A 57,671-nucleotide genomic window follows, 5' to 3' on the forward strand; every position below is an offset into this window, starting at 1 on the left:
AGACTTTCTACTGCGGTACATAGAGATCATACACTTGTAGTTTTGCCGCTTACACATGTGTTTTCTTTTATAGTCATGTGTTATATTTTTCACTATGGTAGATATGGATTTATCTGTTCGGGAATGAAAGCTTTTTTTCCGGATATTAATGAGATAAGGCCAGATATTATAGGCATGGTTCCGCTGTTTATGGAAACTGTGTATAAAGAAGTGAATAATGAACTGAGGTCAAAGGGGAAGCTTAAAGCCTATAAGAGGTTATGTGCTGTTTCAAATGTTTTGCTGAAAGTGCATATTGATCTGAGACCGGTTTTGTTCAAAGAGATAAGAAATAAGTTTGGAGGAAACCTTAGGCAGATCATTGCCGGAGGTGCTCCACTTAGTCAGACCATAATTGATGAGTTCCACAATTGGGGAGTCGATATCGCGCTGGGCTATGGTATTACAGAATGTGCACCGGTTATTGCTGTTTCGGATTATAAAGATTCAATGCCAAATTCTGTAGGTAGGCCCTTTGATGGCCTTGAGGTTATAATAGACACCCCTGATGATAAGGGCATTGGTGAGATATGTGTAAAAGGTCCTGCAGTAATGAAGGGCTACTACAACAATCCGCAGGAAACTGCAAAAGCCCTCGAAGGTGGAATGTTCCACACAGGAGATCTTGGATATCTGAATGATGACGGGTATCTGTTTATCACAGGCAGGATCAAGAACCTTATCATCCTCAGCAACGGAGAGAATATATCACCTGAGCTGATAGAGGGCAGGGTCAGTGAACACACCATTGTAAAAGAGGTGTTGGCATACCAGAAGGATAATCAGATAGTTGCAGAGATCTATCCCAATAAGAGTTTTATAGAGAAGAATAATATAGCGAACGATAAGGAGCAGATTTCCGACATTATAAATGCTGTAAATAAATCACTTCCTCCCTATGCACGAATTGGAGAGATAGTGATAAGAAATGAAGAGTTTAAAAAGAATTCATCTAAGAAGATAATCAGAAACCAGTAAAAGGAGAATTTAAAATGCTGGATAAGATAATAGATATTTTGTCAGGCTACAGTGAATGCGATAAGTCAGAGATAACCAGGGACTCATCACTTGTAGTTGATCTGGGACTTACATCACTGGATGTACTTAAGATCGTCATGAATCTTGAAGAAGAATTTGGAATTGAATTTGATGAGGATGAAGTAGCAGAAATCACAACTGTTGGAGATTTGGAAGACTGCATTAAGAAACTTCAGGAAGACTAATGGACAAGAAATGGACAACTGTCATAGATGATGACAGTAAAAAGAGAATATCGATTCGTGAGCTGTCAGAGTATAGATACATGATATATATGCTCTTTAAGAGAAATTATAAGCTCATTTATCAGCAGACTCTTTTGGGACCATTATGGCTCGTACTGGGACCTGTTTTTTCTTCAGGAATCTTTTCTCTTATCTTCGGATATATAGGCAGGTTTGATTCTGACGGGATTCCTTATTTCCTGTTCAGTATTACAGCCAACATACTATGGATCACATTTCAGGGATGTGTGAACAAGAATGCTAATATATTTCAGGATAATGCGTATCTGTACGGTAAGGTATATTTTCCAAGACTTGCAGTTCCGCTGGCAAACATGTTTTACGCTCTGATGAGCTTTGTGGTCAGGCTTCTTGTGTGCGCCTTCGTATGGCTCTTTTACCTTAAAAGGGGACAGGCACAGTTTACCGGAATGGCACTGGCCTTCGCACTTATATGCCCGGTCCTGGTCACAGTTCTTGGAACTTCGATCGGAATGCTGATCTCATCGCTTTCTGTAAAGTATAGGGATCTGGCTAAGGGAACAGGTTTTATAGTACAGCTTTTCCTTTACACAAGCCCTGTAATATACTCGACTGCTCAGATACCTGAAAAGATAAGATTTCTCTTTTACATAAATCCTCTTACGGGATTTATAGAGTGTTTCAGATATGGATTTACAGGAGCAGGAAAGCTGAATATCAGTAGTTTCGTGGTTAGCCTGATAACGACTGTAGTCATTACTGTGATATCTGTGGTGGTATATGAGAGAATCTCCAGGGATGCGGTTGATATTGTCTGACCTTAAGGAAATGATATGAGTAACGATTCTGTTTTAAAGATAGTTGATCTGAACAAAAAATTTCATAAGGGAACAATATCCATTAAGGATCTTACCGGAAGGAATCATGATAACGATTTTCTGGCGATAAAGGACTTTAACCTTGAAGTCAGAAAAGGCGAGATACTTGGAATCATTGGTCAGAACGGCGCCGGCAAATCAACTCTTTTAAAGCTGATCTCAAGGATAACTTCGCCCACAAGCGGCAAGATATACATAGACGGTAAGATCAGCAGCCTCCTTGAAGTGGGAACGGGCTTCCATCCGGAACTTACCGGAAGAGAGAATATTTACCTTAACGGCTCCATTCTTGGCATGAGAAGATCTGAGATCAATGAAAAGGTAGAAGAGATCATAGATTTTTCAGAGTGCAGAGACTTTATTGACACTCCGGTAAAAAGATATTCCTCAGGAATGTACGTAAGACTGGCCTTTGCAGTGGCAGTGCATCTAAGGAGCGACATCTTAATCATGGATGAAGTGCTCTCGGTCGGAGATGTTCAGTTCCAGAAAAAGTGCCTTGATAAGATAAAAGAGATTTCAGGTGATAAGAACAGAACAATCCTGTATGTAAGCCACAATCTTGAAACAGTTAAAAGACTGTGTACCAGATGCATTGTTATCGATAAGGGCATCAAGAAATTCGATGGTGACGTAAAAGAAGCAATAGACTGCTACATGGGAAACATCGTTACGGATGAGGACAGGATTGACCTTTCGGAAACATTAAGACCCGGATGGCTTCAGCGAAGCGATGTAAGGATCACTAAGGCAGAATATGTCAGCAAAGATCTGAATTCCCTTAAGCTTGGAATTGATTTTAAGATAAATAAGTCAGTTCAAAAAGTAGGCATAAGAGTAGAGATTGCGGATGAAGAGAGGGTGTTTGCAACAGCTCTTTTCACGAATCTGTTCAGCGCTAATGAGGGCGAAACAGTTTACAGAGAGATCGACATTGATACGGCTTCAATTATGAACGGACATTATAATGTCGTTTATACGGTATTTACAATGGATGCCTTTGGCAATACTGTTGATCTCGACTGTATTACCGGACTTGATATAGTTCTTGACGATGAAAGAAGAAATAGGACTCTTATCTGGCACAATGAGCAATGGGGTAATGTTTGCCTTTAAACGGGGGATATATGAAGTATTCACTGATAATTCCTGTATATAATGTTCAGGATCTGCTAAAGAGATGCCTTGATTCGGTAGTAAGGCAAAACTACAGCGATCTGGAAGTAATACTGGTAGATGATGGATCCACGGATGGTTCCGGAACTATATGTGATGAATACGCCGAAAAGTATGATTACATTAAGGTCATTCATCAGAGTAATCAGGGGCTGTCCGGTGCAAGAAATACCGGACTGAAAGCGTCCACAGGAGAATGGATATTATTCCTGGATTCGGATGATTACTGGGCCGACGACTTTTTTACAGCCATAGACAAGGCTATGGAAAAATATCCTTCGGATTACTATAAGTTCAATTACCAGAAGGTGTATGATGACAAAGAGCCGGAGAGAAGCCCTCTTATCGTGGAGAATGAGGCATTGGACATTTCTTCGGAAGATGCAAAACTTTCGTTCTTAACAGACAGGATGCTGGTATACTCTGTTGGATGGGAAGCACATACAGGTGTTTATAAAAAGAGCATTATAGACAGATCAGGACTGGAGTTTACCGATACAAAAGAGGTATTTGCTGAGGATCTTCTTTTTACCATGAGATATATATTGCGATGCAACAGCGTATATCTAATTTGCAATTTGCTGTACATGTATTATACTCGTGAAGGTTCGCTTTCAAAGAGCGTCGATGAGAAGACGATGATAAGCAGGCTGTTCTGCCTGTTAAATGTCCTTTGGGAAGATATCCGTGATAGAGAAACGCTAAAAAAGAACTTTTACAGAATTTATTTTTGCGTTATAAACTTTCATGTTGTTTATAATCTGAAAGATGTTGATATAGATACACTTAGAAATCAGATAAAAGAGCATAGTAGGCAAAAGCCGTTTAACAAGCTGGATAGATCTGTTAAAAGAGATGACAACCTTTGGCAAAGGATCGCCGAGGGAAGGAATTGGTTATGAAACGAATTTTACTTGTAAACGATATAGCATGCGGAGGCGGAGTTGAGAAGCTCATGATGGACTTTGTTAATGCATGGCATGACAAATATGAACTGACTGTGCTTCTCCTTGATCAGGAAAAGAAAGAATATAATGACGGGACTTTTCCCGAAAACGTGAGGGTTATTATTCAGGATCAGCTTTCTGACAGCAGGAACCCTCTTAAGTGGGGATACATTAAGTTTGTCAGACATTATAAAAACAAGTTTATCAAAGACTCCATCAATAACAGCAATTATGACCTTGTGATAGCTATGAAGGACGGATGGGTTTCAAAATATGTTGCCGAAACTGCGGTAGATACAAAGATCATGTGGCATCACACTGATTACAACAGCTATTACTATACATATGACATATTTGGAGGACCTAAGACAGAATTTGAATTCCTTAAGCGTTACCAATATGTTGTTTGCGTCTCTGAAGATGTCAAAAATGGGATAAAAGATATCATTGGCGACACAGGGAATCTTGTTGTAAAATATAACCCGCTTAAGTGGGAAGAAATAATCGAGAAAGCAAAAGAACCGGTTGTAGACGTCGTAAAAGAAGATGGAAAGACATACTTTACAGTGGTTGGTAGAATAAACTATCAAAAGGGTTATGACCTTTTGCTGGAAGCAGCTCACATGCTGGAGATTGATGGTTATAACTTTGAAGTGTGGGTTGTAGGTGGTACTGAGAGCTGGAGCGATGAGCAGTACAGGCTCGAAAGATCCGTGAAAAGACTTGGTATTAAGTCTGTTAAGTTTTTGGGTGTAAGAAAGAATCCGTACAAGTACATGAAGTACGCGGACTGGGTGCTTTCATCATCAATTTTTGAGGGGTTTTCTTTTGTAAGTCAGGAGGCGGCTATCTTGGATAAGCCAATGCTGCTAACAGATTGTGGGGGAGTAAGAGAACTGCTTGGAGATAACGAGTATGGACTCGTCATGGAAAAGTCAGTGATTGGAATTTATCAGGGCATGAAAAAGGTTCTGGATAATCCTGGTCTTCTTGAGGGGTATACAAAGAAGATATGTGAGCGTAAGAGCATCATAAATTACGATGACAGGATGGCAGAAATTGAAAAGATCTTATGATTACAAAATATCGGTCATAGTACCGGTATATAAAGTAGAGGATTATCTTAACAGGTGTCTTGATTCAATCATGCTTCAGACATATAAAAACCTGGAGATCATACTGGTGGATGATGGTTCCGATGATAACTGTCCGGCTATGTGTGACGAACTAGCTATTAAAGATCCAAGGATTAAAGTAATCCATCAAGAAAACAAGGGATTGGCAGGAGCAAGAAATGCAGGAATAAAAGCAGCTACCGGAGATTTTATAGCTTTTGTTGATTCAGATGATTACATAAATCATGGGATGTTCGAAGATATGATGGAGCAGATTATTGCACATGATGCTGATATAGCAATGTGTGATATCAAGTATGTATTTGACGGTAATTATCCTGTTGAAGCAAATATTGATAAGAACGGTCCCGAAGTAGAAGTAATAGACGGCCATCAGGCACAGTTCTTCATGTGCAGAACCCTCAGGGACAGAATTCTATTTACTGTTGCTTGGAATAAGCTATACAAGAGGGAGCTCTTTGATGGTATTACATATCCTGAAGGAAGGATTCATGAGGATGAGGCCAGAACTCATGAGCTTCTCTATAAGGCGGAGAGAATTGTCTATGTAAAGAGCCCACTTTACTTCTATTTCCAGAGAGAAGACAGCATTGTTGGCGCTGACGTTTCATTAAAAAGGCTCAATCTTATTGATGCATTTGATGACAGATTAAGGTTCTACCGCAAGAAGAAAGAGTATAAACTTTGGGAGATGGAAGCTGTTCATGCCATGCGAACTGCAGTAACCATGCAGAATGAATTCGAAGAAAAGGGTATGAAAGTTGACTTTGGCAAGCAATCGGCAATTAAAAAACTCTGTAAAGAGGTTGGGAAATACAGAAGTATAAAGGGATTGGAAAGAAAAGTTGCAATGGAAATTCTATTTTTCAAAGCGTCATATAAATCCTATTATGCAATTTGGAAAACGCATCGTCTTTATGGATTTATTTAAAAAGAGAGGTAATTATGAAAACAGTAAAATTTGAAAAAAAGTATTATTTAATGATTTTGGCAGAATGCTTTATAAGTCTATTACGCATCTTTCAAAGGAGTATTTGGGCAGATGAAATATTTTCGGTCCAATTAGTAAAAAACCCTTATAAAGAAATTATTATAGGGACAATGAAAGACTTTCATCCACCACTCTACTATTTTATAAACAGATTTATGTGTAGCATTTTTGGCTTCTCAATTCCTATATATAAACTTACCTCATTATTGCCCATGGTTTTGTTGGCTTTTATTGGTTTTAAGTGGTTATCAAAGCATTTTGATGATCTTTCAGGTTTTATTTTTGCTAGTTTGGTGTTGCTTATGCCAACAGCGCATTATAATACTGAAATCAGAATGTATAGTTGGGCGTTGTTTTTTGTAACGCTGTTCGCGTTTACAATAATAGATGGCGCTGAACTTGGAAATAATAAAAAGATACTAGTTGCATCAATATTTGCAATCTTAGGAGCGTTTACACATTATTTTGTTCTGCTAATTGTTGGCTCAATTTATTTCTTTTATTTGATTAAATATATTGCTAAAAAGAAAAATATTAAATACTTAATAGGTTCAATAATAATTTGTTTAGTAGTTTATTCGCCGTGGCTTTTGATAGTATTCAAACAGATGAGCAGTGAAGATGCATATTCCATGGGACTTAATTCCCTGGCATATTATTTAAAACCCTTTGCTGGTTTTGTTTGTATTGTGTTTGGTACAATGCAAAATATGGCAAATATTACTCTGCATGAGCTCCTTTTAACTGCTATTTTGGCTTTGCTATTTTTTGTAGCAATAATGACATTTATATATAAACACTTTAAAGAATCAGATATCAGCTTAGTTAAGAGTATTTGCATCCTGTATGTATTTGTTTTTGTATTAATCTACTTATGTGGATGTGCAATGGATTTAATGTCTCATAAGTTCGTATCAAGATATTTATTGCCATCAGTTGGTATTCTGTATATTGTTTTGGCGGTTTCAATATCATATTTTGTCAAAGACAATAAAGGAATTATACGCAATATTGTAGTTTGTTCTATTGCTTTTATTGTACTTCTTGATTTTGGCATGATGGTATATAGTGAAGCAAAAACAGATAAAGAGCAAGATAGGTTTATAAGTTACGTTGAGAATGAGATTTGTGATGGCGATCTTGTATTAACAGATAGCAGGCTTTTTGGCTGGAATGTATTTGATTACTACTTTAATGACATGGATTACAAGCTTTGTTTGGATACCGAATCATTAAATCGTAGAGCAGAAAATCATGACAAGAATGTATATTATATTCACAATATAAACGATGCAGCTATAAATAATCCCGGTGATGGATGGGAGTATATCATATCATCTGAACTAGCGGAGAATAGAGTTGAGCTTTATAAGTATGTGGCTGACGATAATTGATGCTTGAATAAGTTGAATTCAACAGACAAATAAGTACTATATCGCATATATAATATCGCGTACAAGTTTATTTCAGCGTCGTTCAAAAAAATGACACAAAATTTATGCACATTAGACGAATAGTACATAATGTTAGCATAAGATTTGTGTCTTTTTTTAGTTGAAAAGCTGGACTAAATTCTGATAAAGTAGGATGATGCACGTTTTTTATAAAAATTTTACATTTAATAAGTAAGAAGATGAAGGAAAAAAATGCGAATTGCTTTTTTAAATCTTTGTCATACAGATCCGCTGCTGGTTGCGAGATGCGCAAAGAGGCTTTGTTCCGACCCGGATTTTGATATGTATATACATGTTGATGCAAAACAGGATATTGAACCCTTCAAGAAGGCAACAGCCGGGATTGAAAGAGTATTCTTTACATCAAACAGGCATAAAGTCTACTGGGGCGGATATAATGCAATCCATGCATGCTATGAACTTCTTAGAACAGCGCTTGATAGTGACAGGCATTACGATTACTTCGTGATGATGCAGAATCTGGATTATCCAATAAAGTCCAATGCACAGATCAAGGCGTTCTTTGAAGAAAACAAGGGAAAAGAGTTCTTAAGAGGATGTCCGATTGCGGGAACAAAGGACTGGGAGTTTTCAAGGAAATACAAGCTTTACTACATGAAAGATAATCCTTATGGTAAGGCATCAAACTCAGATCCGCATAAGCTCCTTATCACAATAGCTTCAACTCTTATGAGTCTTACGACCATTGGGTTTAATGGAACTATTAAGGAGAAAGACGGCAACTACGACATCTACTACGGATGTGCGCAGTGGGCGGTTTCTAGGGACTGTGCAGAGTATCTGGATGAATTTGAAAAGACACATCCAAGGTTCAATTGTAAGATGAAGATCATGCAGTTCCCTGATGAAGAGTATTTCCATACGGTTGTCCATAACTCAAGATTCAAAGAAAAGTGTTTCAGATACAATGAGCCGGAAGCAAGATGGCTTGTAAACTGGAGAAATCTTACTTACTTTGAGTTTCCCAAGGAGGTAACTGTACTTACAAAGGCTGATTACCCAAAACTAAAGAAACAGCCTGATCTGTTTTGCAGAAAGGTAAGAAGTGAAGTTTCAAGTAGTCTATTAGACCTTATTGATGAGGATAATAAATAATTCTGATGAATAAACAAAGAAATACTATGCTCAATTTTATAAAAGGAATCGCATGTATTGGAGTTGTTTTTATACATGTCGGATTTCCTGGAAAATTTGGCCTGATCATTGCTAAATTGTGTCAGTTTGCTGTGCCGATATTTGCCATGACTGCTGGATTTTATGCGTTAAATTGCACAGAGGAAACAATTCAAAGAAGGCTTTTTAAGATAGTCCGAATCTTTGTGTTTGCTTTAATCTGGTTTATTGCTTATGCAGTACTGTCACATTGGCTTGACGGAAACCTTATAGAATGGATCAAGGATGAACTCAGCATAGTTAATCTTGTTAAATTTATTGTATTTACAAAACTGGATTTTGCAATTCCGCTATGGTATTTGATAGGAATGATAGAGACCTACATTGTTTGGTTTTTTGTGGTCAAGCATAAAAGAGAGGATATATTTCTTAAGTTTATGCCGATTATGTTCTTGCTTCATTTTGCTCTTACAACTTTTTGTGAAACAAAAGGAATGCCGTGGTCTCTAAAGATGAATTTTGTAACAAGAGTTTTTTCATGGTTCTTACTTGGATATTATCTGCACAAAAATCAAAACAGAGTTTTAAACATGGTAAGAAAGATGCATTTTATCATAGCCGCGCTTATAGGAATACTGATTTCTTTATCACATCTTGTGTTTAGGATTAGGATTGATTTTTCCTGTGTCGGAGTGTTTATTTTATCGACATCATTGTTCGTTATTGCGATGAAGTATAAAGACGTATCAATTTCATCAGGTGTTGAGTATCTGGGAAATTATCTGTCCTTAAATGTATATATTTTTCATTCGATAATAGCAGGGATTTTCATAATCATAGCAAACAGACTATTGGGGATTGATACGACTACAGGCTGGTTTCCTTGGGTAAACCCGCTGCTTACAGTGTTTGTTTCAATAATGGTCGCATATATTATAAATAGTTTCAAAAAGGGAAACGTATGAAAAAGGTAGCTATTCTGACTATTACAAATAGTGGGATGAACTTTGGTAACAGGCTTCAAAACTACGCTCTTCAAGAAGCAATTCGGAAGAGCGGAGCAGAAGTTAAAACAATAAGATCAGCCAAGTCATTGAAGAATTCTTTGGCCTTATCCAAAGGCAGAAGATTGGTAAAGGCTGTAGTAAAGCATTCCAAGAGAAGAAGTATTTATCATGAGTTCGAGAACACTTATATAGATTATGACAACAAAATCCGTTTCGAGAATGTGAATGAGTCTGAGTTCGCTGACAGATATGATGCATTCGTTGCAGGTAGTGATCAGGTATGGAATCCGAATTTCCATTTTAATTCAGACTTTGAATTTGCGTCATTTGCACCTGAGGAAAAGAGATTTTCCTACGCGGCCAGTGTCGGTGTAAGTGATATTACGGACGAGCAAAGGCCGGCGTTTGTTAAGAACCTTAAGGGAATGCAAAAGATATCAGTCAGAGAAGCTGACAGTGTTGGATTGGTTGAAAGACTGATAGGGGTTAAACCTATGCTTCATATAGATCCAACGATGCTTCTTGATGCTGAGGAATATTGCAGAATGGAAAAAAAGCCTGATTACGATATGCCGGAGAGATATCTTTTTATGTACTATCTTGGAAATATATCGGATGAGTATAAGGCTAAGGTACGGCAGATTGCTGATAGCAAGGGGCTTAAAATAATCAAGTTCACAGAGACTCCCGGAGAACCTTTCTATAACATAGGACCACAGCATTTCCTGTATTTGATACATCATGCGGATTACATCTGCACGGATTCATTTCATGGCTGTGTCTTCTCCATATTGTTCGGGAAAAAGTTTGCAATATTTACCAGACAAGATGCGGATGTGCCTATGAATAGCAGAATTGAGACATTGGTGGGGACCTTTGATCTTAATGAGAGACTTGTGGGAAATTTGGAAGGCGATTACTTCAAAGAAATAGATTATGACGCTGTTTATAGCGTATTGGGAGAAAAGAGGAAAGAGGCATATACCTACTTAAAGAGTATATGTGACTAAGCTGACTTAGTCAGAAAGAGGTTTTGTTAATGGGTGATAAAAAAAGTATGGCAATCAATATGGTCTCGCAGTTTGTATCATTTGCCATCGGACTGGTAATAAGCTTTGTGCTTACAAGGCATATTGCAAGGCTGGTAGGTAAGGATGTATACGGATTTGTAGGACTGGCCAACACATTTACAAGTTACGTAACAGTCTTTACAGTTGCACTTAATTCAATGCTGAACAGATATGTAACAATTGCTTTTCAGAGAAAAGAGTATGAAAAAGCAAGCTCATATTTTTCAAGTGTTGTAATTGCAAACACTGTTCTTTCAGTTATACTGGCTATTCCGGCTGCCGGAATGATCATATTCATAGATAAAATCTTTGATGTGCCGGTTTCTCATATTACAGACATAAAGCTCTTGTGGCTGTTTATCTTTGTAAATTTCCTGTTTGGACTTTCAGCAAGTGGCTACGGGACATGTACCTACGCTACTAACAGACTGGATATGTCCGCAAGAAGATCAGTAGAAGCTAATATTATCAAAGCGATTATTCTTGTGGTTGCTTATGCATTCTTCACACCCAAGGTATGGTATCTTGGACTTTCAATATTTGTTTGTGGAATGTACAGCGTTGTGACCAACATTAGATATAAAAAGATACTTACTCCACAGATTCAGTTAAAAGCAGCGTACTTTAAGTTTAAATCAATTGGAGAACTTGTTGGTACAGGAATCTGGAGTTCTTTTAACCAGCTGACACAGACATTGATAAATGGTCTGGATCTTGTATTTGCCAATAAGTTTCTGGGAGCTCTTGAGATGTCTCTTATGTCATACTCAAAGACAGTTCCTGTTCAGATCCTTGCATTGGTTGGAATGGTCTCAGGTGTTTTTGGACCAAAGATGACAATCCTCTATGCAGAGGGAGACATGGAGCGCTTCAAAAAGAACGTTAATTCAGCTCTTAAGCTCTGTGGATTTATCTGCTCGATACCGATTGTTGGATTTATCGTATTTGGAGGTCCATTTTTTAAGCTCTGGCTTGTGATGCTGACTGAGGAGGAGATAAGACTCACACAGCTCTTATCAATCCTTACATTGCTTCCTACCTTGTTCAGTGTATATATTTATCCTTTGTACACCGTGAACTCTATTACCAGAAAGCTTAAGGTTCCGGTACTTGTTTCATTTGGAATAGGTCTTGCAAATGTAATAATAGTACCAATTCTTTTAAAATATACATCACTTGGACTTATTGCTATCAAGACAGTAAGCAGCGTCCTTCTGACACTGAGAGTATTATTCTTTGTTCCTTTGTATGCAGCATATTCATTGAAGATGAAGTGGCATACATTCTATCCGGCACTGGTAAGGGGAACAATCGGATCGGCAATACTTCTTGCAATCTTTAGCTATGTTAACAGTGTCATTGATATAAATACATGGATGAAACTCATTGTTGCATGTCTTCTTTGCGGTGGATTTGGTTATATTGTTAATTACTTTGTTTTGCTTTCAAAAGATGAAAGAGATATTGTTCATGACATTGTATCAAGAAAAATGCCGAAACTTAGTTTTAAGAAATAAACGGAGCTATATATGAAAATCGGAGTTGTAACAGTTCACGATTCGTCTAACTATGGATCGTTTCTTCAAGCTTATGCTATGCAGAAAGCATTGGAGAGAATGGGACATGAAGTTTTCTTTATCAGAACAAGAGAAAAAGAATATATAGATAACATATTCATTCATAAGATTGCTTTTAAAGATGCGATTCGTCATCCAATTGCAAATTACATAAAAAGAAGAGATGAAATAGCTAAATATGATGCATTCAGAAAAGAATGGGAGATATTCAACACTATCGATAATGCTGATGATGTGGCCCTGGATAAGATCATTCTCGGAAGTGATGAAATATGGAATGTCACCAACAAGACCTTTAGAAGGCCTGTGTTCTATGGCATAGGAATGAAAAATGTCGGAACATACGGAATTAGTATCAGTAAGGCTAAGAGAGAAGATTTTAATGAATACCCCGAGCTGACAGATGCTATAAAAAAGGTGTCGCCTGTTCTTGTAAGAGATGAGAACACGAAGAGAGTTATTGATGATATCACAGGTGTTGATTCTCCGATGGTTGCAGATCCCACATTCCTATGTGATGTCAGCGAGTATGACAATGAGGATAACGATTATAAGAAGATAGACAAGAAATACATACTGGTTTACAGCTATGTATTTAACGACAATCTTAAGAACAATATCATTAAGTTTGCTAGGGAGAATGATCTTTTAATAGTTTCTGCATGCATCAAACACGACTGGACAGATATGTTTATAAATGGATCACCTCTTACGTTCTGTAAGCTTCTTAGAGATGCGCAGTATGTAGTAACAACCACTTTCCACGGAACGGTTTTCTCAGTGCTCAACCATAAGAAATTTGTTTCAGAGCCATTTACACCTAAGGTAATAGATGTACTAGATAAGGTTGGACTTTCGGATGCGCTTGTTGAAGTTGGTGTCGATTATGATACGTTCAACAGAAAACTTAATCAGGAACTCGATTATAAAAAAGCTGATGAGAACATCATGTCGTGGCGTGAGCGTTCACTTGGGCTATTAGAGGAAGAACTAAAAACAGTAAGGTAACAGCAATGGAAATATGTGATAAGGCAAAATGCACAGCTTGTGGCGCATGTAGAGATGCCTGCCCAAAGGGATGCATAAGATTTGAAAGAAATGAATATGGTACTGAATCCGTTGTTATTAACGAAGAGCTTTGTGTAAATTGCGGAAAGTGCAAACAGGTTTGCCAGGTTTTGGAACCTGTGGAAAAAGTTATGCCGAAGCTTACGTATGCGGTATGCCTTAAAGATTTGGACAAGAGAAATGCTTCAGCCTCAGGTGGGGCTGCATATGCTCTTTATTCAAAAGTTCTTGAGATGGGCGGCGTAGCTTATGGCGCAGTATTTAACGAAAACCATAGAGTCGTATTCAAAAAGGTAACAGATCCTGAACACCTATCCGGATTTCAAGGATCAAAATACACCTACAGTGACATGAATGGAACCTATAAGGATATCCTGAATGAGCTAAATAATGGACAGTTGGTTATTTTTGTAGGCACATCCTGTCAGTGCGCCGGATTACAGAAGTTTGTTCCTAAGGCTCTTTTGGAAAAGCTTTATCTTGTAGATATTATCTGCCACGGAATGCCTCCTGCTGCGTACTTTGACGAATATATTGCTGAACTTGAAAAGGATGGAGAAGCTGTAGATGAAATATCTTTTAGAGATAACAACATTTATAGATTTAAAGCTTCTTCTAAAAGCAGTACTCTTGTAGAAGAAAAGGCTGTAGACAACCTGTTTATGGCAAATTATACGAGAATGGTCTTTTATCGTGAGAGCTGCTATTCATGCTCGTATGCATCCCCTGAAAGATGTACTGATCTGACTGTAGGCGATTACTGGGGAAAAGATAGAAAGAGGATGCTTGCTCCAACAGATAAGGGCATGTCAGTTGTGATGTGCAATACAGATAAGGGGCGTAAGCTCATTGAGAAGTGCGGTGACAGACTTGTTCTTACATTAAAACCCTATGAGGACATTATAAAATCCAATGAACAGCTTAGGGGGGCATCTAAGAAGCCATATTATCGACAGTTATTTCTTGATGAGTATAAAGAAAAAGGATTTATTACCGCATCCGGACTTACTCAAAATAAGATTTCCGAAGATGTAAAGAAAAAAGCCAAAACCAAAGCACCACTTACCAGCAGAATTAAGTGGAAGCTAAAGAGTAAATATCAATATCTTACAGATTACCATAAACGCGGTAAGTTCATGAGGGATCATGTTAGGAATAAGATCGATAGAGCAAGGCTTAAAAATAAGGATTTCAGCATAATCTCAAATAACTGTATTGGCGGAGTAATATCCCACGACCTGGGGCTTCAGTTTAAATCGCCTACAGTTAATCTGCTGATAAAGCCTGACGACTTTGTGAAATTCCTTGAGAATTTTGATTATTACAAGAATCTTGAGATAGTTGAGATTCCTTACTATACAGACTATCCGGTTGGAATGCTTGGTGACATACCATTATTTTTCAAGCATTACAACACCTTCGATGAAGCTGTAGCTAAGTGGAAGGAGAGGATGAACAGGATAAACTATGACAACTTGTTTATTATGATGTCAGACAGATTCTGTATGTCTTATTCATCTTTGGAGAGGTTTGAGAAGCTGCCTTTCAAGAATAAGGTTTGCTTTACTGCTAAGGATTATCCTGAATTTGAGCATTGTGTTCAGGTTAAAAAGAAAGCCAATAACGCCAGTGTATTTATCATTACAAATATCATGAATTATTTTGGCAAGAGGCTTTATCAGTACGGAAAAGGCTTTGACTATATCAGATTCCTTAATGAAGGCACGGTTAAATAAATTTAGGTTAGGTATTTATGGAAAAGATTTGTGACAGTAATAAATGTACAGGATGTCTTGCGTGTATGAATGCATGCCCCAAGGAAGCAATTTCAATCTCCTATGACATAAATGGGCTGATGCTTCCTAAAATAGACCAGGAGAAATGTGTTAACTGTGGACTATGTACGAGAACATGTCCTGTTAACATTACTGTAGAGAAGAAAGCTCCGCTTAAAGCATATGCTGCTTGGAATCTGGATGATAAAAAGCATGCCCTCAGTTCATCAGGCGGACTTGCAAGAGCAATGTATGACTACGCTATTGATAACGGCGGGGTCTGTTACGGAACAAGATTTGATGAGAATCTTGACCTGAGGATTGTAAGAGCGGATAAGAGAGAAGAAATTGAAGAATTTCAGAGCTCAAAATATGTACAGGCCATCGTTGGTGATTCATTCAAGCAGGCAGAAGATGATCTTAAGATGGGACTTTTGGTAGTTTATGTAGGTACGCCATGTCAGATTGCCGGATTAAAGAATTATCTTAAAAAGGATTACGATAACCTTATTACTGCAGACCTTATCTGCCATGGAGTTCCAAGTATCAAATATCTTCACGAACACGTTGAACATCTTGAGAAGAAAATTGGTAAAAAGGCTGACAATGTAAAATTCAGAGGCGTATATAACTTCAAGATGTCGTTGTTCAACAAAGGTGAGCTGATATATTGCAAGGATCGATGGCAGGATACATATTTTACCGGATTTCTTGAGAGCCTTTTTTACAGACCAAATTGCTATGAGTGTAGTTATGCATGTCCAGAAAGAGTATCAGATATTACACTGGGGGATTTTTGGGGGATTGGAAAAGAAAAAACATTTAACAGCCCTAAGGTAAACGGAGTATCTGTTGTTCTTCCGCTTACAGAAAAGGGATTGGATTTCATAGAAAAGATGAAAGACAAGCTTTATCTTGAAGAGCGAAGCGTCTCAGAAGCTGTTAATGGTAATGACCAGTTAAACAGACCAAGCAGACTTCACGCAAATACATCCAGATTTATTGAAATGTATCATGAAAATGGATTTGAGAAGGCAGCATTTGAAAGCATTAAAGAAGATATGAAGAAGAACCAGGCTAAGAAAAGAAAGAGCGACAGGCTCCATCTTCAGGCCAAGGTTAAATGGAAGATTGTTAACACATTCAGGAAGATAACTGGAAGAGGAGTTAAGTAATGAAAGTTGGAATAATGTCGATGCAGCGCATCAGGAATTATGGTTCCTTTCTTCAGGCCTATGGTCTAAAAGGAATGATCGAGAGCCTTGGCCATGATGTTGAGTTTGTTGATTATAAAGTTGAGGAGCCTATTGTCTTTGAGAATAATCAAGCCGTTTCTGCAAGGGATCCGTTTCTAAAAAGAGCTGTCAGAAAGGCTTATTATAAGCTTTATGATATGACTCCTAATGGCAAAAGGAAGAAGAAAATGCTCAACGATAAGGTTGAGTATTTCAGAACATTTGGAGAGAAGATGTTTCCGATGCTTGGCATTGGCGAAAGAAATGAAAGACCTGAACTTGATGCACTTGTAATTGGATCAGATGAAGTATTTAATTGTCTGCAGTCAAACAAGGATGTAGGTTTTTCACCGGAGCTCTTCGGAGCAGACAATAATTCCAAAAAGCTTATGAGCTATGCGGCTTCTTTTGGAAATACTACCATTCCTCGTCTTAAGGAATTTGAAAAAGATGAAGAGGTTGCAGGATATCTTAAAAAATTTGATGCAATTTCAGTAAGAGACAAGAATTCGATAAAGGTGGTAAAAGAACTGACGGGTATTGATCCATATTATCATGTAGACCCTGTACTTATCAGCGATTTCTCTTCCAAAAAGGTTAATAATCTTGGAAAGAAAGACTATATCATTATTTACGCGTATTCAAGCAGAGTAACAGATGAAGAGAAGCGCGTGATCAGACAGTTTGCCAAGGATCACAACAAAAAGCTCGTTTCCATACAGGGATATCACGACTTTGTAGATGAGTATTGGCCCGGAGATCCATTTGAAGTGCTTGAATACTTTAATGAGGCAGACTACATCGTTACCGATACATTCCATGGCTCAATTTTCTCAATCATCAACAATAAGCCTTTCGTAACACTTGTAAGAAAGACTGTTGGAAACAGTTATGGTAACGAGGAAAAACTCTCAGATCTGCTGACCAGATTTGGACTTCAGGACAGGATTGTTCCATCTCCGGATAAGTTACCTGAGATTCTGACTACACCAATAGATTATGATAAGGTCAACGCGATCAGGGATAAAGAGAGACAGAACACTTTAAATTATTTAAGAGAACAGCTTGGAGAATGTAAGTAAATGACTAATCCAAATCCGTTAGTAAGTGTTATCATACCGGTTTTCAGGGTTGAAAAATATCTTGAAAAGGGCGTAAACAGCATTATTAACCAGACTTATGATAATCTGCAGATAATCCTGGTAGACGATGGCTCAGATGATGGCTGCCCTCAAATATGTGACGAATTTGCCAAAAGAGATAACAGAATAATCTCGCTTCACAAGACAAATGGTGGTCTTTCTGATGCGAGGAATTATGGACTTAACTATGCCACAGGAAAGTATATATATTTCTTTGATAGTGACGACTATTTGGATGCTGACGCTATTAAGAAGCTAGTTGATGTTGCTGAGAATACCGGTTTTGACGCGGTAGCTTTTGGATATAAAAAAGTAGATGAAAGCGCAAAGCTTCTTGAAGAGTCGCATATGACACCAGGGGAATATTTCTTTTCAGACGATAAACAAAGACTTGATTTTATCTGTCATGTATTGTGTGCATATAAAGTAGGATGGGAAGCGTGGAACAGACTTTTTAAAGCAGATATCATAAAGGATAATAATATAAGATTTGAGCCTAACAAAGAGATATTTGCTGAGGATAGATGCTTTAACATCTATTACACCCTTTGCTCAAAGAGTATGATTTTTATTGGTGAAAGATTTTACAACTATCTGATAAGAGATGATTCCATAATGGGTAATACTCAAAAAGCTAAGATAAATGAAAATATAAGGCTTATGGATTACATCAAACGTTTTGCGATAAATAACGGTCACAAATATGTGGCGGAAAAATGGCAGTATATTAATATTGCACTGTTTATTCCGGTCCTGGCCAAGATTGATAAGTCAGAATATAGAAATTATCGATCCACTTGGAAATGTAATGACATAAGCGACAGATTCGGAAATATATTAAAAAGACCTTTTATTTTTATTAGTTTAAAAGGATTTAAGCGGGGAATTAAGAATTATAAGATGTTTGAAAAGTTTATTAGCTTTAAATGAGGAAAAAGATGAGTAAACCTTTAGTATCAATAATAATGCCTGTCTACAACGCACAAAAGGTTGTCGGCAGAGCAGTAGAATCAGTTTTAAATCAGACGTTAAAAGATTTTGAGCTTATTATTGTCAATGACGGATCATCGGATAGCTCAGGAGAGATCCTGAGGGAATACGCCAAAAAGGATTCCAGGATCAATTACATTGATAAAGCAAATGAGGGCGTGGCTATCACCAGAAACAGTGCCTTAGATGCTGTAAAGGGAGAGATGATCGCCTTTGTTGATGCGGATGATTATGTCAGAAAAGATTTTCTTGAACGTATGGTTTCAATCAAGAAAGATAATAATGCTCAGATGGCAGTTTGCGGGTTTGAGCGCTTTGCGACAGATACACCTGATTTAAAGACCACATATACACCAGAGATAAAAGTCTGGGACCACGGCGAAGCAATGAAAAACTGTTATGGTGTGTACGGCCTTAGAATGTCTGGAATTCTCTGGAACAAGATATATGATGCAAACCTATTTGAAGGTATCAGATTTCCTGAAAATCTTAAGAATGAGGATGAATTTGTCCTTCCAAAACTCGTTGACAAGTGCTCAAAGGTTGCTTTTACCAACGAGGTTTTCTATTACTATTTTGAAAATAGCAACAGCATAACAACTAACAATAAATACATGTCATCAACAGATATTTATAAAGTGTTTGATAACCGTCTTGAGTATTTTTCTGCAAAGGGTTCGGATTATTCTTTCTTTGTCAGACTCACTAAGAAGGAATACCTTGACAGGATAATAGCCAGATATAAGAAAACTGGATTAAAAGATCTGCGTCAGCTCTATAAAGATAAGTACAACGAGTTTAGAGACGATGTTACCGGAATAGGATATAAGATATTTAAGCTTTCACCATCCTTTTATTATTTTCTGGTAAAGATCAAGGAAAGATAAGATATGAGTGATTTAATCAGTATAATTGTGCCAATATACAAAGTGGAAGACTATCTGAGAAAATGTGTAGACAGCCTTATCAGACAAACCTACACAAATATAGAGATTCTGCTTGTTGATGACGGATCTCCGGATAATTGCCCGGCAATCTGTAATGAATGCGCAAAGGCAGATGACAGGATAAAGGTGATACATAAGCCGAACGGAGGCCTCTCTGATGCCAGAAATGCCGGTATTGAGGTGGCAAAAGGAGAATATTTTCTCTTTGTGGATTCCGATGATTACATCAATATTAACATGGTAAATACTCTTTACGAAGCAGTGAAGAAGAATTCTGCAGATGTTGCAATTTGCAGATACCAGAGTGTTAAGGATGATGAAGACATAAATATAGAAAGTATTGAAGATTATTCGGATTCATTTGTTCTTACGGACGATGAGTACTTTGAAAATCCTGTATACAGCAGCGACAGACGTACTGAATTTATCGTGGCATGGAATAAGCTCTATGCGAGAAAACTCTTTGATAATGTTAGATATCCAAAGGGAAAAGTACACGAGGATGAATTCACAACATACAAACTCTTATATGCTTCAGCTAAGACTGTTTATGTACCACATGTGCTTTATTACTATGTACAAAGAGGCGATAGCATAATGAGCGCGGGAATTGCCAAGAAGAGACTTCTGGTACTGGATGCAATTTCTGAAAGACTCTCATTTTATGAAAGCAGAAATGAAATGCGATACTGGTTGAAGGACTTTGAAAGTTTCAGAAAGTCATACCTCAGATATCTTGGCGCTGTCAAAGATTCACCGAACCTTAAAATTGAAGACTTTGATAAGTATAAAAAGATATACAGACAAAATGTTAAGAAGTACTTGAAATCAGCTGATTGCTCAGTGGCAGAACGCTTTAAAGTTCAGCTCTCTGGCCTGTTCCCATACCATTATGCACAGTTTCTAAGGAATACACACTAATAATGACTAAAGACAGCAGGACCAAGAACTCAATAAGGAATATAAAGTACAGCACCATTAACAAGGTTGTGACTATGTTTTTGTCATTGGTTGGAAGAAATATCTTTTTGCAGATTCTTCCAATCGATTATCTTGGTATCAATGGTGTATTTACTGATATCTTTGTTATGATGTCTCTGGCAGATCTTGGTCTTGCCACAGCCATGGCCTTTAGCTTTTACAAACCTTTGGCTGAAGGAGATGAGGATAAGATCACCGCTCTGGTTACATTGTACAGAAGGCTATATAACACTATAGCCCTTGTCATAACTATAGCTGGACTTGCATTGGTTCCTTTCCTGGATTATGTGATAAATACAGACTTAAATATTCCGCATCTTAGACTATATTATCTGATAGCATTGTTCAACACTGTTGTATCGTACCTGTTTGCATACAAACAGTCGCTTATATCAGCAGATCAGAAGATGCATATAATCCAGAAGTTTTCCATGTGGATGGCAATATTTAAGATTATACTCCAGACCCTGGTACTGTATCTGACTCACAGTTATACTGCTTATCTTTGCGTTGGAATTGTCAATGCAATAGCCTATAATCTGCTGGTAAATCATCAGGCTAACAAGTATTATCCGTATATTCTTAAGAGAAAACAGATTGATGATGAGGAAAAGAAAAAAATCTATTCCAATGTTGCATCTGTATTCTTATATAAGATATCGTCGGTACTTATGGATGGTACCGATAATATGCTCATATCAGTTATAGTCAATACTGCCATAGTAGGCATATATACCAACTATTTGACAGTTATCAACAGAATAACTCAGCTTGTGGGATCAGTTTTCTGGTCAATAACTGCAAGTGTTGGCAATCTTATAACTGAGGGTAATACGAAAGAGATCAGAAAAACCTTTAATCAAATGATGATATTGGGGGACTGGTTGGGAACGTACTCGGTGATCTGTATCTTTTGTCTTATACAGGAGTTTATTGGATTGTTCTTTGGGTGGCAGTATGTTTTTGACGATATTGTCCTTGTGGCAATTCTGCTTAATGTATATAACTCCATTGTGACTTACCCGGTGATCATGTTCAGAGAGGCCACAGGGTTATATAAAAAGGTCAGATGGATAATGTTTATCTGTGCAGTTGAGAACCTGGTTTTATCTATTATCCTGGGCAAGATGTTTGGAACCTTTGGGATTATACTTGCTTCGTTTATCTCAAGAATTACAACAATTTTTTGGTATGAAGCAAATTTGTTATATAAAGAAGTCTTAGGAAAAAAACAGTATGAGTATTACCTGAAGATTCTTACAAATGCAGCGACAATGCTGATTTTTGGCGCGATAACATACTTTGCCACCAGTAAACTGAATGTTACAAATCTGTTAGTTTGGTTGGTAAAAGGATGCATTTGTACTATAATTATTAACGTTTTGTATCTGATCAAGTATTTCAGAAATGATGATTTCAAAGTGATCATGAGAAAGATTGCAAAAGTTTTAGGAGTTAGAAATGCTAAAGCTTGAGGAGAAAAAGGTTTCAATAATTACTCCCTGTTATAACGGAGAGGAATTCGCCGAGAGGTTTTTCGAGAATATATTGGAACAGAGTTACAGTAACATAGAGCTGATATTTGTAAATGACGGAAGCATCGACAGAACCGAAGAGATAGCCAAGAGCTATATCGACAGGTTTGAGGAGCAGGGGAGAAAGCTCATATACATATATCAGGATAATGCCGGACAGGCAGAGGCCATGAATCAGGGGCTTAAAATCTTTACTGGTGATTATCTCATGTGGACTGATTCTGATGATATCCTTCACAAAGATAATATTATGAAGAAAGTACATTTCCTTGAGGAAAATCCGGACTGCGCATTTTGTATGTGCTACGGACAGGCTGTCCATGAAAGTGATCTCAGTACTAAGATCGATGATCTCAGAAGGGTGCCACCAACAGGTGAAGACAATTTCTTTGAGGACATAATTCTTGAGAAGAATGCCGTTTACACCCCGGGTGTATATATGGCAAGAAGCAGTGCGATTCTTGAGGCTCTTCCTGACAGGAAGATTGTGAGCTCCAGAATCGGGCAGAACTGGCAGATGCTGATGCCTCTTTCTTATGGCCGGAAATGTGGTTATATTAAGGAAATTCTATTTTCCTATGTTGTAAGAGAGGACAGCCACTCAAGACAGGAGAAGAGCCTTGATGAAGTAATTGCCAAGCTCCACAGGCACAACGATCTGATTAAAGAAGTTCTTGTTTCTATGGGACTTGAGAATTCCAAATATATGGACATGCTCAAGGATAAGCTCGTTAGGAAAGAATTTGATAACGGATATTTCTATAAAGACAAGGCTCTTATGAAAGAGAAATACAAAGAACTGAGGGACATGGGAAGAGCTTCTAAAAGGGATACCCTGATCCTGTGGTCAGGACTGTGTCCTGTAGTTGACGGAGCTTATTCAGTTTTCAAATCTGCCAAGAAGGCATATAGAAGTAGATAAAAGATAGGAAAAAAGATGATTCAGATTGTAGATAAGGCACTCTGTACAGGATGCCATGCATGTATGAATATATGCCCTCGCAGTTGTATTGAGATGAAAGAGGATGAACAGGGATTCAGATATCCTTTGGTGAACTCCTCCGACTGTATCGACTGCGGACTGTGTGAGCAGGTTTGTCACATGACAAAGAGCGATAATACATCAAAGCCCACTGCTGTATATGGAGCCAGGAATAAAGATCTGGAGGAGAGAATGAACAGTTCTTCCGGAGGAATATTTGCTCTTATGGCAAAATGGATTCTTGAGCAGGGCGGTAGTGTTTACGGTGCTGCATTTAACAGGGATTATGAAGTTGAACACATAAGAGTTACAGACAAGGCAGATCTCCACAAACTACAGACATCCAAATATGTTCAGAGTATCATAGGAAAGACATACAGTGAGGTCAGAAATGACCTGTTGCAGGATAAATATGTGTTATTTACCGGAACGCCATGTCAGATAGCTGGACTAAAAGGCTTCCTGCGTCAGGAATATGACAAGCTCTTTTGCCAGGACATCATGTGCCACGGAGTTCCATCACCAAAGCTCTGGAAAAAATATTTGGCTGAACTTAAGGCCGGCGATATAAAGAGCATAAGCTTTAGAGATAAGGCACAGGGATGGGCGGACTTCCATGTTGTTATCAGGGGAGAGAAAAAGACTGTTTCAGATGTATTTAACAAGAATACATATATGAGAGCTTTTCTGTCAGATGCAAGTCTTAGACCTTCCTGTTATAATTGCCACTATAAAAATCTTGAGTATGCAGGAGATTTTTGTCTGGGAGATTTTTGGGGAATCGAAGAGTTTTGTCCTGAGATAAACGACAATAAAGGAGTATCTCTTTTACTGATAAATACATCAAAGGGTAAAGAGCTGCTGGATAAGGTTCGGGATAACATTGAATTAAAAGATGTTCCTACTGAGGCAGCAAGAGTCAAGAATGGTGCGGCAGTAAACGGAGCTGCTATGAATGAGAAGAATACAGCTCTGTATAATAATATAGATAACATGACGGTTCATAGAATTGTTGAAAAATATATTCGCGGTTCATTTTTGAACAGGGTTAAGAACAAGTTAAAGAAATGAGGTAAGGTATGAAAGAGAGATTAAATATCTATCCTGTAAGGAATGGCATATTAAACGATGCTATCGACAGAATAGTTGTTAAGCTTCATGGACAAAAGAAAAAGTATGGTGCTAAGTCATTCCTTTTTACCGGAGCAGGTGCAAACGGTGGAACAACGACAGTAGCAATAAATACTGCTATAGCTCTTGCAGAAGCCGGTTGGAAAACAGTTTTTGTTGACTGTGACCTCCGTAAAGACCAGCAGTTCAAGAGAATAACAACTGATGAGGTAACAACACTGTCCGGTTATATTTCAGGAAAAGTTTCCGGGAGTGGCAGTATTGTTAATAAGACTGATGTTGAAAACCTTGATTATATCATTGCAGGAGATAAGTGCGAAAACCCTGTAAGGCTCCTTTCTAATTATAAGATGGAAACTTTAATGGTAGAACTCGGAGAGAAGTACGATTTTATTATTATCGATACTCCTTCTGTTGGTGTATGCAACGATGCTGAACTTCTTATTCCATTCGTTAACGCATATATGTTTGTTGTACGTATGAATGAGACAAAGAGAAGACAGCTTGTAGATGCAAGAATTGCACTCGCAGATTATGAGGACAAGTTCATCGGCATTATTGCTAACAGATTGGAACTTTTCCAGTACAAGGGTATGATAAGAGACTTTGATTATTTCTCAAACGGTTCATTGGCCAAAAAACGCAAAATGGCAATGATAAAGAAAGGAGGACAGAAAAAATGATAAAGAAAATCAGTAGAGTATTAAATGCTGTAGTTGCAATGGCTATGGCAATAGCTGTTTTTTCAGTTCCTTCCTTCGCGGTTGAAAGTACTGACCTTCCATCACAGCTTACAAATCAGGCAGACCAGCCTAATCCCGGCGCAACTTATATGAATGAACCTTTGGATAATGCTATTCCTGTAATCTATAAGTATGAAGTGGGAGGCGATGGGTATATTGTTCCCGGAGAAGAATTTACATTAAAGTTCACAGTCTACAATCCCGGTGTTGTTTCTAAAATCGGAAACATAAGGCTTGATCTGTCTCAGAGCAATAACCTTGTATATCCTAAATATGGCGCAACAAACTCCGTGTATATTGGGTACTTAAGTGCTCTTTCTTATTCAGAGGGAGAGATTACGCTGATTGCTTCCAAGGATATTTCCAGCAAGGAGCTGCCAATTAATATCTTTATGTTTTATACAGATAATTACAGTACTGCCAATCAGCAGCAGCTTGTTGCAACACTTCCGGTTTCGTCAAGCGGTAATCTGAGCCTTAGCAGTCTTGACGTGCCTTCTGCGATGCATATTGGAAAGAATAACAGACTTAGTGTTACTTATAGAAACAATGGATTGTCTCCAATAAATGATGTTGTTCTTCATTTAAACGGAGATACTATCAATGCACAGGACATCACTCTTGGGAGTATCGGAAGCAATGCTAGCGTGACAAACGACATTTATGTTGAATTCCTTAAGCTTGGACAGCAGATTGTTAAGGTGAATTTCTCATATACTGATAGCGATGGATATGTAAAAGAGACAGAGCCTGTTGATTACAGTTTTGAGGTCAAGGATTTTGAGACAACGCAGAACGATGATTATGCTGTGTATATGAGAAGGCGTAATATCATAAACAGATATATGACATTAGGCGTACTTATAGTTTGTATTATTGTTCTGATTATTGCATTTTCAATGATAAGAAAAGAAAAAAACCTCGGTAAAGTAGTAAGAGGAGGTGAAAAGAAATGAAATATACAAGGATAATAGGAAGTGAAGACATTAAAGTAAGTCTTTTAATGGTGTTTAAGAATTTTTCAAAGTGTCTTCTTACAGGACTGCTTTTCTTTGTAATTGGTATTGTGATCTCATTTGGTGGTGGAGTAGATAACTACTATAAGGCTTCTGCAAATTTATACTGCCCACTTAATGAGAATTATGCTCAGGTCACATCTGTCACACAGGTTGTTTCCGGCTATTCTTCACTGATCAAGAGTCAGAAAGTAGCAGAGAGGGCAATTTCAAGCCTTGGAAATACAAATCTCACTTACAGGCAGATACAGAATATGGTTTCATATTCACAACCTTCTAATGGTGTAAACCTTGTAATAAACGTTACTTCCAACGATGCGGATGAAGCTGTTGCTGTAGCAAATGCAGTAGCCAATGCCTTTGTAGAGGAAATCAGAATAATGACAGGAACAGACGCAGTTCAGATACTTTCTGCTGCTGATTCAGCTTTTCTGGCTGAAAATGGTTTTATTGGCTTGTGGGAGTCAAGAATAATGTTTTTCATTGCAGGAATTGTTCTGATGGCATTCTTTATATTTGTCAAAGAGCTGTTTTCAGATAAGCTCAGGAGTACTGACCAGTGTCTTTTGACAGATGATGATGTTATTTTAGGTGTTATTCCGGAAATAGAAGAGATCAATGAACAGAGATAAATTATTATCCATAATAATTCCTGCATATAACGCAGAAAAATACATTTTGCCATGCCTAAAATCCATGAAGGATCTCATAGGAGATGACCTTGAGATCCTCGTAATAAATGATGGGAGCAGAGACAATACTGAAGCTATTGTTACAGAGTATGCTGGGAGCGATAACAGAGTAAAGCTTATCTCAATTCCTAACGGGGGCGTGTCAAAGGCCAGAAATACAGGCATAGAGAATGCTCAGGGCAGATATATCATGTTTCTTGATTCGGATGACTATCTGATATCTGATGTTTTTGGTAAGCTTGAGAAGCTTATAAAGCATGAAGACTATGATTTCGCTGCTTTTTCAAGGGATATTATTGAAGAAGATGGCAGGATCTGGACTGAAGGATTTCCGTTTAAGGGAAATGAAACAGACAGAAAAGAGCAGATGGACCTTATTATGTATGCAGACTCTCTTTTCAATGAGTGTTGGGGAAAGCTTTATAAGAAATCCATTATTGATGAGTTTGGAATCAGATTTCCGGTAGGAATTCCTGTTGGCGAAGACCTTATGTTTGTTACACAGTTTTATTCTCATTGCAAAAGGCCTTATGCTGTAAATAAGTCTCTTGTAGCCTATAGGCAGCATGGAGAGAGTGCAATGAAAAAGTATGGCATAACAGACAGGCTTAAATATACACAAGATCTTTATTTGTTCTCTAAGAATTATATTCCTGAGAATATTACCGGTGAATCGATGTATCACAACTTTAAGGTTCTTACAAATTTGTGCAGGGAATATTCAAAGGACAGTATAAACAAAGATGCCATAAAGACGATTTATTCAAACGATATGGCAGTAGAGGTAATGGCACAACTTGATAGCAGTCGCGTTCCAATGTTCAGAAAACATGAGTATTTTATGATGAAACACAAAATGCTTACTGCTTCATCAATATATTATTTTTTCAAAGCAAAGGCTGATTGAGATCTGTTAGAAAGGAACAGTTATGAAGAAAAATCTCATAGCTGTAGTAGCTTATCTTCTTGGAATAATTACTGCTTTTAGTATTATGGACTACCGATATTCAATAGGTAAACGGTACTATCTGGAGGAGAATCCACTGGAAGATGAGATGTCTATAGAGCTATTATCAAAATCACCTCTCGATGATCTGGAGGAAGTATATGCACATCTCGGGCAGGGATTTAATATAGGCAATGCACTGGATGTCTGTGACTGGACTTATTTTGGCTCATCTCATAATCCCGGATTTCAGGCAGCAATAGTTTATAATACTGAGCCCTGGTCAGCTTGGGATGTTTCAGACTATGTTTCATTTAACAATAAGGGACTGGCTACAATTACCTGGAAAATGTCCGGTATAAATTCAAGTGACAGCGCTAAAGCAGATAATCTTGCGCTTCAATTAGTCAATCATAATAAAACATATGACAAGACAGATGTAACCTGTACTGTAAAAAAACTTGAGCTTAAGAAGGCTGATGGAAAGACTTATGACATATCAACAGATAATCTGAACGATTATCAGCTTACAGTTGAAGATGATGTCACAGACTATGTATATTTTGATCTTTCGCAATTTGATATAACGACATCATCTCTAAGGGATGCAACCTTAACAGCTGAGCTGGAAATATCAGATTATTTTATGGATATTGAGGGAGAAATTGCATCACTTGAGAGGTTTTGGGGAAATCCTGAAACAAATGAGGAGATGATCAAAGCAATAAAGGCCGCTGGTTTCGACACTGTCCGCGTTCCTGTCACATACTTCAATCATATCTCTGAAGGCGGAACAATTGATAAGGAGTTTCTGGATAGAGTAGAAGAGGTTGTTGACTGGGTTCTTGATAATGAGATGTACTGTATTATAGATGTCCATAATGACTCGGGAAATGCTGGATGGATAAAGGCATCTGCTGAAAACTACGAAAAAAATCATGAGATGGTAGCTTATATTTTCAGACAGATAGCTGAAAGATTTAAAGACAAAGATCATCATCTTGTATTCGAGGGTCTTAATGAGGTTGTTAATGACAAGAATCAGTGGGACAATATTCCAGCCTCAGATATAAAGATAATGAATGAATGGAATCAGCTTTTTGTTGACACAGTAAGAACTACAGGAGCTAATAATGAAGACAGATTTCTTCTTGTAAATACTTATGCAGCTCTTCCGACTGAGGAGTGCCTAAAGAATTTTGTAATTCCTTCAGATTCAGTTAATAACAGAATTCTGGTAGGTATTCATTGTTACTTTAAGTTAAAAAATATAGAGAATTCTTATGCTGTAATAAGCAAATACAGCTCTAAATATCATTTAGTGATAAGCGAGTGGGGGTATGATAAGAGTATTCCAGACAGACTATCAACTATAAAAGTATTTATGTCAGAGGCTGACAAAAGAAATATCCCAACAATATACTGGGATAACGGAAATCCGGATGTGATGGGTATTTTGAACAGAAATACCTGTGAGTGGGAGTTTGGAGATATAGTTGGAGCTATTATCGGAAAGTGATTTTTTATGTCTAATCTTGTTCAAAGTATAAAGAACGGACAATTGAATTATGCTAATAAAATTTATAATGCTGCATATATCATAATAGTAATTAAAGCTTTTTATGCTTACTCAGATATAGTTGCAGCTGTTAGGACGCAAATAGTACTTAATATATGTAATTTGTTATTACTTCTTTTGCTTGTTTATAAAATGGTATTTATGCAAAAATACAGCATCAAGCAGATCTTTATGTGCCTTATTTTAGCGGTGATAACAAGATACACTGACAGTAAGACGTATATGTTCATGATGCTGCCTGACTTTTTCTTGATAGCAGCTACGCAGGATGTTGACTTTAAGAAGACTATTGGCATTGTATACAAGATAGAAGCTGCAATAATTGGCTTACACGTGGCGTTATATCCTATTATGTATTTCTTTAACAGAAGTGCATTGCGATTCTCAATTCGAGGCGGTGAAACAGCAATTAGGCATCAGTTTATGCTTTCTCATGCCAATATCTTTTCCATGTTATTACTATGGACAATACTTGGATACATATATGTGAACTACGAGAAGCTTGATAAACTAAGAATTATAGTTTGTTGGCTGGTTTACGTTTTCTTTTATCTGTTTACTGATTCGAATTCAGGACTGATCATTTTAACGGCAATAACTATATTACTCCTACTTAAGAATACTATAGGAGATAAGATTGATGGTGTGGTGACGTTTTTGGCAAGATATCTATACCTGATTTTGTTTATTGTTTTTGATTTCATGATGGTAGTTTTTCCGTTAACTAGCGGAAAGGCCAGAGAGATATGGCTAGCAGTAGATGACTTCTTTACCGGAAGACCTAAGTATGGCGCATATGCATATTATCTGCAAGGTTTTACTCTTTTTGGACAACCTATTCATTTCCCTTCAAAAATACACTGGGAGGGTATGTGGTTCGATTCAGGAGCTTGCGATAACGCATACATGTGGATATCAGTAAGCTATGGCCTCATATACATATTTATTATAGGATTTCTGTTTTGGAAGTATGGGAAAAAGGCTACATTTGAGGAAAAACTGATCTTTATAGCTTATTCTTTATACACTATGATGGAGCTATACGTAACTTATATGTATTTTTGCTTTGGCGTAATCCTTGTAGGTAAGTATCTGTGGGAGAACAAAGAAGAAAACACAATTGGAAAGAAACTGAAGAATGCAAGAAAACAGACGAGTTGAATGGATTGACGCTGCCAGAGGTATAGGAATTATCCTGGCGATGCTGATACATACTGCCACCAGTTCGATAAGAGAAAACGATATTGGCGTATTTATACTGTATCAATTTACAATTACTGCAACTATGCCTGTAATGATGTTTCTGTCAGGGTGCAGTGTAAGCCTTAGTAGATCGCGATACTCACAGATGAATTTTAAAGATTTTGTGAAAAAGAAGAGTAAAAGCTTTCTGTTGCCGTATTTGTGTTATGCTACTATAGTGTATCTGATATTTGAGTTAACAAGTCGGCTGCCTGTAATAGGAACAGTTATGAGCCGTGTCGGATATGGCGGAATGCATCCTGTACATTTTCTTATTGGACTTTTGATCGGACAGAATGAATATTCTGTTCATGTATGGTTCTTATATTCTTTATTTGTTTATGAGATAATCAGTTATCTGGTTTTTAAGTACTCAAAAAACAATATTCCGCTTTATGTACTTGCTGTATTATTCTATTTATGCCAGTTTATTTTTAACTTATCATTTTCACTGGCGTATTTGGATGGAACAGGATATTTGATTTATTTTGCTTTTGGGGTGTTTTTTACCGACAGGATAGTAAACAAAAAGCTTGGAATAAGTACTACAGTATCATGGATCATACTATTCCTGGCATTTATGTTTTTGATAAGGTGGTATACATTACCTTATGAGATAATTAAAATACTCATACCGCTATGTGCTTGTATGGCTATTACATTTTGGAGCCAGAACATCAGTGGAAGATGCTCTGAAGTGTTGCAATGGCTTGGAAAGAGGTCTATGACTTTATATCTTTTCCAACAGCCATTCTTTGGCTCTGCATTGGGTACCTTGCTATATGGTGTCTTAGGATTCCCAGCATGGCCGACAGTATTTATAAGTTTCGTTTTATCAATAACAATGCCGTTACTAATAAGGCAAATATTTGTGAGGTATAAGTGGTTTCGAACCATGTTCAGTATCAAATGATGAGAGAGAAGAACAGAAGTATTACCAAAACAATTATATGTGCTGTACTTATGGCTGCTATTGTCATTGTATTTTGCGGTCATGTTTTTGAAGTTGAAAGCTATTCAAAGAGAAAAGCTAATTCTGAGGAGACACAGAAGCTTATTCAGGATATGGGTGTGGGTATAAATATCGGTAATACCCTGGATGCCTGTAATTGGAATGCCATGTTTACAACATCTTCAGGAAATAGTACTGAAACCAGTTGGGGCAATCCTGCCATAACTGAGCAGTATATTCAGACTCTGAAAAACAGTGGATTCAAAACAGTCAGGGTTCCCGTTACATTTATGAACCACATAGACGGAGCCGGCAATGTAGACAGGGCTTGGCTTGACAGAGTGGCTCAGGTAGTTAACGTAATCCTTGCAAGAGATATGTACTGTATTATTGATATTCATCACGATACAGGTGATGGCGGATGGATCAAAGCTACTTCAGCCAATTATGATGCCAATAAGGACAGAGTGGCCAATATGATCACTCAGATAGCAACATACTTCAGGGACTATCCGGATAAGCTGATATTAGAAGGCTTCAATGAGATGAATGATGACAAGAATCACTGGGATGGTGCTCCTGTCGCAGCGTATAAGGCTTACAATAAGTGGATCCAGCTATTTGTGGATAAAGTAAGAGAAACGGGCGGTAATAATGCAAGCAGATATCTGCTTATCAATACATATGCTGCAACATTTAAGACTAAGACTAGAAAGTGCTTTGAGCTGCCTAGAGATTCGGCCAATAACAAGCTATTGGTAGGCGTTCACAACTATACAGGTCTTGATGGTCTTGAGGAGAGCTTTGGCTATATCAACAAACTTGCAGATGAGGGATACCCAATTGTAATTGGAGAATTTGGCGCAACAGCTGCAGCATCTTTTGACAGGGCAGAATATGCTTCAAAAATGATGGCTTTGTGCAGGTCATTCGGCTATTGTCCGATCTGGTGGGATAATGGTGTCAAGGAATCCCAGAATAAGAAGGACTGCTTTATAATTATTGACAGAAAGAGCTGCGAACCAATTTACGGTAATATAATTGAGGCGCTCACCAAATAATAAGAATACATAACAGCCTATGAAACAAAACTTAAAGGATTTTTTGATCAAAAATAATGAAAAGGGATTAACCCTTAAAGTATACATTTACTCCTTTTATTACAGATTTTGCATAGATCATATCAAAATGAGTAAGATTGAAAAGAAGATGGGGGTGCGAGGAGTTGAGTCTACGAGTGAAGAGACAAGGGAGAACCTTAATTATGCTAAGCTCGTGGCATTCCATGCCAACCGTGTTACTGAGCATATGCCCTGGGAAGCGAAATGCCTTACAAGGTCTCTTACAATAGCAAGACTTCTTAAGGAAAAGGGTATAGATTCTACGATATATATGGGTGTAGCAAAAGAAAAAGGAACAATGAAAGCGCATTCCTGGATTAGATGTGGAAAAATGTATCTGACAGACCCCATCATGGATCAGTATGTACCTGTAGCAACATTCAAATATTGCAAATAAAAATAAAATCCAAATTCGGGATTATCATCACCTGAATTTGGATTTTTTTATTTTAAGAGTTATTAAAAACGGATAGATGATACATGAAAGCTTGTAAGTAAAGCCGTTAATGAGCTTCATGTATCTTGAATTCTTGCCGTTATATGACTTCAGATATTGGTTTTTACGCCAATTAGGGAAGGTTGTGACAAGTTTCTCATAATTCTTTCTTAAGGCAAATTTGCGATCCTTATGGCTTTCTATACGACACATTCGACTAAATGAGCTGCAAAGCAGGATTCTGGTATAAAGAAACTCCAGCGCATTCTTGTATTCATCGAAGAAGCCATTATTTTTATAAAAGGAGTAGATGCTGTCCAGAATATCGAAAATCTGAAGAGTTTTGAGGGTCTGGAAATTATTGATGGAAGTTGAACGCTGTACATAGTGTACAAATGGCTCGTCTACATAACTGATCTTGTGAAGATATGGCATCAGTTTACTGTAAAAGCATACATCCTCGTAGATAAGACCTACAGGAAACGTAACCTTAGTGTCAATAAGCCACGAAGTCTTGTAAATCTTGTTCCATACGACAGACCTTCCGTTCATGAGAAGTTCTTTGTTATCCGTCTCTTTAACGCCTATCTCTGTATCTTCGTAATCATCAAAGGTGTGGTGAAGATTGCATTCTACGATCTCCGAATCAGTCTCAACAGCCTTTTGATACATGACTTCATACATCTGCAGATCAACGAAGTCGTCAGAATCAACAAAACCTACATATTCCCCGTTTATGTACTGGAATGCGTGGTTTCTGGCATCGGAAAGACCGCCATTAGGCTTGTTGAACACCTTGATTCTAGAATCAAGACTGGAATATTTATTTAAAATTGAAAGTGAATTATCTGTTGAACCATCATTTACAGCAAGAATCTCAATATCTGTAAGTGTCTGATTTATCAATGAATCAAGGCATTTTTCCAGATAAGGAGCTACATTGTAAACTGGTACAATAATACTCACTTTAACATTTATGTTATCCATAGCTTAAAATTCTACAGTATTTGTATATAGAAAACAATATTTATTTACAAATTATAGAAAATAGCTTATTATCCTAAATGGCTTAAATACATTATTTTTTGAGAGGATAGAATATGCATAAGTATATTGGATACGGCCAGAAAATATTGTCGGATACTACATTTGATCAATTTATACCCGCCAATTTTGATGAAGAACCAGATCTAATCATTCATCACTACGTAGAGGATGATATAAAAGATATTCTAAAAGAACAATATCAGTTATCAATGAGAGAAAATGATATCTTTTATAGGAATCAGGTGGGCTTTTTTGAAGCAAGAGAAGGAAAAGAGATTTTCTTTGAAGAATACCCTGATCAGGATGAAGCAGAGGCAAGAGAATTTGTTATGGGAAACACCATGGCACTTCTTTTCTTTGAAAGAAATATGAATGTCATACATGGCTCGGCAGTTAGATTTAATGATAAAACCATAATCATTTCCGGTGATAGCGGAGCCGGGAAATCCACTACAGCTTCAAAATTGATAAAAGAAGGTGGAAAGCTGATATCAGATGATCAGTCAATTGTTTTCATAAAAGATGATAAAGCCTTGCTTTTACCGGGATATCCGGCTCAAAAACTCTGCGAGGATGCTTCAGAAAGAAATGAATTTAATGTTGATGATTTGATTAAAGTTGATAATACAAAGAATAAGTTTGCAATTCCGCGTATGGAAGAGTTTTATGGAGAAGTATCAAAACTTGATGCTATTTATTTCCTGTCAAAGCATAATGATGGGGATGATGTAATATTTAAAAGTATTGAAGGAGCCGATAAAGTCAATGTCATGACCATGAATCTTTTTCTGCGACCATTCTTCCAGACAACAGTCAAACTACCTCCCAAGGACATGCTTCAATGCATACGTATTGCATCTAAGGTTGATATGTACAGAGTTTCAAGAAAAAAAGAATGTAATACAGAAGAAGAAATCTTCAAGTTAATATCTGACTCTCTTCACTAAAAAGACATAAATTCCTACAATGTTGTTAGAATTCTTTTAATACAAAATTATTGTGATAGAATCAAAAATGTTAAAAACATAATTTCTTAAAGGAGGAGATAAATATGAAGACATGGGTAAATCCAGAAGTTGTTGAGCTTGAGATTTCTGCTACTGCACAGGGTGACGGACCTATTGCCATACCTGATGCTATCAGAGTTGATAACGATGGCACATGGTATTCATTCCCTAGTGGATCAAGCCAGGATGCTCAGTAATTGATAGTATTTATTAGGCTTTGAAACAAAAGAAACTGTGACACTAATTACTTGGTGTCACAGTTTTTTTGATTCTTTAAGAAAATAAAAAGTGAAAGAGCATGCAAAGACCTTAACATAATATTATTATCATCTGTATTAAAAGTGAGCTCTTTTATTTTGTCTTTATCGAGATAGTCTGATAGTCGAGCTGATGAAAGGTTATCTGAGTATTCTTTTATATTTGTAGTCGTTTGTTTTATTCGGAACATGAAGTCAGCTCCCTGGATTCCGCGCCTATACATTTGCATATGGATAAAGTCCGGAAGAATATCTTTCATGTAATATGTGATCAGTCTTCTTTCGTACATGCCATCAGAAAAACAACTAAACGGGAAGGATAGACATAATTCCATTATCCTTTTGTCCCTGGTGGGATCTCTGGAAATAATACCGTATTTTAACTCAAAGTGTGCGTTGGCAAACGAAACCTGCTGAAAACTTAAAGGATTAAACGCTGCCTGTTTGCGCTGGTGTTCGGAATGGATGAACGTTCCGCCAAGCCTTTTTCGTTTTTTAGTATATTCATCAATTAGATTGTACTTGTTGATTAGTTCTTTTTTACTGAGAGCATCAGTGTCAAAGTTTATTTGTGGCCTTTGCAGTGATGAAAACTCTTTGATTAGTGTTTTTATGAAGTGTTTTTTGCTTATATGGAATTTCGAAGAAAAAGCATTATATTGTTCAATCATTGTCTTAAAATGAATATGCTTGAATTCTTCCCACATTCTGGTGATCAGGTTTCCATAGGAAACAGTGCAGTTCCCATGCTGCCCGGTCAATAATACTTTACAACCATCCTCGGCTGCTTTTTTGTATACTTCATCCATCCAAATAGCATTTACTGAATACTTTATTGGAGCATTGAAAAAATCAACAAAACGTTCAAGCTCTGTAAGAGCAGTTTTTCCGTCACATGATAAAAAAGTAGGAATTATATTTCCAAAGAGGTTGCAAAATTTTTGAACCGGTTCTGATTCATTTTCTAATCTGATACCATTAGTATTCTGAAAGCCTTTAATTGGTATAGAAGTATAGGAATGAAGATATTCATTTTTCTCTTTTAAGAAGAGTGATGCGAGAGCAGCTACTGAGGTGGAATCAAGACCACTGCTTAAAAAACTTCCTATTTTACCATCGACATTAAGACAATCAGTGACACATTTTGAATATGTTTCCAAAAAAAGCTTTTTATATTCTTCATCATTTGCAAGTTTTAGCGTGGAAATTGAATTAACAGGATCCCAATATTTTGAAATACTGTATGATGCTTTGGAATCTGTTTTTTTAACTGTCAGGCGCTCGCTTGCAAGTAATTGATATATGTTATCATAAGGAGTAAGCCCTGGATATAAAACCATATCCGGAGTGAAATTTGATTCACAGGCTGTAATATACTTTTCTGAAATGTTGATTGTAAAGTCGGTTGCGGCTTGTATTGGCTTTATTATTGTGGAAAAGAAGATGGTATTTCCGCTTAAATAATAGTGAACACAGCGATCACCACAATGATCTACATATAAATAAAATTCATTTTTGGAAACATTATATAGTGCAATTGCAAAAACTCCCAAAATGTGATCACAAAAAGAATCTCCCCACCTGAGGTAAGAGAGGTATATTAGCATTGCATCAGGAGTTCCTTCATTTACAGAAACTCCTATAGACAGTCCTGTCTCCGCTAACTGAGTAATAAGCTCGTCTCTGTTATCCAGATAACAGTCAGCTGTGAAGAGGTTATTATTCGATTTGTCAAAATAAGGCAGAACTTCATCTCTGGACTGTTTTGTAATAAACTGAAGGCCAGTTCCAAAGGCGGCGTTTTCGTATATATATGAGCTAAATCTGTCTATCTTAAACTCTCTGTATTCTTGCTCCATTTTATCCAGCTGCTCTTTTTTAACCGACACTTTATCCAGATTGACCATTCCGTATATTGCTGACATAAATAATTACCTCATAATAAAAGCTTTTTCCGTACTAACTAAACATAATATACATATATTCTTATATCTTCAACAAAAATTTCACAAAATATGAATTGAATAAAATGTGAATTATTTGTATGATAATCTAGTTGAATTGGAGGAGTATTATGGTGGATTTATTGTTCTATCTGGCAAAATGTGCAATATACAGGATTAAACCAACTGATTTTAAGGAAAAGTTTGGACAGAAATCAATCGATTGGGACAGTTTTTTCAAACTTGCAATTGATAATAATATGATTACTCTGATTTATTCGATCATCCTGGAAATTGATAAAGAAAATAATATTTTAAATGAGCAGCAAAGAAAATCATTTGAAGTAAATGCAAAAGCCACCCTGATTCCTGAATTACAGAAATTCTACCTTGTCAGTCAGCTTGCCAAGGCTTCTGAAGAAAGAGGGATAAGATTTGTATTCTTTAAAGGAGTCGTTCTCGCAGATCTGTATCCTCAATATGTTGAAAGAGTGAGTAGTGATAGTGATATCTATGTGCTGGATAAGTATAGAGAGTCTGCTGAAGAAATCCTTAGGGAGTTTGGCTATATAATAGATCCTGCTGATTCTAAGGAAAACGTAAAGGTTTATATTCATAAGAACCCAAAACATATGGTTGAGCTCCATACAAAGCTTTGGGAGGATTATAAGGGACCGAGAATTGACATACTTGCCGGTCTTGGACTGACTGATGAAATAATACGTATAGAAGCTTGTAATATTCCTTTATATACACTTAATCACGAGAATCACCTTATCTATCAGCTATTCCATATAATCAAGCATTTTTCACTGGAAGGTATCGGAGCAAGGTATCTGGTTGATATAACTCTTTTCATTAACCGTTATATTGACCAAATCGATATTGACGAATTTTGGAAGAAGATAGATAAACTTGGATATACAAAATTTGCAGAAGTATTCTTTTCAATTTGTATGCGCAGTCTTAGTATGGATACTCGTATTATGGTAGGGCATAGAAGACTGCCTGATGATCTTGTGGACGTCCTTATGACTGACTTGTTCCATGTTGGAAGTGCCAGGGATAAGGAAGCAAGGTGGCAGATAATGGGAGCCATGGAAGCGTATTTCACCGGTGAAGAGAAAGTCTCAAAGACTAAACTTGGAAAAAAGATACGAATGGCTTTTCCATCAGCCAAAGCGATGCCTAAAGTGTATTCATATGCAAGAAAGTATCCAATCTTACTTCCGATTGCCTGGATACATAGAGACTTTAAATTTCTTTTGAAAAAAATCGTACATAGAAATGATTTTTATGGAGTTGGTGAAAAGATTGAAGTAGGTGAAAGACGACTGTCTCTCTTGGAAGAGTTTGGGCTTATTGATGAAGAATAAAAAAAGGCATATTTATCAGAAAACAGATGAATATGCCTTTTTTATACTATTTCTTGATCATGTTAACGAAATAAACTTTGAATTTTCGAGCTGTATAAGAAAATCTTCAATCCCTTTGAGACATGTTTCCTCATCTACATCGTATATAGCCATAAGTTTCTCGAGAAGCTCGGCTATTGTTATTTCCGATTGTATATTATCCCAAACATCTACAGCTGTACCCTTAAGCATATAATACTTACCGGTTTCAAAATCAATCATTACTTTATCACCGGCTATATCAGTTACATCGATTTTTTTTATGAGCTTTACTTTTGTGTTTTTGTTCATTAAAACTACTCCATGATGTTAGTGAAAATTTTTGTTGTTTTTTTGGGTCTTTTTAATTATTATGAATTAGACTTGTTTATAAAAATTTAATTTTTCAAGCAAGAGAATTTTACCACAAGATAAAAAATTATCAATATTAATTTTAACAATTTGTAATTCTGAATTATGTTGATTTTTGACAAACCAGTATTCATGGGAAAAAGATATGCCGGATAATTATGAACAACTGATATATGGCTTCATATACTTACAAAAAGCGTCATTAAATGGCACTATACCTGAGTTTTCTTATGTGGGTATTGATTGGAATCTTTTTATAGATTTAAGCATACGCAATAAATGCGGAGTGCTTTTCAATAATGCTATTAGCAAAAATCCACAGTTTTATGGTATTCCAAATGAGATTCTTGACCGATGGAATAGAAGATCTAAAAACGAATTCATGATATCCTACAAAATGTATTATGAATTTGTAAGGGTAATGAAGGCTATCGATAAGAATAATGTTAGAGCAATAGTTTTAAAGGGATATGCGCTAGCAGTGCTTTATACCGGTATTTTCCAGAGATACTCCAGTGACCTTGATTTAAAATTTGAAAACCAAGATCGTGAAATAGTTCATTCTTTATTGACCGGTGAACTTGAATTTGTCTTTGATGAAGCAAACAGTAAGGATAATGTTTCAATTTATTATAGCAAATGGCTTAAGATAGAAGCACATTTCACTCTATGGGAGGATTATCAGGGTGAAAACACTGAAGTGCTTAAGAGTGAAAAACTGGATGATCCGACTACTCTGACAAAGGTTAAAATTACTGATGACCTTTCGATTACTACACTTGGTGTGACAGAACATTTAATTCTCCAGATGTTTCATATTATAAAGCACTATATTGTTGAGGGAATAGAGAGCAGATACTTCTGCGACATTGCTCTTTTTGTTAATCGTTATATTGACGACATAGATTTCAATAGATTTTATCAAGTCTTTAAGAAGATGAACTTTGAAGACTTCTGTTTGGTTTACTTTTCAGAATGTATCAAGTACTTTGATATGGATAAAAGGGCTCTCCAAGGCAGGAATATGAAATCCCCTGAAGATGAACTGTCATTTTTTAGGGATATAATATTCCTTGGCAAAAGAGATTTAAGCGATCGGGCAGAATACAGCTTGTTAGGTATTTTATCTCCTTATGTTAACGGAGGTAAAATTACGGAGGATAGCAAAGGAAAGCGAGCACTTCAAGCTCTTTTTCCATCGGCTAAAAATATTGATCAAAAGTATTCATATTGCAAAAAATATCCTGTTTTGTTACCTGTAGCATGGGGGCACAGGGCAATCAGGACAGTGTTCTTCAAGATCACCAAAGGGGGCAAGGTGTACGGAGCTAAGAAAAAGCTCCAGGAATCTGAATACAGGATCCAAATGATGAAGAACTCTAAGCTTATATAATTTTTTATTAAGTAGGGTAATTTTATGAAACTTGTCTCCATAATAATTCCGGCCTATAACTGTGAACATGATATAAGGCGATGTATTGATTCATTATTAAAGCAAACATATAAAAACATTAATATTACGATCTATGATGACGGTTCAACAGATGAAACAGCACAAATATGCAAAAATCTTGCAGAGAAACACAGTGAAGTATCTTTTGAATCAGTTGAACACCGTGGAGTGGCTGATGTAAGAACCTATGGCCTAAAAAGGGCAAAAGGCGAATATGTGATGTTTGTAGATTCGGATGATTACGTTCGCAAAACTTATGTAGAAAAGATGGTTTCAGCCATTGAGCAGGATCCTTATTGTGATATGGCAATATGCAGTTATGAAAGAGTTATAAAGGGTGGCAACTATCCAATAATAGATCTTTTAAAACCGGGAATCATAACAAGAGACCAATATCTTATTGATACGCTCGAAGACCCCGGGCATCATTACTTTGGTGTATTGTGGAATAAGATATTTAAGAGAGATATTATCATTGATAATGGAATAGAGTTTCAAAGAGATATTTCACTGGGTGAAGATTTTGTATTTTCTTTGAGCTACCTGAAGCATTCAAGAAAAGTTAATGTCATAAATGACAGGCTATACTTTTATTGTTATCAGACAAGAGATACATTATCAAGGATTCAGGAAAAAGAGATTTCGGATTGCCATAATGAACTTATTAACAGAAACAAAATTTTTAAGAATTATGTTTCTGTTATGAAATCATCAGGCCTTTATAACACATATAAAAAGAAAATATATGACTATTGGATCGTTTTTTTGATAAGACAGAAGTATTCTTTAATAACAGAGTACCGATGGAATATTGAAAACAAGAGACTATGGGAGAAAGAGATAGTAGATGAATACTTTATAAAAAAAGCAATTTCCAATTATGGACAAAAGGAAATTGCTTTGAGATTTGCTAAGTATTCTATAACGCAGACGTTCAAGAATATTGCTAAGAAATTGGTTTTATTCTTCAGGATTTGAAAATGGGAAGCGTAATGGTAAAACAGGTGCCATGATTGCTTCCTGTTTTTGAATCACAGGAGATGGTTCCGTTATGTATTTCAACTATGCGCTTGCAGATTGAAAGCCCGAGTCCTGCCCCTGTCTTGTCATCAGGTGTTCTGGATGTATCACCGGTAAATGATCTTTCAAAAATCCGGGCTAAATTGGTGGGATCTATACCTGAGCCATTGTCTATAACAGAAATAAAAACTTTATCAGCCGGATTGTTTGTTGTGGCTTTAAGAGTTATACATCCATCGCTTTCAAGATATCTGAATGCGTTATCAAAAAGATTGTTTAAGACTCTTTCAAAATAATTGGGATCTATATTTATCATATGATTAAAATCCAGCGGCACATCAAGTTTCAGGCTGATGTTTTTAAATTTTGAATCAGCTTGAGCTGTAAAAAAGAAATCTTCAAGATAGTTTCCGCAAGGAATCAAAACGGGTTTTATGATGTCGCTGTTGGTATCGAGCTTGGTCAGAAAAAAAACTTCATTGATCATATAATCAAGAGAAGCAGCTTTTTTATAAATCAATTTATATAGTTTATCAGTTTCTGAAGGATCAATATTTGGTGTACTTTGAAGGTATTCAATTGCAGTTTTTATTGCAGCAATTGGAGAGCGAAGATCATGAGAAATATTAGAAAAGAATTCGCTTTGCCTTTTGTTAATATCATCCAACTTCAAATTGGATTCATATAGTCCTTTCGAAAGTTCCTCTATAGAAAGAGAGGGTGCATCATATGGCTTTTTATTTTGTTTTTGCATATTTGTATCCTATCTTGGAATAATAAATTTATAGCCTTTACCGTATGCTGTCTCGATACAGTTCATAAGACCGTTATAGCTTTCAATTTTTTTTCGGAGGCGACTTGCTAAAACCATTATTGTTCTGCGATCACTTTCCTGGAATATGCCCCATATCTGTTTGCCGATATCTTCAAATGTGATTATGACTCCCGGATTTTGAACGAGCAACAGAAGCAGTTCATATTCTCTGTTAGAAAGTATGATTTCTGAGTCGCCATTATAAAGAACCTTATGGTCCAGAAGCTTGATTTGAAGAGGGGGATATGTTATCGTATTAGCTGTTTTTGAGAGATTTTTCTTTTTGATCTGGAGTTTGATTCTTGCAGATAATTCTTTTAGGCTATATGGTTTTATCATGTAGTCGTCTGCTCCGGACATAAGGCCTTCAACTCGATCATCTTCTGATGCCAGACCTGATAACAGAATAATTGGGGCATCAGTTATTCTCTTAAAAGAATTGATAGATGTTAGACCATCAGTCCCGGGCATCATGATATCCAACACAATACAATCAGGATTGATTTTTTTCAGGGAAGAAAAAGCACTATCGGCAGACAAAAAGGTATATACTGTATAACCTTCATCAGATAAGTATTTTTTATTTATATCAATAATATCTTTATCATCGTCAATTAGCATCAGAATCATATTTAACCTCGTGGCAAATGTGCCTTTTGTAAATTATATAATATTTTTCGGGGGAATTAAAATGGAATTATCAAAGGAAGAACTTATTAGGGCGGCGAATAAGGCTGAAGCAAATTTTAGGATTATGTGGTCTCTTTTTTCGGAAGAAGGACGTGGGAAAGCTCTTGCAGGAAGCGAGGAAGTTCCTGAAAGTGTATGCAGAGCTGTTAGAGAATCTTATCTGGTAGAATCAAATCCTGAATATGAACTTGAAGTGCCATTGATAGGTGATCCGTACGTTGATCTGACAGTTGCGTATTATCCTTATGGGACTCCTAAAAATATTACAATTGTAGGCGAGAATCTTCATGAGAAAAAGAAAGTATTTGAATACTGCGCTGAAATTTATGCCAATGAAGATGAGGGAAATGGAATCTGTTTTGAGTATGATACTTCTTCAGGACAGATCAACGATCCAGCATTTGGATTTATTCCATATGATGAAAGAAAACTCTCTTCAGTTCCTCATGAGAAGCGAATAACGGATCTGCTTACAATGCTTTGTCAAGAATATAGAATAGATCAGGCATTGAAAACCTATTCTGAAGCGCCAAAATATTGGATTCCATTTTACCAAGGAGTTGCGCAATCAAGGCCTGAAGCACCACTTCGTGTTGTTTGGCTCTGGAATCAAGAATGCAAAGATATATATATGCAAAACCCTGAACAGCTGAAAAAAGATTTTGAATCTATGGGGATTGTGCATAATAGGAAAATGATTGAAGATTTCTTGGTAATTCTTAGTGGACAGGGTAAGATGGAATTTCAGCTGGATGTCTACCAGGATGGACGAATAGGTTCAGGCGTGGGACTTGGAATCTTTATAGATACTGTCGAAGACGCAACTGATAGAAATGAGGCAGTGGAATACTATTCACAATTGGCTAAAAAATGGGGAGTTGCTGATGACAGGTACAAGTATCTTCTTCCAAGAATCAGAAAAAGAAAACTTCAGTACTACGATGAAATGAAAGGTATTTCTCATAAAAATATTACGGCAGGTCTTTTTAATATCAAGTTTAAATGGAAAAAAGGCCAGATGATGCCATTAAAGGCATATTTGTTTCTCAGAAGCCACATAACTGATTAAAAGGTAAATAAAATGAACAAATTGAAAAGATATATTAGAAAATACAAGCAGGATAAAGACCAGGGAAGGGATTATTTCAAATGGCTCTTTTCTTACACAAAACCTTATCTTGGACGGATTATTTTTTTAATGATCATTGGTGTTGGCTCAACTTATGTTGGTATTGCTTATTCTGTAGCATCAAAGCAAATAATAGATCAGGCGGGAAATGGACACATTACAAAGCTTGCTATAGTTTTGTTTATGATGCTTATGATTTTGATGCTTGTAAGCAAACCAATTATCGATCTTTTTACAGCAATGCTTTATGAGAAGTATACATTTGGTATCAGAAAACAGGTTTATGACAAGATAATTCGGTCAACGTGGATTGGAACACAGAAATTCCATACCGGAGATATGATGACAAGGATGACATCAGATGCAGGAAATATTGCTAATGGAATGATTGGTGTTATTCCAAATATTATTGTGCTATTTATTCAGCTGATTATGGTTTTTGTAATTTTGTATATGAATTCACCGGTTCTTGCTATTGTTGCACTTTTTCTTACACCAATAGGTGTCATTGCGGCATATATACTTGGAAGAAAGCTAAAAAGATATCAGATAAAGGTTCAGGAATCTGAAACGGCATATAGATCATTTATTCAAGAGAGTCTTGCAAATATTCTGATAGTTAAAGCTTTTTCAAGCGAAAACAGGTTTTCTGAAGAACTAGTAGGGCTTAGAGAAAACAGGTTTTATTGGGTGTGGAAAAAAAATATGCTGTCATCAGCTTCTAATTTTGCTATGAACGGTACATTTCAGCTTGGATATATGTTTGCTTTCATTTATGTTGCACAACAGATAGCTGAAGGCAAGATTACATTTGGTACAATGACACTTTTTTAACTCTATTTGGCAGAGTTCAGGCACCAATAGCTGAATTGGCACAGCAACTTCCTGGAGTTGTTTCAATTTTTGCTTCCGCAGGAAGAGTTATGGATATTCAGGACATTCCTCTTGAAGAGTGCATTGAAGATCGAAATATCAAGGGTAACATAGGGGTATCAGTTAAAAATCTTTCCTTTGCCTATGACAGGGATAATATTTTCAATAATATAAATTTTGAGATCAAGCCAGGTGAATTTGTCGGAATCATGGGAAAATCCGGCATTGGGAAGACAACGCTCATTAGACTGCTAATGAACTTTATTACCCCTTCAACAGGAAGCATAAATTATTATGACAATCATGGAAATGAAATGCAACTTAGTGGTACAGTCAGAGAGTATATATCGTATGTGCCACAAGGAAATACTCTTTTCTCAGGAACGATCAGAAAGAATATTCTGATAGGCAAAGAAGATGCGACAGATGAAGAAATCTGGGATGCTCTGGATAAGGCTGTATGTAAAGATTTTGTAGAGCTTCTGCCAGAGGGACTTGATACTGTCATTGGAGAAAAGGGAATGGGACTCTCTGAAGGACAGGCTCAGCGATTGGGGCTTGCCAGAGCACTCATCAGAAAATCTGATTTTATTATTCTTGACGAGGCAACTTCTGCTCTTGATGAAAGTACAGAAGGCTTGCTTCTTGAACATCTTTCTGACATGACTCCGAGGCCGACATGTATATTGATAACCCATAGGAAGAGCGTATTAAATTATTGTAACAGAGAATTTGTTTTAGAAGGTGGAAATCTAAATGTCAGAAGCATTGGTCAAGTTTAAAATAGCTGAGTTTGTGATTGAATATCACGGCAGAAAAGAATACCTTCATGATCGATTTAATGATTTCCTGTATGAAGGTGAAGGAGCCAGTGACATTACTGTCGAGATAATTGAAAAGAAACCTGTATTTCTTAGATATTTGATTGATAAAGGTAAAAAAATTGGAACTTTTTCTCTCTATGAGGACGGTGATACCCTAATTCAGTATTATCCGAGGCGCATACATATGTTCGTGTGGCAGATGAAGGGGAAGAATAACTATCGTGATACTCAAATTTTTGTTTGCGATAATCCTAAAAATTTTTTTGTGAGATGTATTGGTCAACAAAAATATTATCACTGGATGCAGCAAAATATTTTTAGTGCATTGCAGGAAGTTTTTTACAACAGAATTCTTTTTGAAGGTGCAATGTCAATACATTCAGCCAGCGTGATTTATAATGACAAGGCAATTGTTTTTTCTGCTTCATCGGGAACCGGGAAGAGTACGCAGGCGGGACTCTGGATGCAGGAACTTGGATGCGAGATGCTTGATGGCGATGTAACAGTTTGCAGAGAACAAGATGGTAAACTATATGTTTATGGACTGCCATGGTGTGGCTCTTCTGGTAAATACCTTAACAGAAAAGTTGAGCTAGGTGCAATTGTATTTTTGAAGCAGGCAAAAGAGAATTCTGTTAGGGTTCCTAATATTAGAGAAAAAATAAGTTATGTCTATTCTTCAACTTTTTCGGAATCATTAAATAATGATATGGCGCAGAGAATAGCCGGAGTGACACAGAAAATAATTGAAAAAGCACGTATTTATGAGTTTTCATGTAATATGGAAACTGATGCGGTTAGAATTTTAAAAAACGTTATTGATAATGGCATGTAAGGGGAACTGATTTATTAAAAAAGTATTAAATTTTGCCTTGAAAACTTGAAATTTTATTGCTAATATAGTAAACGGTTATAGATAAAAGTTTCACGAAAGGGGAGAGTGAGTATGAAGAAAGCTTATGTCGCACCTAAGCTAAATGCATCTATGAATGGTACCTTGGAGGGTGTTTATGCCTGCACAACCATCGAGAGTAATAAGGACTATGAATGTGGTGGATACTTTATAAGCATTGGATGCGGATATGATCAGAGATATGATCAAGGATGTGGCGGCGGATACGGATATGGACGTGGTCGCAGACATCACTAATTCTACGGATGATTAAAATATAAGTAGAAGTACAGTGCGACATGGTGGCAGACAACTGTCACCATGTATTGCATTAAGGGAGATTTGAAGGGGTTTTTATGAGATTTAATTCAGAATTTTCAGTATGTGAAGTATCTGGTCAGCCATTTCTTGTACCCACAGGATCCAAAACTATGGAAGTAAACAAAATGATGGATCTAAATGATACAGCACTTTTTATAATCAACGCATTAAAGGAAAAAGAGCAGTCATTTGATGAACTTTTGGTAGCTATGATGAATGAGTATGAAGTAGATATGCAGACTGCATCTTCAGATCTAAGTGAATTCATCGAAGTCGCTAAGAGGGCGGGAGTAATTATATCATGATGGAGCAGTCCGGAGATCACACAAAGATGATCGCCACAGATAAATGGATACCAATTTATCTTGAAGGCCTAAAAGAGGGGCATAAAATTAAAATAAACCCTTTCGGCTTTAGCATGTATCCTTTGCTTGTAGGCAATAGGGACAGCCTTACTCTCGATAGCATAGACAGGCCTTTAAAAAGAGGTGATATATGTCTGTATCGAAGAGATGATGGCAAATATGTTACACATACGATTCATCACATTGATGAAAAGGGGACTTATTTTATCGGCGAGAGCCAGACAACTATAGAAGGACCACTTAGAAGAGATCAGATACTTGCTGTTGCGGAGAGTTTTGAAAGAAATGGCCGTGAATATTCATGCGACGGTTTAATATATAGGTTTTTTCATGAAGTTTGGATGATCCTAAGACCTTTCAGAAAACAGTTGATAAAAGCATATCGCTTTGTGAGACGGGGCTAATTGAGAAAAATAATTAAAAATCAATAGCCTTTTGAAAAAATTAATATAATTTACAAAAAATTTATATTTTATGATGGTTTTTATGATAGGCACTTTGCTACACTAAATATGTTTTTGAGGGGACGAAATTAAATTTCCTTGATTACGTAAAAGCGTGAAATAGTTTTGCGGTTTATTGTGGAGGTAGGGGAATGAGAAAAGTACTTATGGTGGCTTCTTCCGGTGGTCACATGGAGGAGCTTACAAGACTGACAAATGTTATTGAGAAATATGACTGCTGCTGGGTCACAGAGAAAAATGATTTCCAGACATATGGTGATAATATTAAGATTGATTACTATATGCCTCAGGTTAACAGAAGAGAAATTTTCTTTATTTTTAAATTCATATATGTTACCTTAAAGGCATTACAGATTATTATAAAAGAGAAACCGGATTTTGTTGTATCTACAGGTGCACTGATTTCTTATCCTTTCTGTAGAATTGCTAAATGGATGGGGAAAAAGGTTGTATTTATAGAATCATTTGCGAGAGTTAATGAGTTGTCTTTAACAGGCAGACTTCTTTACAATCACGTGAACAGATTTATTGTACAGTGGCCGGAGCTTTCAAGTGAGTATGACAAAGCTGTTGTCGGAGGCGGTATATTTTGATTTTTGTTTCAGTTGGCACGCAGAAATTTCAAATGGACAGACTGATGAAGCAGGTAGAGAAGCTTGCTTCTGAGATGCCTGATGAGAAATTCATTGTACAATACGGCAACTGCAGCTATATCCCTAAAAACTGTGAAGCTCATCAGTTTATGGACAGGGATTTGTTTGAAAAGTGTATGAAGGAGAGCGATGTTTTGATCCTTCATGGCGGAGTTGGTACCATAATGCAGGGATTGCATATGAACAAACCAATCGTTGTAGTCCCGAGACTCAAGAAATACGGCGAACATGTTGACGATCATCAGCTGGAGGCTGCGTGGGCGCTTAAGACCAATCATTGCCTCCTGATATGTATTAATACAAGATTTCTCGGCTATCTGGTAAAACAAGCCAGAGTATATGATTTTAATCCTTATGAGGAACCTAAGCATAAAGTTGAAGAACTTGTACTCGAAACTCTTGCTGAAGATAAGATAAAGATGAAGCATACTTGGTCTTTAAAAAAGAGAATATTGAATTTCTTTGCTCTCGGCCCCAAGAAGCTTTCTGATGAAGAGATTGCTAATCACAGCGGAATGAATAATGATTAGAGGAGTTTTATGAATAAGAAACAAAAGTGTATCCAGACATACGGTCTTTGGATTCTGGATATAGCTTGTATCGTTTTGACATATCAGATCGCGACATATATTCGCTATGCCGGAAGAGCTGAGCAGTGGGGCAACAAGAACCTTCATTACATGGTTCTTGTAATATTTATCCTTTTCAGTACACTATACAGTTTCGTGAGAGATTGGAATTATGGTTTTACCAGAAGAGGATATTTGGATGAATTTATAGCAATTGCGCAATATATTGTTATAATGTTTCTGGTTTCCATTACCTTTGTATTCTTTTTCAGATGGGCATATATTCTTTCAAGAACAGTAATTTTTAACTTTGCCTGGATGAATTTTGTTCTGACATACCTGGTACATACTCTTTACAAGCATTATCTTTACAAAATTTACAATAATGCTTCTTTTGCATCACAGGTCGTTGTTGTAGCTCAGAAAGACTTGATGGAGAAGACTCTGAATAAGCTTATCAAGGAGTCCAAGTACAAGAACTACAATGTTGTGGGCGCTGCATATGCAGATATCAAGAATCTGAATGACCCACAGGCCGAGGAGGAAATCTGTGGTGTTCCGGTATACGCCGGATACAAGCACCTTACAGAGAAGCTTGTAACACTTGCGTTTGATGAAGTCATTATTAACGCTCCCGATCTTCCAAGGGATTATATTAGTCCTATGATAGAAGGCTTTAAAGAGATGGGAGTTAACTGTCATTACTGTCTTGATATACCTGAATTCGGTGTTGCAAGCAAGGCGGGAAACTATGGCGGATACAATGTAATCTCGTTTATAGGACCTGAATACAGTTACAAAAAGATGATGGTCAAGAGAGCAATTGATATAGTAGGAGCTCTCGTGGGACTTTTCTTTACAGCTATAATAACTGTATTTCTTGCACCGGCTATATTCCTTGAGGACAGAGGACCGATATTCTTTTCACAGGTTCGCGTAGGTAAGAATGGCCGTAGATTTAAGATTTACAAGTTCAGATCCATGTATCGCGATGCTGAAGAGAGACTCAAGGATCTTCAGTCACAGAACGAGATGAGCGGGCTTATGTTTAAGATGGAAAATGACCCGCGTGTTACCAAGGTGGGCAAATTCATCCGAAAAACAAGTCTCGATGAATTCCCTCAGTTCTGGAATATTCTCAAAGGAGATATGAGTCTTGTTGGAACAAGGCCTCCGACAGAGAAAGAGTTTGAACAGTACAATGAGCATTATCGTCGTCGTATATGCATGACTCCGGGACTTACAGGCATGTGGCAAGTAAGTGGTAGAAGTGATATAGAGGACTTTGATGAGGTTGTTAAGCTTGACCTGGATCTCATTGATAACTGGTCGCTGAGAAGAGATATAAAGATATTATTTATGACAGTTGGAGCAGTATTTGCTTCAAAGGGCGCCAAATAAGATATAAACAGGGCTCCGGTAGTTTTAAAAACTATCGGAGCTCTTATTATGTTACTTGACACTGTAAACAAATATAAGGTACAATTTAAATGTTGTAATCTTGTATATTAGTGCGCTTATTTAGGGCAAACTATACAAAATATTGTACAATGAAAATTGAATAAGGAGGTGCTCCTGTAATGACCACTGTTATTATTGCAGTAGTAGCAACTCTTGTCATCACTGCTCTTGTTACCTGGGTTTTAGCATCTAATTATCACAAGAAGGTATCAGATGATAAAATAGGTAGTGCAGATGAGAGGGCAAGAAAAATCATCGACGAGGCCCTTAAGAAAGCTGAAGATACAAAGCGTGAGAAGCTCCTTGAAGCCAAAGAAGAAGCCCTCAAGACACGTAATGATCTTGAGAAGGAAGTCAAGGACAGACGTAATGAAATGCAGCGCTCTGAGAGACGTATCCAGCAGAAAGAGGAAAATGTCGAGAAGAGAACCGAGGCTATCGAGAGAAGAGAGCAGAGTTTAAGTGCCCGCGAGGAGAACTTAAACAAGAAGACAGAAGAGGTTGCTAAGTTAAATGAACAGAGGCTACAGGAACTTGAAAAAATCTCTGGCTTAACCTCCGATCAGGCCAAAGAGTATCTTTTAAAAATCGTTGAAGATGATGTGAAACACGAATCAGCTATCATGATCAAGAACATGGAAGCTGAAGCAAAAGAAGAAGCAGATAAGAGAGCTAAGGAAATTGTTGTAGGCGCTATACAGCGTTGTGCAGCAGATCATGTTTCCGAGACTACCATATCTGTTGTACAGCTCCCCAATGACGAGATGAAGGGTCGTATCATTGGTAGAGAAGGACGTAACATTAGGACCCTTGAGACTATGACAGGTGTAGATCTTATCATTGATGACACACCTGAGGCTGTAGTCATTTCCGGATTTGATCCAATCCGCAGAGAAGTGGCACGTATAGCTCTTGAGAAGCTTATCGTGGATGGACGTATCCATCCTGCAAGGATTGAAGAAATGGTCGAGAAGGCACAGAAAGAAGTTGCTGCCAAGATCAAAGAAGAAGGTGAAAATGCTGCTATCGAGGCAGGTGTTCACGGACTTCATCCTGAAGTGATCAAGATTCTCGGACGTATGATGTTCAGAACAAGCTATGGACAGAACTGTCTTAAGCATTCTGTAGAAGTAGCACAGCTCTGTGGCCTTATGGCATCTGAGCTTGGACTTGATGTCCGTGTAGCAAAGAGAGCAGGTCTCCTTCATGATATCGGTAAGGCTGTTGACCACGAGCTTGAGGGCTCACATATCCAGCTTGGTGTAGATATCTGTAGGAAGTACAAGGAATCACAGGTTGTTATCAATGCGGTTGAGGCTCATCACGGTGACGTAGAGCCACAGTCCCTTATAGCAGTTCTTGTTCAGGCAGCTGATACAATTTCATCAGCAAGACCTGGAGCTAGAAGAGAGACACTTGAAACATACACTTCACGATTAAAAGAACTCGAAGACATCACTAATAGCTTTAAGGGTGTTGATCACTCCTTTGCTATTCAGGCAGGTCGAGAAGTCAGGGTAATGGTAGTTCCTGAGCAGGTTAGTGACGAAGATATGGTTATCATGGCTCGTGAGATTGCCAAGAAGATCGAGGACGAGATGGAATATCCCGGACAGATCAAGGTCAATATCATCAGAGAGAGCAGAGCAACAGATTTTGCCAAGTAATGATGCCAATCCATTAGAAAATGTGCAAAAGAGGTTATCCTTTTATTGGATAACCTCTTTTTTATTCTTTCTTAATATAGTATTATATATATAAAAAGATTGTGCGCTATTAAATAAGGGAGGAAGACTATGCACGAATCCGGTGAAGACTATATCGAGACCATATATCTTCTTAAGAAGAAAAAAGGGGTTGTACGTTCAATTGATGTTGCCAATGAGCTTGGATTTTCAAGGCCCAGTGTCTCCAGAGGAGTCGGAATCCTTAAGGAGAACGGACTCGTCATCATGGAAGATGACGGTGAGCTTAAACTCACAGAAGAAGGTTTGAAAACTGCCAAGAAGGTATATGAAAAACATACTAATCTCACTAAGTTCCTGATGCTTACTGCCGGTGTAAATGAAGAGATCGCAGAAACTGATGCCTGCAGAATTGAGCATATCATCAGTCCTGAAACCTTCAAAGGTATCAAGAAGTTTATCAAGGAACACAAAGAAGAATTATAATAAGAATCTAAAATAGGATCATAACACATTGTTATGGTCCTATTAGTTAGTAAATGAGGTGGAAAATGCTGCCCGAACTTTTTAAGGAGAAGATGAAGACTCTCCTATCGGAAAAAGAATATACAGAGTTTATTGACGCTTTTGAAGAGGATGAAGATCGTCACCACGCCTTGAGAATTAATCCTCTTAAGGTAAAAGAGCATTTGGATTTCTGCAAGGAAGCTGTGCCTTGGGAAGAGAACGGTTATTATTATGATGCTGACGAGACTCCCGGTAAACATCCATATCACGAGGCGGGACTATATTATATTCAGGAACCGTCTGCAATGGCGCCTGTTCATTTCCTGGATCCAAACCCTGGAGACAAAGTCCTGGATTTATGTGCAGCACCCGGAGGAAAATCCACACAGATAGCATGCAGGATGAATTCTGAGGGCATTCTTGTAACTAATGAAATAAACAGGGACAGAGCAAAGATACTTTCATTAAATATAGAAAGACTTGGTATAAAGAATGCTTTGGTACTAAATGAAGATTCAGGCCATCTTGCAGAGATTTTCGAAGGATATTTTGACAAGATACTGGTAGATGCACCTTGCTCCGGGGAGGGTATGTTCAGAAAGAATGAAGAAGCCTTTTCGGAGTGGAGCCCTGATAATGTCAGGATGTGTGCAGATAGACAAAAAGAGATTCTGGACAATGCTGCCAGGATGCTGGTTCCCGGAGGGAAACTCGTTTATTCCACCTGTACTTTTTCGCCGGAAGAAAATGAAATGAATGTCTCGGAGTTTCTTGACAGAAATCCTGATTTTCATGTTACATGCGCAGATCTCGTCGGCGGAATGGAAAATGGAAGATTGGAATTTGCCGGCGAAGGCTGTAATCCGGAAGTCACCGAATCTGTAAGGTTATGGCCGCACAAAGTTCGCGGAGAAGGGCATTTCCTATGTGTGTTTAAGAGAGACGGTGAAGAAGGACAGGATAAATCCGGATATATTCCGGGAGGAAAGAACATTAAAGCAAAAAGTGAAATGATAAAAGCATTCAATTCTTTTGCAGATGAATGCTTTGAAAATGGTTTTAGTCTTCCTGATGGGATTATTATTTCTTTTGGAGATCAGTTATACCTGTCACCTGATAAAATGCCCGGAATAAACGGCCTTAAGGTAATAAGACCGGGTCTGCATCTTGGAACCGTTAAAAAAGACCGCTTTGAGCCGTCGCACGCACTTGCTCTTGCAATAAGCAAGGAGAACGTGAAATTATCCGTTGACCTTCCGTCTGACTCAAATGAGATTAAACAGTATCTGAATGGCCAGACATTAAGGCTTTCCGATAGCTCTTTTGCCGGAAAAGGAAGTGCCAAAGGGTGGTGCCTTGTGACAACTGACGGATACTCTATCGGCTGGGGCAAGCTTGCCTCCGGAATGCTCAAAAATCATTATCCTAAAGGACTTAGAATAAATTACTGATCATGAGAAAACTGCTGAAATATCTAAAACATTACACACTCGAAGCTATCTTAGGACCGCTTTTTAAACTTCTTGAGGCGTCCTTTGAGCTTTTGGTTCCGCTTGTTATAGCCTCAATGATAAATGTTGGTATAGCCGGCGGAGATAAGAGACACATTATCAATATGTGTCTTGTTTTGCTGCTTCTTTGTGTTGTTGGATTTATATGCGCGGTGACAGCACAGTTTTTTGCAGCTAAGGCGGCATCGGGATTTGCCGCCAGAGTTAAAAGAGCTCTTTTTGATAATATTCAGAAGTTGTCTTATGCAGATATAGATAAAGTAGGAACTTCGGCAATGATCACCAGGATGACCAGTGATGTAAACCAGGTTCAGCAGGGAGTTAACCTGACTATAAGGCTGCTTCTTCGTTCGCCGTTTGTTGTATTTGGCGCTCTGTTTATGTCTTTTACTATCAGCCCCAGACTATCTGTCATATTCCTTGTGACAATAATTCTTCTGTTTATAGTAGTTGCTGCGATCATGAAGTGGAGCATACCCATGTATGGCCAGATTCAAAAAGGACTCGATGGGCTTCTTGGTCTTACAAGGGAGAATCATACTGGTGTTAGAGTTATCCGCGCTTTTAATCTGCAGGAAAAAGAGAAGGAAAACTTCAACGAGAAAAATGAGCTTCAGATGAAGCTTCAGAGCTTTGTCGGAAGTGTCACAGCGCTTATGAATCCTGTGACTTATGCAATCCTTAATCTTTCTGTGGCTTTTCTTATATATAGAGGTGCTATTACTGTTAACGGCGGAGAGCTGTCACAGGGTGCAGTTGTTGCATTGTACAACTACATGGGGCAGATTCTGGTTGAGCTTATTAAGTTTGCAAACCTGATCCTGACTGTAACAAAGGCAATAGCGTCCGGAAACAGAGTGGAGGAAATGCTTGAAATGAAGTCCTCCATGGAAGACGGAAAGATTACCGAGTTTAAAAATACTAAGGACCACATTGTGTTTACAGACGCTTCAATGAGATATTCCGATGATATCGAGGATTCTCTGTATCCGTTTTCGCTATCTATTAAAAGAGGCGAGAGAGTAGGCGTTATTGGCGGAACAGGCAGCGGAAAGACTACACTTATTAACCTTATCCCAAGATTTTATGATACAAGGACCGGAAGCGTTGTTGTAGATGGCGTCAATGTTAAAGATATAAAGATGGAAGTGCTGAGGGAAAAGGTTGGAATAGTGCCTCAGAAGGCGGTTCTTTTCAGCGGAACAATCCGTGACAACATCAGATGGGGCAAGAACGATGCCACTGATGAAGAGATTTATGAGGCGCTTGAGATTGCACAGGCAAAAGAGATTGTTGATGGCAAAGAGAAAGGTCTGGACACAAAAGTTGCTCAGGGAGGTAAAAATTTCTCCGGCGGCCAGAAACAAAGGCTTACAATAGCAAGAGCTCTTGTGAGAAAGCCGGAGATCCTGATACTTGACGATAGTGCATCCGCCTTGGATTATCTTACTGACAAAAGACTGCGCGAAGCAATTGCGGGTATGGATAATCCGCCGACTACAATTATTGTATCCCAGAGAACAGCGTCGGTAATGAACTGCGACAAGATCGTTGTTCTTGATGACGGGCATGTAGTAGGAATAGGAAACCACGATAACCTTCTTAAATACTGTGAGGCTTACAGAGAGATATTCGAGTCTCAGTACAAAAAGGAGGTGGCACAATGAACACAAAGACTTTGAAAAAAGTTCTGAGATATGCCGGAAAATACCACTTCCTTATCGCAGTTTCAATGATACTGGCTGTTGTGACAGCTCTTTTGTCACTGTATGTACCTATTCTTGCCGGTAACGCGATAGACTGCATTATTGGAAAAGACAACGTTAATTTTGTTAAGATAATAAACATACTTATCAGGATGGCTGTTGCTGTAATGTTTATAGCAATCTGCCAGTGGGTGATGAACACTGTTAATAACCGCATCACTTTTCGCGTGGTGAGAGATGTAAGAAGAGATGCTTTTTCCAGATTACAGATACTTCCTTTTGAGTATATAGACAGTAAGCAGACCGGTGAGATAGTCAGCAGGATAATAGCCGATGTTGATCTGTTTGCAGACGGCCTTCTCATGGGCTTTTCACAGTTATTTACCGGAATAGTTACGATTGTCGGTACCCTTGCATTCATGTTCTACTTAAACTTTGGTATTGCCATTGTCGTAGTTGTACTGACACCTTTATCGCTGCTTGTTGCAAGGTTTGTAGCTACAAGAAGCTTTAGGCTTTTTAAACAGCAGAGTGAAGCCAGGGCGAGTCAGACGTCATTTGTTGATGAGATGATAGGGAACTTGTCGGTTGTTAAAGCTTTTGCCCATGAAGATGAGAATATGGAAGCGTTTGATGAGATGAACGACAACCTCGAAAAGGTCAGTGTCATGGCAACTTTCATTTCATCGCTTACAAATCCGGGGACCAGATTTATAAACAACATCGTATATGCAGCAGTAGCGCTGTTTGGTTCTTTTACATGTATTGCCGGAGGTATGACTGTAGGAGGACTTACTATCTTCCTCAGCTATGCCAATCAGTATACGAAGCCTTTTAATGAGATATCAGGAGTCATCACGGAGCTTCAGAATGCGCTTGCCTGCGCGGGACGCGTTTTTGAGCTTATAGAAGAGGAACCAGAAACTCCTGATAGTGATAATGCTGTTAAGCTTCAGGATGTTAAAGGCAAAGTAGAGATATCCGATGTGTCTTTTTCTTATAATAAGGATATCAGTCTTATTGAGAATCTTAACCTTTCAATATCGAAGGGACAGAGAGTTGCCATAGTAGGACCCACGGGTGCCGGTAAATCTACTCTTATTAATCTTCTTATGCGTTTCTATGATGTTGATAAGGGAAGCATCAAAATTGATGGAACAGATATCAGAGACATAGCAAGAAGTGACATCAGAGAGAAGTTTGGAATGGTGCTTCAGGACACATGGCTCAGAAGCGGAACCATCAGAGACAATATCACGCTTGGCAGAGAGGGCTATTCTGACGACCGGATAATAGAGGCTGCCAAGGCGGCACATGCACACAGTTTTATAAAGAGGCTTCCTGATGGTTATGATACTGTAATTACAGAGAACGGCGGCAATCTTTCACAGGGCCAGAAGCAGCTTCTTTGTATTACAAGAGTAATGCTTGATATTCCGCCAATGCTGATACTTGATGAGGCTACATCCTCAATAGATACCAGAACCGAGACCAGGATTCAGAAGGCTTTCAACAAGATGATGAAGGGCAGAACAAGCTTTATTGTAG

The 57,671-nt window shown here is 37.5% G+C and carries 56 protein-coding genes (2 of these 56 cut by a window edge); 51 read left to right on the forward strand and 5 right to left on the reverse strand.

Going from position 1 to position 57,671, the window contains the following annotated elements; translation table 11 throughout:
* The 31 genes from G590_RS0110480 to G590_RS19190 form a co-directional block, all read left to right on the forward strand.
* A protein-coding gene (locus tag G590_RS0110480) for an AMP-binding protein (protein WP_022765618.1) crosses the window boundary here: on the forward strand, window positions 1–1,017 show its 3' portion. The gene continues 639 nt to the left of window position 1, outside the view; 1,017 of the gene's 1,656 nt are visible here — the last part of the coding sequence; the start codon falls outside the window, past its left edge; it ends in the stop codon at window positions 1,015–1,017.
* Between the two features lie 14 nt (window positions 1,018–1,031).
* Window positions 1,032–1,262: an acyl carrier protein gene (locus G590_RS0110485; protein ID WP_022765619.1), complete on the forward strand. Its 231-nt coding sequence runs from the start codon at window positions 1,032–1,034 to the stop codon at window positions 1,260–1,262.
* Window positions 1,262–2,101, forward strand: coding sequence for an ABC transporter permease (locus G590_RS0110490; RefSeq protein ID WP_022765620.1), 840 nt, complete (start codon window positions 1,262–1,264; stop codon window positions 2,099–2,101). Before G590_RS0110485 ends, G590_RS0110490 begins: the two co-directional genes overlap by 1 nt.
* A 15-nt stretch (window positions 2,102–2,116) precedes the next feature.
* Entirely contained in the window at window positions 2,117–3,277 is a 1,161-nt protein-coding gene (locus tag G590_RS0110495; protein ID WP_022765621.1) for an ABC transporter ATP-binding protein, read from the forward strand.
* 11 nt (window positions 3,278–3,288) lie between these two features.
* Window positions 3,289–4,239, forward strand: coding sequence for a glycosyltransferase family 2 protein (locus G590_RS0110500; RefSeq protein WP_022765622.1), 951 nt, complete (start codon window positions 3,289–3,291; stop codon window positions 4,237–4,239).
* Window positions 4,236–5,360, forward strand: a complete 1,125-nt coding sequence (locus G590_RS0110505; protein WP_022765623.1) for a glycosyltransferase — start codon at window positions 4,236–4,238, stop codon at window positions 5,358–5,360. Before G590_RS0110500 ends, G590_RS0110505 begins: the two co-directional genes overlap by 4 nt.
* The gene (locus tag G590_RS19145; RefSeq protein ID WP_196802484.1) at window positions 5,344–6,351 is read left to right on the forward strand and encodes a glycosyltransferase; all 1,008 of its coding nucleotides are present in this window, start codon (window positions 5,344–5,346) and stop codon (window positions 6,349–6,351) included. Before G590_RS0110505 ends, G590_RS19145 begins: the two co-directional genes overlap by 17 nt.
* Window positions 6,352–6,365: 14 nt before the next feature.
* On the forward strand, window positions 6,366–7,805 hold the full coding sequence (locus tag G590_RS0110515) for a glycosyltransferase family 39 protein (RefSeq protein ID WP_022765625.1): 1,440 nt from the start codon (window positions 6,366–6,368) through the stop codon (window positions 7,803–7,805).
* A 252-nt stretch (window positions 7,806–8,057) separates the two neighbouring features.
* Complete coding sequence (locus tag G590_RS0110520) at window positions 8,058–8,981, forward strand: beta-1,6-N-acetylglucosaminyltransferase (RefSeq protein WP_022765626.1); 924 nt, start codon at window positions 8,058–8,060, stop codon at window positions 8,979–8,981.
* 5 nt (window positions 8,982–8,986) lie between these two features.
* Window positions 8,987–9,964 carry an acyltransferase family protein gene (locus G590_RS0110525; protein ID WP_022765627.1) on the forward strand — a complete coding sequence of 326 codons (978 nt, stop codon included), beginning with the start codon at window positions 8,987–8,989 and terminating at the stop codon, window positions 9,962–9,964.
* Window positions 9,961–11,016, forward strand: a complete 1,056-nt coding sequence (locus tag G590_RS20630; protein WP_022765628.1) for a polysaccharide pyruvyl transferase family protein — start codon at window positions 9,961–9,963, stop codon at window positions 11,014–11,016. Before G590_RS0110525 ends, G590_RS20630 begins: the two co-directional genes overlap by 4 nt.
* Before the next feature lie 29 nt (window positions 11,017–11,045).
* Complete coding sequence (locus tag G590_RS0110535; RefSeq protein WP_022765629.1) at window positions 11,046–12,593, forward strand: lipopolysaccharide biosynthesis protein; 1,548 nt, start codon at window positions 11,046–11,048, stop codon at window positions 12,591–12,593.
* A 12-nt stretch (window positions 12,594–12,605) separates the two neighbouring features.
* Window positions 12,606–13,661, forward strand: a complete 1,056-nt coding sequence (locus tag G590_RS0110540) for a polysaccharide pyruvyl transferase family protein (protein WP_022765630.1) — start codon at window positions 12,606–12,608, stop codon at window positions 13,659–13,661.
* A gap of 5 nt (window positions 13,662–13,666) precedes the next feature.
* Window positions 13,667–15,457 (forward strand): DUF1919 domain-containing protein, encoded by a 1,791-nt coding sequence (locus tag G590_RS0110545; protein ID WP_022765631.1) that lies wholly within the window; start codon window positions 13,667–13,669, stop codon window positions 15,455–15,457.
* Between the two features lie 17 nt (window positions 15,458–15,474).
* Window positions 15,475–16,671 (forward strand): Coenzyme F420 hydrogenase/dehydrogenase, beta subunit C-terminal domain, encoded by a 1,197-nt coding sequence (locus tag G590_RS19155; RefSeq protein WP_022765632.1) that lies wholly within the window; start codon window positions 15,475–15,477, stop codon window positions 16,669–16,671.
* A complete protein-coding gene (locus tag G590_RS0110555; RefSeq protein ID WP_022765633.1) occupies window positions 16,671–17,813 on the forward strand; it encodes a polysaccharide pyruvyl transferase family protein in 1,143 nt (380 codons plus the stop codon). Before G590_RS19155 ends, G590_RS0110555 begins: the two co-directional genes overlap by 1 nt.
* Window positions 17,814–18,803 (forward strand): glycosyltransferase, encoded by a 990-nt coding sequence (locus tag G590_RS19160; RefSeq protein WP_022765634.1) that lies wholly within the window; start codon window positions 17,814–17,816, stop codon window positions 18,801–18,803. It begins immediately after the preceding gene.
* 8 nt (window positions 18,804–18,811) lie between these two features.
* On the forward strand, window positions 18,812–19,750 hold the full coding sequence (locus G590_RS19165; protein ID WP_022765635.1) for a glycosyltransferase family 2 protein: 939 nt from the start codon (window positions 18,812–18,814) through the stop codon (window positions 19,748–19,750).
* A gap of 3 nt (window positions 19,751–19,753) precedes the next feature.
* A complete protein-coding gene (locus G590_RS19170; RefSeq protein ID WP_022765636.1) occupies window positions 19,754–20,731 on the forward strand; it encodes a glycosyltransferase family 2 protein in 978 nt (325 codons plus the stop codon).
* 2 nt (window positions 20,732–20,733) lie between these two features.
* Complete coding sequence (locus tag G590_RS19175; protein WP_022765637.1) at window positions 20,734–22,266, forward strand: lipopolysaccharide biosynthesis protein; 1,533 nt, start codon at window positions 20,734–20,736, stop codon at window positions 22,264–22,266.
* Window positions 22,253–23,248: a glycosyltransferase family A protein gene (locus G590_RS19180; RefSeq protein ID WP_022765638.1), complete on the forward strand. Its 996-nt coding sequence runs from the start codon at window positions 22,253–22,255 to the stop codon at window positions 23,246–23,248. The genes G590_RS19175 and G590_RS19180 overlap by 14 nt, the downstream gene beginning before the upstream one ends.
* 15 nt (window positions 23,249–23,263) lie before the next feature.
* Window positions 23,264–24,379: a Coenzyme F420 hydrogenase/dehydrogenase, beta subunit C-terminal domain gene (locus G590_RS0110585; protein WP_026494080.1), complete on the forward strand. Its 1,116-nt coding sequence runs from the start codon at window positions 23,264–23,266 to the stop codon at window positions 24,377–24,379.
* An 8-nt stretch (window positions 24,380–24,387) separates the two neighbouring features.
* Entirely contained in the window at window positions 24,388–25,122 is a 735-nt protein-coding gene (locus G590_RS0110590) for a CpsD/CapB family tyrosine-protein kinase (protein ID WP_022765639.1), read from the forward strand.
* Window positions 25,119–26,138, forward strand: coding sequence for a hypothetical protein (locus G590_RS0110595; protein WP_022765640.1), 1,020 nt, complete (start codon window positions 25,119–25,121; stop codon window positions 26,136–26,138). Before G590_RS0110590 ends, G590_RS0110595 begins: the two co-directional genes overlap by 4 nt.
* Window positions 26,135–26,830 carry a hypothetical protein gene (locus tag G590_RS0110600; RefSeq protein ID WP_022765641.1) on the forward strand — a complete coding sequence of 232 codons (696 nt, stop codon included), beginning with the start codon at window positions 26,135–26,137 and terminating at the stop codon, window positions 26,828–26,830. Before G590_RS0110595 ends, G590_RS0110600 begins: the two co-directional genes overlap by 4 nt.
* Window positions 26,817–27,797, forward strand: a complete 981-nt coding sequence (locus G590_RS0110605) for a glycosyltransferase family 2 protein (RefSeq protein WP_022765642.1) — start codon at window positions 26,817–26,819, stop codon at window positions 27,795–27,797. The genes G590_RS0110600 and G590_RS0110605 overlap by 14 nt, the downstream gene beginning before the upstream one ends.
* 22 nt (window positions 27,798–27,819) lie before the next feature.
* Window positions 27,820–29,355 (forward strand): glycoside hydrolase family 5 protein, encoded by a 1,536-nt coding sequence (locus tag G590_RS20635; RefSeq protein WP_022765643.1) that lies wholly within the window; start codon window positions 27,820–27,822, stop codon window positions 29,353–29,355.
* A gap of 6 nt (window positions 29,356–29,361) precedes the next feature.
* A complete protein-coding gene (locus G590_RS0110615; protein WP_022765644.1) occupies window positions 29,362–30,576 on the forward strand; it encodes a hypothetical protein in 1,215 nt (404 codons plus the stop codon).
* A complete protein-coding gene (locus tag G590_RS0110620) occupies window positions 30,554–31,570 on the forward strand; it encodes an acyltransferase family protein (RefSeq protein WP_022765645.1) in 1,017 nt (338 codons plus the stop codon). The genes G590_RS0110615 and G590_RS0110620 overlap by 23 nt, the downstream gene beginning before the upstream one ends.
* Complete coding sequence (locus tag G590_RS0110625) at window positions 31,540–32,670, forward strand: glycoside hydrolase family 5 protein (protein ID WP_155828751.1); 1,131 nt, start codon at window positions 31,540–31,542, stop codon at window positions 32,668–32,670. The genes G590_RS0110620 and G590_RS0110625 overlap by 31 nt, the downstream gene beginning before the upstream one ends.
* Window positions 32,671–32,797: 127 nt before the next feature.
* On the forward strand, window positions 32,798–33,127 hold the full coding sequence (locus G590_RS19190; RefSeq protein WP_196802485.1) for a lasso peptide biosynthesis B2 protein: 330 nt from the start codon (window positions 32,798–32,800) through the stop codon (window positions 33,125–33,127).
* Window positions 33,128–33,154: 27 nt separating this feature from the next.
* On the opposite strand, the gene G590_RS19195 is transcribed toward G590_RS19190, so the two are convergent.
* Entirely contained in the window at window positions 33,155–34,153 is a 999-nt protein-coding gene (locus G590_RS19195) for a glycosyltransferase (protein ID WP_022765648.1), read from the reverse strand.
* A gap of 113 nt (window positions 34,154–34,266) precedes the next feature.
* Between G590_RS19195 and G590_RS0110640 the strand changes: the two genes are divergently transcribed.
* Window positions 34,267–35,160, forward strand: coding sequence for a hypothetical protein (locus G590_RS0110640; RefSeq protein ID WP_022765649.1), 894 nt, complete (start codon window positions 34,267–34,269; stop codon window positions 35,158–35,160).
* Between the two features lie 104 nt (window positions 35,161–35,264).
* The gene (locus G590_RS21355; RefSeq protein WP_022765650.1) at window positions 35,265–35,417 is read left to right on the forward strand and encodes a hypothetical protein; all 153 of its coding nucleotides are present in this window, start codon (window positions 35,265–35,267) and stop codon (window positions 35,415–35,417) included.
* A gap of 47 nt (window positions 35,418–35,464) precedes the next feature.
* Here G590_RS21355 and G590_RS0110650 read toward each other — a convergent pair whose 3' ends face one another.
* Window positions 35,465–37,402, reverse strand: a complete 1,938-nt coding sequence (locus G590_RS0110650) for an asparagine synthase-related protein (RefSeq protein ID WP_022765651.1) — start codon at window positions 37,400–37,402, stop codon at window positions 35,465–35,467.
* Window positions 37,403–37,551: 149 nt separating this feature from the next.
* On the opposite strand from G590_RS0110650, the gene G590_RS0110655 reads away from it, so the two are divergent.
* Window positions 37,552–38,796 carry a nucleotidyltransferase domain-containing protein gene (locus tag G590_RS0110655; protein ID WP_022765652.1) on the forward strand — a complete coding sequence of 415 codons (1,245 nt, stop codon included), beginning with the start codon at window positions 37,552–37,554 and terminating at the stop codon, window positions 38,794–38,796.
* 57 nt (window positions 38,797–38,853) lie between these two features.
* Here G590_RS0110655 and G590_RS0110660 read toward each other — a convergent pair whose 3' ends face one another.
* Window positions 38,854–39,126, reverse strand: a complete 273-nt coding sequence (locus G590_RS0110660; protein WP_022765653.1) for a PqqD family peptide modification chaperone — start codon at window positions 39,124–39,126, stop codon at window positions 38,854–38,856.
* 205 nt (window positions 39,127–39,331) lie between these two features.
* Here G590_RS0110660 and G590_RS0110665 point away from each other — a divergent pair, with 205 nt between their 5' ends.
* A complete protein-coding gene (locus tag G590_RS0110665) occupies window positions 39,332–40,579 on the forward strand; it encodes a nucleotidyltransferase family protein (RefSeq protein WP_022765654.1) in 1,248 nt (415 codons plus the stop codon).
* Between the two features lie 24 nt (window positions 40,580–40,603).
* Window positions 40,604–41,617 (forward strand): glycosyltransferase family 2 protein, encoded by a 1,014-nt coding sequence (locus tag G590_RS20640; protein ID WP_022765655.1) that lies wholly within the window; start codon window positions 40,604–40,606, stop codon window positions 41,615–41,617.
* Here the strand turns inward: G590_RS20640 and G590_RS0110675 are convergent.
* Both G590_RS0110675 and G590_RS0110680 read right to left on the reverse strand, forming a co-directional pair.
* On the reverse strand, window positions 41,607–42,413 hold the full coding sequence (locus G590_RS0110675; protein WP_081641056.1) for a sensor histidine kinase: 807 nt from the start codon (window positions 42,411–42,413) through the stop codon (window positions 41,607–41,609). The genes G590_RS20640 and G590_RS0110675 overlap by 11 nt on opposite strands.
* A 9-nt stretch (window positions 42,414–42,422) precedes the next feature.
* Complete coding sequence (locus G590_RS0110680) at window positions 42,423–43,103, reverse strand: response regulator transcription factor (RefSeq protein WP_022765657.1); 681 nt, start codon at window positions 43,101–43,103, stop codon at window positions 42,423–42,425.
* Between the two features lie 61 nt (window positions 43,104–43,164).
* Here G590_RS0110680 and G590_RS0110685 point away from each other — a divergent pair, with 61 nt between their 5' ends.
* The 15 genes from G590_RS0110685 to G590_RS0110755 form a co-directional block, all read left to right on the forward strand.
* A complete protein-coding gene (locus G590_RS0110685) occupies window positions 43,165–44,232 on the forward strand; it encodes a hypothetical protein (protein WP_022765658.1) in 1,068 nt (355 codons plus the stop codon).
* A gap of 12 nt (window positions 44,233–44,244) precedes the next feature.
* Complete coding sequence (locus tag G590_RS0110690) at window positions 44,245–45,126, forward strand: ABC transporter transmembrane domain-containing protein (RefSeq protein WP_022765659.1); 882 nt, start codon at window positions 44,245–44,247, stop codon at window positions 45,124–45,126.
* 89 nt (window positions 45,127–45,215) lie between these two features.
* Window positions 45,216–45,947 (forward strand): ATP-binding cassette domain-containing protein, encoded by a 732-nt coding sequence (locus G590_RS0110695; RefSeq protein ID WP_022765660.1) that lies wholly within the window; start codon window positions 45,216–45,218, stop codon window positions 45,945–45,947.
* Window positions 45,922–46,824 (forward strand): hypothetical protein, encoded by a 903-nt coding sequence (locus tag G590_RS20645; RefSeq protein WP_022765661.1) that lies wholly within the window; start codon window positions 45,922–45,924, stop codon window positions 46,822–46,824. Before G590_RS0110695 ends, G590_RS20645 begins: the two co-directional genes overlap by 26 nt.
* Window positions 46,825–46,935: 111 nt before the next feature.
* Window positions 46,936–47,139, forward strand: coding sequence for a hypothetical protein (locus G590_RS0110705; RefSeq protein WP_022765662.1), 204 nt, complete (start codon window positions 46,936–46,938; stop codon window positions 47,137–47,139).
* A gap of 98 nt (window positions 47,140–47,237) precedes the next feature.
* On the forward strand, window positions 47,238–47,507 hold the full coding sequence (locus tag G590_RS0110710; RefSeq protein ID WP_022765663.1) for a PqqD family protein: 270 nt from the start codon (window positions 47,238–47,240) through the stop codon (window positions 47,505–47,507).
* Window positions 47,508–47,533: 26 nt separating this feature from the next.
* A complete protein-coding gene (locus tag G590_RS19210; protein WP_155828752.1) occupies window positions 47,534–47,971 on the forward strand; it encodes a S24/S26 family peptidase in 438 nt (145 codons plus the stop codon).
* Between the two features lie 191 nt (window positions 47,972–48,162).
* Window positions 48,163–48,624, forward strand: coding sequence for a PssD/Cps14F family polysaccharide biosynthesis glycosyltransferase (pssD, locus tag G590_RS0110720; RefSeq protein ID WP_022765665.1), 462 nt, complete (start codon window positions 48,163–48,165; stop codon window positions 48,622–48,624).
* Window positions 48,621–49,214 carry a PssE/Cps14G family polysaccharide biosynthesis glycosyltransferase gene (pssE, locus tag G590_RS20650; protein WP_022765666.1) on the forward strand — a complete coding sequence of 198 codons (594 nt, stop codon included), beginning with the start codon at window positions 48,621–48,623 and terminating at the stop codon, window positions 49,212–49,214. Before pssD ends, pssE begins: the two co-directional genes overlap by 4 nt.
* 9 nt (window positions 49,215–49,223) lie before the next feature.
* On the forward strand, window positions 49,224–50,654 hold the full coding sequence (locus tag G590_RS0110730; protein WP_022765667.1) for a sugar transferase: 1,431 nt from the start codon (window positions 49,224–49,226) through the stop codon (window positions 50,652–50,654).
* 179 nt (window positions 50,655–50,833) lie between these two features.
* Window positions 50,834–52,381, forward strand: coding sequence for a ribonuclease Y (rny, locus tag G590_RS0110735; protein WP_022765668.1), 1,548 nt, complete (start codon window positions 50,834–50,836; stop codon window positions 52,379–52,381).
* 129 nt (window positions 52,382–52,510) lie between these two features.
* Entirely contained in the window at window positions 52,511–52,885 is a 375-nt protein-coding gene (locus tag G590_RS0110740; RefSeq protein WP_022765669.1) for a metal-dependent transcriptional regulator, read from the forward strand.
* Between the two features lie 65 nt (window positions 52,886–52,950).
* Entirely contained in the window at window positions 52,951–54,357 is a 1,407-nt protein-coding gene (locus tag G590_RS0110745) for an RsmF rRNA methyltransferase first C-terminal domain-containing protein (RefSeq protein WP_022765670.1), read from the forward strand.
* A gap of 2 nt (window positions 54,358–54,359) precedes the next feature.
* Complete coding sequence (locus G590_RS0110750; protein ID WP_022765671.1) at window positions 54,360–56,084, forward strand: ABC transporter ATP-binding protein; 1,725 nt, start codon at window positions 54,360–54,362, stop codon at window positions 56,082–56,084.
* Window positions 56,081–57,671, forward strand: the 5' portion of a protein-coding gene (locus tag G590_RS0110755; protein WP_022765672.1) for an ABC transporter ATP-binding protein. The gene runs 140 nt beyond the window's last position; 1,591 of the gene's 1,731 nt are visible here — the first part of the coding sequence; its start codon is at window positions 56,081–56,083; the stop codon falls past the right edge of the window. The genes G590_RS0110750 and G590_RS0110755 overlap by 4 nt, the downstream gene beginning before the upstream one ends.

The sequence above is a fragment of the Butyrivibrio sp. XPD2006 genome (assembly GCF_000420865.1).
Taxonomy (GTDB): domain Bacteria; phylum Bacillota; class Clostridia; order Lachnospirales; family Lachnospiraceae; genus Butyrivibrio.

Excerpts from the sequence above, each read along its gene's own strand:
- G590_RS0110605 (WP_022765642.1), top strand. The coding sequence starts at position 26,817 with ATGAACAGAGATAAATTATTATCCATAATAATTCCTGCATATAACGCA.
- G590_RS19160 (WP_022765634.1), top strand. The coding sequence starts at position 17,814 with ATGACTAATCCAAATCCGTTAGTAAGTGTTATCATACCGGTTTTCAGG.
- G590_RS19165 (WP_022765635.1), top strand. The coding sequence starts at position 18,812 with ATGAGTAAACCTTTAGTATCAATAATAATGCCTGTCTACAACGCACAA.
- rny (WP_022765668.1), top strand. The coding sequence starts at position 50,834 with ATGACCACTGTTATTATTGCAGTAGTAGCAACTCTTGTCATCACTGCT.
- G590_RS0110535 (WP_022765629.1), top strand. The coding sequence starts at position 11,046 with ATGGGTGATAAAAAAAGTATGGCAATCAATATGGTCTCGCAGTTTGTA.
- G590_RS19195 (WP_022765648.1), bottom strand. The coding sequence starts at position 34,153 with ATGGATAACATAAATGTTAAAGTGAGTATTATTGTACCAGTTTACAAT.
- G590_RS19175 (WP_022765637.1), top strand. The coding sequence starts at position 20,734 with ATGACTAAAGACAGCAGGACCAAGAACTCAATAAGGAATATAAAGTAC.
- G590_RS19180 (WP_022765638.1), top strand. The coding sequence starts at position 22,253 with ATGCTAAAGCTTGAGGAGAAAAAGGTTTCAATAATTACTCCCTGTTAT.
- G590_RS0110680 (WP_022765657.1), bottom strand. The coding sequence starts at position 43,103 with ATGATTCTGATGCTAATTGACGATGATAAAGATATTATTGATATAAAT.
- G590_RS0110690 (WP_022765659.1), top strand. The coding sequence starts at position 44,245 with ATGAACAAATTGAAAAGATATATTAGAAAATACAAGCAGGATAAAGAC.
- G590_RS20645 (WP_022765661.1), top strand. The coding sequence starts at position 45,922 with ATGTCAGAAGCATTGGTCAAGTTTAAAATAGCTGAGTTTGTGATTGAA.
- G590_RS0110505 (WP_022765623.1), top strand. The coding sequence starts at position 4,236 with ATGAAACGAATTTTACTTGTAAACGATATAGCATGCGGAGGCGGAGTT.
- G590_RS0110695 (WP_022765660.1), top strand. The coding sequence starts at position 45,216 with ATGGATATTCAGGACATTCCTCTTGAAGAGTGCATTGAAGATCGAAAT.
- G590_RS0110675 (WP_081641056.1), bottom strand. The coding sequence starts at position 42,413 with ATGCAAAAACAAAATAAAAAGCCATATGATGCACCCTCTCTTTCTATA.
- G590_RS0110590 (WP_022765639.1), top strand. The coding sequence starts at position 24,388 with ATGAAAGAGAGATTAAATATCTATCCTGTAAGGAATGGCATATTAAAC.
- G590_RS20640 (WP_022765655.1), top strand. The coding sequence starts at position 40,604 with ATGAAACTTGTCTCCATAATAATTCCGGCCTATAACTGTGAACATGAT.
- G590_RS0110665 (WP_022765654.1), top strand. The coding sequence starts at position 39,332 with ATGCCGGATAATTATGAACAACTGATATATGGCTTCATATACTTACAA.
- G590_RS0110655 (WP_022765652.1), top strand. The coding sequence starts at position 37,552 with ATGGTGGATTTATTGTTCTATCTGGCAAAATGTGCAATATACAGGATT.
- G590_RS0110515 (WP_022765625.1), top strand. The coding sequence starts at position 6,366 with ATGAAAACAGTAAAATTTGAAAAAAAGTATTATTTAATGATTTTGGCA.
- G590_RS20630 (WP_022765628.1), top strand. The coding sequence starts at position 9,961 with ATGAAAAAGGTAGCTATTCTGACTATTACAAATAGTGGGATGAACTTT.
- G590_RS0110620 (WP_022765645.1), top strand. The coding sequence starts at position 30,554 with ATGCAAGAAAACAGACGAGTTGAATGGATTGACGCTGCCAGAGGTATA.
- G590_RS0110685 (WP_022765658.1), top strand. The coding sequence starts at position 43,165 with ATGGAATTATCAAAGGAAGAACTTATTAGGGCGGCGAATAAGGCTGAA.
- G590_RS0110545 (WP_022765631.1), top strand. The coding sequence starts at position 13,667 with ATGGAAATATGTGATAAGGCAAAATGCACAGCTTGTGGCGCATGTAGA.
- G590_RS0110585 (WP_026494080.1), top strand. The coding sequence starts at position 23,264 with ATGATTCAGATTGTAGATAAGGCACTCTGTACAGGATGCCATGCATGT.
- G590_RS0110500 (WP_022765622.1), top strand. The coding sequence starts at position 3,289 with ATGAAGTATTCACTGATAATTCCTGTATATAATGTTCAGGATCTGCTA.
- G590_RS19170 (WP_022765636.1), top strand. The coding sequence starts at position 19,754 with ATGAGTGATTTAATCAGTATAATTGTGCCAATATACAAAGTGGAAGAC.
- G590_RS0110485 (WP_022765619.1), top strand. The coding sequence starts at position 1,032 with ATGCTGGATAAGATAATAGATATTTTGTCAGGCTACAGTGAATGCGAT.
- G590_RS0110495 (WP_022765621.1), top strand. The coding sequence starts at position 2,117 with ATGAGTAACGATTCTGTTTTAAAGATAGTTGATCTGAACAAAAAATTT.
- G590_RS0110525 (WP_022765627.1), top strand. The coding sequence starts at position 8,987 with ATGAATAAACAAAGAAATACTATGCTCAATTTTATAAAAGGAATCGCA.
- G590_RS19155 (WP_022765632.1), top strand. The coding sequence starts at position 15,475 with ATGGAAAAGATTTGTGACAGTAATAAATGTACAGGATGTCTTGCGTGT.
- G590_RS0110745 (WP_022765670.1), top strand. The coding sequence starts at position 52,951 with ATGCTGCCCGAACTTTTTAAGGAGAAGATGAAGACTCTCCTATCGGAA.
- G590_RS0110555 (WP_022765633.1), top strand. The coding sequence starts at position 16,671 with ATGAAAGTTGGAATAATGTCGATGCAGCGCATCAGGAATTATGGTTCC.
- G590_RS0110650 (WP_022765651.1), bottom strand. The coding sequence starts at position 37,402 with ATGTCAGCAATATACGGAATGGTCAATCTGGATAAAGTGTCGGTTAAA.
- G590_RS0110600 (WP_022765641.1), top strand. The coding sequence starts at position 26,135 with ATGAAATATACAAGGATAATAGGAAGTGAAGACATTAAAGTAAGTCTT.
- G590_RS0110710 (WP_022765663.1), top strand. The coding sequence starts at position 47,238 with ATGAGATTTAATTCAGAATTTTCAGTATGTGAAGTATCTGGTCAGCCA.
- G590_RS0110615 (WP_022765644.1), top strand. The coding sequence starts at position 29,362 with ATGTCTAATCTTGTTCAAAGTATAAAGAACGGACAATTGAATTATGCT.
- G590_RS21355 (WP_022765650.1), top strand. The coding sequence starts at position 35,265 with ATGAAGACATGGGTAAATCCAGAAGTTGTTGAGCTTGAGATTTCTGCT.
- G590_RS0110595 (WP_022765640.1), top strand. The coding sequence starts at position 25,119 with ATGATAAAGAAAATCAGTAGAGTATTAAATGCTGTAGTTGCAATGGCT.
- G590_RS0110490 (WP_022765620.1), top strand. The coding sequence starts at position 1,262 with ATGGACAAGAAATGGACAACTGTCATAGATGATGACAGTAAAAAGAGA.
- G590_RS0110730 (WP_022765667.1), top strand. The coding sequence starts at position 49,224 with ATGAATAAGAAACAAAAGTGTATCCAGACATACGGTCTTTGGATTCTG.
- G590_RS19190 (WP_196802485.1), top strand. The coding sequence starts at position 32,798 with ATGAGTAAGATTGAAAAGAAGATGGGGGTGCGAGGAGTTGAGTCTACG.
- G590_RS0110540 (WP_022765630.1), top strand. The coding sequence starts at position 12,606 with ATGAAAATCGGAGTTGTAACAGTTCACGATTCGTCTAACTATGGATCG.
- G590_RS19210 (WP_155828752.1), top strand. The coding sequence starts at position 47,534 with ATGATCGCCACAGATAAATGGATACCAATTTATCTTGAAGGCCTAAAA.
- pssD (WP_022765665.1), top strand. The coding sequence starts at position 48,163 with ATGAGAAAAGTACTTATGGTGGCTTCTTCCGGTGGTCACATGGAGGAG.
- G590_RS0110750 (WP_022765671.1), top strand. The coding sequence starts at position 54,360 with ATGAGAAAACTGCTGAAATATCTAAAACATTACACACTCGAAGCTATC.
- G590_RS20635 (WP_022765643.1), top strand. The coding sequence starts at position 27,820 with ATGAAGAAAAATCTCATAGCTGTAGTAGCTTATCTTCTTGGAATAATT.
- G590_RS0110640 (WP_022765649.1), top strand. The coding sequence starts at position 34,267 with ATGCATAAGTATATTGGATACGGCCAGAAAATATTGTCGGATACTACA.
- G590_RS0110740 (WP_022765669.1), top strand. The coding sequence starts at position 52,511 with ATGCACGAATCCGGTGAAGACTATATCGAGACCATATATCTTCTTAAG.
- G590_RS0110660 (WP_022765653.1), bottom strand. The coding sequence starts at position 39,126 with ATGAACAAAAACACAAAAGTAAAGCTCATAAAAAAAATCGATGTAACT.
- G590_RS0110520 (WP_022765626.1), top strand. The coding sequence starts at position 8,058 with ATGCGAATTGCTTTTTTAAATCTTTGTCATACAGATCCGCTGCTGGTT.
- G590_RS0110705 (WP_022765662.1), top strand. The coding sequence starts at position 46,936 with ATGAAGAAAGCTTATGTCGCACCTAAGCTAAATGCATCTATGAATGGT.